This window comes from Streptomyces sp. VRA16 Mangrove soil (assembly GCF_017377775.1).
Taxonomy (GTDB): Bacteria; Actinomycetota; Actinomycetes; order Streptomycetales; family Streptomycetaceae; genus Streptomyces.
The window spans coordinates 339661-397331 of record NZ_JAFVLN010000003.1; the positions used below are offsets into that span (position 1 = coordinate 339661).

The following is a 57671-nucleotide window of genomic DNA, read 5'->3' on the forward strand; positions in this document are numbered from 1 at the left end:
GGCCGCGCACGAACAGCTCCTCCACGACCTCCTTGAAGGTCGGCAGCATGCCCGCGTGGTGGGCGGCGATGCCCCGCTCCAGGCCCTCCAGCCACTCGTAGTACCCGAGGACGTGCAGGTCCTCGTCCGGGATCGAGGCGGTGCGCGCCTCGACGATCTCCCTGACCCTGGCCCGCGCCTCCTCGTCGTTCAGCCGCAGGCCCGCGTACAGGCACTGCTGCACGGCGGCCTCGCAGGCCGCGCGGCTGAAGATGAACGTGATGGCGGGCAGCAGCCCCTCGGAGTCGAGCCGCTCGATGACCTCGGGGCGGCCCGGCGTCCAGATCCGGGACCGCTGTCTGCGCTCCCGCTCCCGGTCGGCCTCCCGCATGTTCCGCCCGCGCCGCCGGTCCTGGTAGGAGGGGCGGCTGGCCTCCATGCGCGCCATGCGTGTGAGGTCGGGGTTGACGGCCTTCTTGCTGCCCTCCCCCTCCTCGAAGAGGTCGTACATCCGGCGCCCGGCGAGCACGTGCTGGAACAGCGGCACGGGCCGGTGCTCGGAGACGATCACCTCGGTGTCGCCCCGGACGGTGTCCAGCCAGTCGCCGAACTCCTCCGCGTTCGACACCGTCGCCGACAGGGAGACCAGCGTCACGGACTCCTGGAGGTGGATGATCACCTCTTCCCAGACGGCGCCCCGGAACCGGTCGGAGAGGTAGTGCACCTCGTCCATGACCACGTATCCGAGGTTGATCAGCGCCTGCGAGCCCGCGTACAGCATGTTGCGCAGCACCTCGGTGGTCATGACGACCACCGGCGCATCGCTGTTCACACTGTTGTCGCCGGTCAGCAGGCCGACCTTGTCGGAGCCGTACCGCTTCGAGAGGTCCTGGTACTTCTGGTTCGACAGCGCCTTGATGGGTGTCGTGTAGAAACACTTCTTGCCCTGCTGGAGGGCGAGGTGGACGGCGAACTCGCCGACGATCGTCTTGCCGGAGCCGGTGGGTGCGGCCACCAGGACGCCCTTGCCTGCCTCCAGCGCCTTGCACGCCTCGATCTGGAAGGGGTCGAGGCCGAAGTCGTACATCTCGCGGAAGGACGCGAGCGCGGTGGCCTGCTCGGCGGCCCGCTTACGGGATGCCGCATACCGCTCGGCCGGTGAGAGGTCCTCTGTCATCGTGCTTTCGAGCCTACCGGCCGCCACTGACAACGGACGATCATTATCCGGTAAGGACCCGCACGGCTCCTGGTACGCACTCGGCGACCAGGGGAAGCCCTCCGACCGGTTCCCCGTCTGCATACGCGGTGATCCCTTCCGCGACCAGCTCGACCCGCGCCGCCCGGTACACGCTGACCACGGGGTGGGTGAGATGGGTGCCTTTGTAGACGCGCGGAAAGACCCGCAACAGTGTCGTACGGGAGCATTCCCCGACCACGGTCACGTCGAACAGTCCGTCGTCCATCACCGCATCGGCGCAGATCCGCATGCCGCCCCCGTACGAGGTCCCGTTCCCGACGGCGACGAGGGTGGCCGCGACCTCCCGTACCTCACCGTCGCCCAGGGTCAGCCGGAACGGCACCGCCTTGAAGGTGGCCAGCTCGGCCACGATCGCCAGGTCGTACTTGAAGCGGCCCAGCGGCAGCCGCATCCGGTTGCCGCGGTCGTTGACGCGGGAGTCGAAGCCGGAGGCGAGCACGGTGCCGAACCAGTGGTCGCCGATCCGGCCGAGGTCGATCTCGCGTGGCGTCGAGCCCTTGAGCGCCCCGGCGACGAGGGCGCCCGCGGCGGCCGGCTCACGTATCGGCAGGCCGAGGGAGCGCGCGAAGTCGTTGCCGGTGCCGACCGCGACGATCCCGAGCGGGGTCGCCGTTCCCGCGACGGCCTGCAGCGCGAGATTGACGAGCCCGTCGCCGCCGACCGCCACCAGGGCCCCGGTTCCCTCCCGCACCGCGGCACGCGCGCGTGCGAGGGCGTCGGCGGCGTCCTCACCGATGACGGTCCGTACGGAGAACCCGGCGGCCCGCAACGCGGAAGCGGCCGGCTGCGCAGCACCTGCGCCCCGGCCGCGTCCCGCGGTGGGATTGACGAAGAGGGTGATCTCACTGCTCACGGCCGGACCTTAACAACCGGCCCGGCCCGAGCAGGAGTTACCTCAGGTCACATCGTCGTAACCGTTGATCCGGTCCCTGGTCGTCTGCTCGGGCAGCGGCGTCCGGCTCGCGCTCACGGACTCGACCTCGCTGACGTCCTCGGGGGTCAGATCCAGGTCGGACGCCTCGTCGTCGTCGAGGTCGGCGTCCGGGTTGTTGCGCCGCCTGCGCTTGTCGTTCAGCAGCGAGAAGACCACGGCAGCGAAGTAGAGGACCCAGATCGGAGCGGCCAGGGCCAGCATCGACAGCGGGTCGGTGCTCGGCGTCGCCACGGCCGCGAACACCGTGATGCCCATGATCATCCCGCGCCACCAGCCGAGCATCCGCTTGCCGGTGATCGCCCCGATGAGGTTGAGGAACACCAGCAGCAGTGGCAGCTCGAAGGAGAGGCCGAAGACGACGACCATGCGCGTCACGAGGTCGAGCAGGTCGTCCAGGGGCAGCAGGTTCGCCGCATTGCCCGGCGTGAAGCCGATCAGCACCTTGGCGGTGGTCGGCAGGATCGCGTACGCGAAGTAGGCGCCGCACAGGAACAGCGGGACGCCGGTCCCCACGAACCCGTAGGCGTACTTCTTCTCGTGCTTGTGCAGACCGGGCGCGATGAAGCCCCAGAGCTGGTACAGCCAGACCGGCGAGGAGAACACGATGCCGGCCATCAGCGAGATCTTCAGGGCCAGCGTGAACGGCGTCAGCAGACCGTTGACCGTGATCTGGGCGCAGTGCTGTTGCTTGACCTGCGCCAGCTCCGAGAACTTCCCGGTACAGCCGACCGAGTCCAGGATCGGCTGCGTGATCACGTCAATGATCTCGTTGTAGTAGAACGCAGCAACGACCGTGATAATGACGACGGCCAGAAGCGCCTTCGCCAGCCGATTGCGCAGCTCACGCAGGTGATCCGCGAGCGGCATCCGCCCCTCGGGGTCCTTCTCCTGCTTGCGGGCAGACTTGAGCAACCCACGTCCTCATCTCGTGCGGCAGGCCGCCGACAGGGGGCGGCCTTGAGTCCAGCGCTTGATCAGCTCTTCGACGTGTTGGTCGGCTCGGTCACCGGGCGCGAGCTCGTGACGTCACCGGGCGCGGCCTGGATGGTGCGCTGGGCCGGGGTCTGGGCGTCCTGGGCCGGCGGGTCGGACGGCGCGGACGCGGTGTCGTTGCCCTCGTTCTTCATCGCCTTGGCCTCGCTCTTGAGGATGCGGGCGGACTTGCCCAGCGAGCGCGCCATGTCCGGAAGCTTCTTCGCGCCGAACAGCAGGATGATGACGACAAGGATCAGGATGATCTCAGGTGCGCCGAGCTTTCCGAACATATCCGTTTACCTTCTCACTGAGGCGGCAGGGGCGGGACTGCCGGTACCGATCGGACTTCGGACTGTTGTCCGACCACCGTGCTGGCAGCGATCGTATCCCGTGGGGGTGAACAGGGGGCAATCCCTCTGCGTACTCCCAGTTGCGCCCGGCGCCTCACTTCCGGCCGCGTAGAGGAGCGTACCCGGCCGACCTGGGAGCCCGACAGACCACAGGGGTAAAGCGCTTTCCATCGACGGGAATCCGGCCCCTCAAGGGGTCAGACGGCGTCACCGCCCGCACGCGCGACACTGACCGCGGCCCGCTCCAGCTCCTCGGCCGCGGAGTTGATCCGCCGTGTGGTGTCCGCGACTTGGCGGCCGAGCCGCTGCGCCTCGACGAAGACCTTCACCGCAAAGAAGGCGAGCACAGCGAGTCCCAAGAAACTCACAGCCACCGCCACCATCGCCCAGAACATGCGCCGAGCCTAGACGGTCTGATGGAGACGGAGCGTGCGCACCCCGCCACCGGTGAGGAGTTCGACGATCCGCTCACCGGCGGGCTTGCGCACCGCGGCGTCGCACTCGGGGCAGGTGAAGGAGTAGAAGGTGGTGCGGCGGCTGGCGCCGATCGCCAACCGGAGCGCGGACGCGTCGAGTTCGAAGCGAGCGCGGCAGTCCGGGCAGGCGGCCTTGAAGACGACCGGGCCCGGCACCTCAACCATGGTGGACATTCCGGTGATTCCGGCCACATCAACCGTCCCAGTCATATCGCCCACGTCACACCTTCCATCCGTTCGTGCCGTGCCCGCCGTCGTGCCGACGCGCTCACGCGATCCCGTCGTACGCGGCGAGCGCCTCCCGGGCCGCGTCCCGCGCGCTCTCCGCGAGCACGGCGGGCGCCACGATGTGCCCGTCGCGGCCGAGCCGCAGCGCGAGCCGCCGCAGCGAGGAGGGGTCGGGCGTGCGCAGCGTGATCCGCAGGCCGCCGTCCGCCAGTTCCTCGGCGCTGTCGTGCGGGTAGTACTCGGCGACCCAGCGCCCGCCGGGACCGACCTCGACGACGACCTCCGGGTCCTCGGCGGCCGGCTGTACAAGACCCTCGGAGAGATCACGCAGCTCGATCTCGGGCGGCGCGGACGCCTCGTCGAGGATCTTGATCTCGGCGACCCGGTCGAGCCGGAACGTGCGCCGCGCCTCCGACCTGCGGCACCACGCCTCCACGTAGGTGTGGCCGACGGAGACGAGCCGGATCGGGTCGATCTCCCGCTCGGTGACCTCGTCGCGCGCGGGCGAGTAGTAGCGGATCCACAGCCTGCGCCGCTCGGCGATGGCCCGGTCGACGTCGGCGAAGACGCCACCCTCGGACTCGAAGGTGACGCTGAGCCGGGCACTGGCACCGGCCGCTTCTCCTGCTGCGGCCTCCAGCTTCGCGGTCGCCCGCAGCAGGGCGAGCCGGTCGCCCTCGCGCAGTCCGGGCAGGGTGGCGACCGCGCGCGCGGCGACCAGCAGGGCGGTCGCCTCGTCGGCGGAGATCCGCAGCGGCGCGGCCACGTCGTCCGGGTTGTGCCACCAGATGCGGTCGCCGTCGGTGTCGATGTCGAGCAGATCGCCGCCGCGGAAGCTCGTCCCGCACAGCGGCAGCACGTCCAGGTCGGAGATCAGCTCGTCCTGCGTGATGCCGAAGGCCCGGGCCACGTCCTCCACGCGCGCGCCGGGGCGCTCGCGCAGATACGTCACCAGGGACAGCATCCGCCGGGTCTGATCGATGGCATTGGAAGCCATACTGCTCTGTTCTCCCCCTCAGCCCTTGGCCACGGCGCGCAGCCGGTCCACGACGTCGGCCCGCAGCTCGGCGGGCTCGAGCACGACCACGTCGGGGCCGAACTCCACGAGCCAGGCGTCGAGCCCGTGCCCGTACGGGATCTCCAACTCGTCCCAGCCGTCGCCCCGTTCCCGTACGGAGACGGCCTTGGCGCGCAGCGGATAGCCCGAGCCGGCCCGCAGCCTGATCAGCGCGGAGCGGTCGGCGGTCTCGCCGGCCCAGCCCGCGACGGTCTCACGGACGGTGACGACGTCCGGCACCGGCGCCTTGAACTGTCCGGCGCGCGAGCGCACCTTCCCGGTGATCCGGGAGAGCCGGAAGACCCGCTCGGCCTCCCGGTCGCGGTCCCAGCCCGCGAGGTACCAGTGACCGCGCCAGCATTCGAGCGCCCACGGCTCGACGTGCCGCTGCTCGGGGCGGGCGGCGGTGGCCTTGCGGTAGTCGAAGACGACGGGGCGCCGGTCGCGGCAGGCCAGCATCAGCGGTTCGAAGGCCGCCTCGTGCGCAGGGATCCGGGGTTCGAGGGCGCCATGGCTCTCGTACGGGTCCAGGTCCTCCGGCATCCCGGCGGCGCGCAGCTTCTGCAGGGCGCCGCTGGCGGCACCGGCGAGCCGGGCCTGCTGCCAGACCTTCGCGGCGAGGCCGAGCGCGGCTGCCTCCTCGGCGTCGAGGGTGACGGGCGGCAGGTGATTGCTGTCACGGCGGGCGAGATAGCCGACCTCGCCGTCCAGGTTCTCCACGGTCTCGATGACGAGACCCAGCTCCCGCAGATCGTCCTTGTCCCGCTCGAACATGCGGTTGAAGGAGTCGTCGTTGTTCGCTTCCAGGTAGGCCTCGATGGAGCCACGCAGCTCGCGCTTGCTGAGCGGGCGACGCGTCCCGAGCAGACACAGCGCCAGATTCATCAGCCGCTCGGCCTTGGCAATCGCCATCGACGCCCTTTCCCGTTGTCATTCCCCATGCGGGTCCCCGTACAGCTCCCGACGGTCGACCGTACCGCCCCGGGGTGTCGTGGCAAAAGCCAGGGGCAAAGGAAGAGCGCGAAGAGCCCGTGCCAGCAGGCACGGGCTCTTCGATGACCACTTGTGGTCGTCGGGTGACCGACTCAGACGGCGACGAGGTCGCAGACGAAGATCAGCGTCTCACCGGGGGCGATGCGGCCGCCACCGGCGCCGCGGTCGCCGTACGCGAGGTGCGCGGGGATGGTCAGCTCACGACGGCCGCCGACCTTCATGCCCTGCACGCCCTGGTCCCATCCCGCGATGACCTGGCCGGCGCCGAGCTGAAACTGCAGCGGCGTACCGCGGTTCCAGGAGGCGTCGAACTCCTCGCCGGTGGAGAAGGCCACGCCCACGTAGTGGACGGAGACGGTGGCGCCCTTTTCCGCCACCGCGCCGTCGCCCTCCCAGATGTCCTTGATCTGGAGGTCCGCCGGCGGCTCGCCCACGGGGAAGTCGACCTCGGGCTTGTCGATGCTCACGTGAATTGCTCCTGCTTGTTGGCTGTCGGGCAACCGGGACAGTCTGCCATCAAAGGGCAGCTCGATGCGCGCTGTCGGCAGGTCAGTGCGCGGCGAGGATGTCGACCACGAAGACCAGGGTCGAGTTGGCCGGCAGGGTCTTGCCCTGGTCCTTGCTGCCGTACGCCTGCTCCGGCGGGATCACCAGGAGGACGCGGTCACCGACGTGCTTGCCGACGATGCCCTTGTCCCAGCCCTTGATGACCTGGCCCTGGCCGATGGCGGTGGAGAACGGCTGGCCCGTCTTCCACGACGAGTCGAACAGCTCGGCCTTGGCCTTGCCCTGGTTCAGCTTCCAGGCGGCGCCGGAGTACTGCATCGTGACGGTCTGGCCGCTCTTGATCTCGGCACCCTTGCCGTTGATCAGGACCTGGTCGACGAGCTTCTTCGGCGGGTCGTTCTTCGGGATCGAGATCGTGGCCGGCTCTTCCTTGTCGGCCTTGATCTGCGGCAGGTTCGACGGGATCGCGGCCTGGGTGCCCTCGGCCTTCTTCGGGATCACCTTGCCGACGTCGAGCGCGAAGACGAGGGTGTCGGTGCCTGTGATGCCGACCTGCTGATTGCCCTGGGCGCCGAAGCCCGCGGCGGGCGGCGCCACGACGAGGATCCGGCTGCCCTCCTTCTGGCCGACGACGGCCTGCGCGAACGCGGGCAGCTGGCCCGCGGCGCCCGCGGTCACCATCTGCTCACCGCCACCCTGCGCACCGTAGGTGGTGCCGAGGTCCTTGCCGCCCTTCCAGATCTTGCCGGTGAAGTTCATCGACACCAGGTCGTTCTTCTGCACCGTGGCGCCGTCGCCCTGGGAGAGCGTGTGCACGACGAACTTGTCGCTCGGGTCGCCCTTGGGCAGCGTGATCGTCGCCTTCTTGCCGTACGCCCCCGCGACCTTCGGCATCGGGTTCGCGGTGTCCACCGCCTTGGGCACGGCGGCGGCCTGCGGCGACGCGGACGAGGAGTCCGCCTTGTCCGTGGCGTCCTTCTTGCCGTCGTCGCTGCCGCAGGCGGTCGCGGTCAGCGCCAGTGCCGGCACGATCAGTAGAGCTGCAAGTCGGCGTCGCACAGGGATCCTCAAGTCGCTCGAATACGGTCCGGCCACTCTAGGCCCTTGCACAGCGATTCCAAGAGCATGCACAGGGCCCCGTACGAATGATTCGTACGGGGCCCTTGGCCGGATTGGCCGGGCTCGCGCCCGTGTGACCTACATCCCTGCGATCAGCTTCTCCACCCGGTCGTCCACGCTGCGGAACGGGTCCTTGCACAGCACCGTGCGCTGCGCCTGGTCGTTCAGCTTCAGGTGCACCCAGTCCACCGTGAAGTCACGACGCTGCTCCTGGGCCCGCCGGATGAAGTCGCCGCGCAGCCTCGCGCGCGTGGTCTGCGGCGGCACCGACTTGCCCTCGAAGATCTTCAGGTCGTTGCAGATCCTCGTCGCCTGGCCCTTCTTCTCCAAGAGGTAGTAGAGCCCACGACGCCGGTGGATGTCGTGGTAGGCGAGGTCGATCTGCGCGACCCTCGGGTGCGACATGGTCATGTTGTGCTTGGCCCGGTACCGCTCGATGAGCTTGTACTTCATGACCCAGTCGATCTCGGTGCCGATGCGGTCCAGGTCCTCGGCCTCGATCGCGTCGAGCGTGCGGCCCCACAGCTCCAGGACCTGGTCGACGGTGCCGGTGCGGATGCCCCGGCGCTCCACGAAGTCGACGGCCTTCTCGTAGTACTCGCGCTGGACCTCCAGGGCGGAGGCCTCGCGGCCGCTGGCGAGGCGGACCTTGCGGCGGCCCGTGATGTCGTGACTGACCTCGCGGATCGCCCGGATCGGGTTCTCCAGGGTCAGGTCGCGCATCACCGTGCCCGCCTCGATCATGCGCAGCACCAGGTCGGTGGCGCCGACCTTGAGGAGCATGGTCGTCTCGGACATGTTCGAGTCGCCGACGATGACGTGCAGCCTGCGGTAGCGCTCGGCGTCCGCGTGCGGCTCGTCCCGGGTGTTGATGATCGGCCGGGAACGCGTCGTCGCGGAGCTGACGCCCTCCCAGATGTGCTCGGCGCGCTGGCTCACGCAGTAGACGGCACCGCGCGGCGTCTGCAGCACCTTGCCCGCGCCGCACAGCAACTGACGCGTGACCAGGAACGGAATGAGGATGTCCGCGAGCCGGGAGAACTCCCCGTGCCGCGCCACCAGGTAATTCTCGTGGCAGCCGTAGGAGTTGCCGGCCGAGTCGGTGTTGTTCTTGAACAGGTATACGTCGCCTGCGATGCCCTCCTCGTGCAGACGGCGCTCTGCGTCGACGAGCAAGCCTTCGAGAATGCGCTCACCGGCTTTGTCGTGGGTGACCAGCTCGGTCACGTTGTCACATTCGGGAGTTGCGTATTCCGGATGCGATCCCACGTCCAGATACAGGCGGGCGCCGTTCCGCAGAAAGACATTGCTGCTGCGGCCCCATGACACGACACGGCGGAAGAGGTACCGCGCCACCTCGTCAGGAGACAGGCGGCGCTGTCCCCTGAACGTACATGTGACGCCGTACTCGTTCTCCAGCCCGAAAATGCGGCGGTCCATGACTGAACATTACGCCCGATCCTGCGAGCTGAAACGGGGTTCGACAGCACGGTTTGGATCATTTTCCGATGAGAGCGCGACACGCCCGGACGTGTGCGCGGCCGAAAGCACCGTGCCCGTGGCCAGCAGAACCAGCAGCGCCACCGCTCCCGTCGCCGCCGGCACCGCGAACCCCCACCGGGTGCCGCCCCACTCGACGACCGGCCCCGCGACGGCCGTTCCCACGCTGGCCCCCACGGTGAACGTCGTCACGAGCCAGGAGAACGCCTCCGTCACCGTGCCCTGCGGAGCGTGCCGGTCCACGACGATGAACGCACAGGCGATCGAGGGCGCGAGGAACACTCCGGCCACCGCCGTCAGGAGCACCATCGCCACCGGACCCGGCATCAGCGTCAACGGCAGGTAGCACAGGGCCAGCAGAGCGACCAGCCACCGAAGTCGCGCCTCCGGGGCGCCACTCCACCGCCGCGCCCCGTAGACCGTGCCGCCCACCAGCGCGCCGAGGCCGAGCGCGGCCATCATCCAGCCGTACGTGGCGTCCCCGCCGTTCCCGTCGTCGGCGTAGGCCACCCCGGCCACGGTGATCGACCCGAGCGCGAGCCCGATGAACAGGAACGCGGCCAGCAGCGCCAGCAGCCCCGGCGAGCGCAGCGCCCCCAACCAGTGCGCCTCGCGCGGCGCCGAGCGCCACTGCCGCGACGGCTTCGACAGCACGACCGACAGGGCGCCCAGCACCCCGATCACGTTCAGGACGATCAGCGCCGCCTGCGCCGACCAGAGCGACACGCAGACCGTCACCAGCAACGGGCCCACGGTGAACATGACTTCCTGCGCGATCGCGTCCATCGCGTACGCGGTGTGCACCTGCTCCTCGCGCGGCAGCACACTCGGCCACAGCGCCCGCAGCCCGCCCTCCAGCGGCGGCGTGAACAGACCGGCGGCCGCCACGGCGGCGTACGCCACCGGAAGGGATCCGGTGCCGGCGCACGCGAACACCGACATGGCCAGCGCCGAGAGCACCGCGGCGGGCAGCTGCACCCGCGGCTGCCCGCGCAGATCCACCAGGCGCCCGAGCACCGGCTGCCCGATCGCGTTCGCCACTCCGTACACCGCGGCGAGCCCGCCCGCGAGGCTGTACGTGCCGCCCTCGTCCCGGACGAAGAGCACAATGGCGATCGCCGCCGTGGCATTGGGCAGCCTGCCCACCAGCGTCCCCGCGAGCAGCCGCATCGCGTGCCGCGCCCTGAGGATCTCCGCATAACCCGCGGCCATCGCCTGTCCCATCCATCGAGGTGTTACGTATAACGTGTAGAGGTTATACGTAACACGCACGCCCCGGACAGAGCCACCCGATAACCTCGGCCACCGGAACAACCCTCGCGGAGGCAGCAGTGACCAGCGGCACGGAAGGCACCGCCACCACCCGGCCCACCAGCCGGGACGTGGCGCGCGCCGCCGGAGTGTCCCAGGCCGCCGTCTCCCTGGTCATGGGCGACAAATGGCACGGCCGGGTCTCCGAGACCACCGCCGAACGCGTCCGCGCCACCGCCCGGCAGCTCGGCTACCGCCCCAACCTCGCCGCCCGCAATCTCCGTCTCGGCCGCACCCGCACCGCACTGCTCGTCGTCCCCGCGCTCACCAACGAGTTCTTCGCGGGGGTCTACACCGGCGCCGCGCGCATCGCCGCCCGGCACGACTTCGGGGTCGTGCTCTACCCCTCCCCCGACGGCATCGGCCCGGCCCGCGATCCCTTCCCCAACGCCCGTGCCGCCCTCGACGGCATCCTCGCCTCCTCCATGGCGGCCGACGCGGTCACCAGCCTGCGCGGCGACGGTCTCCCCCTGGTCATGCTCGACAGCGACCCGACCGGCAGCCTCGGCGCCGCCACGGTCAATCTCGACCTGGCCGACGGCATGCGCCAGGTCACCGACCACCTCCTCGCGCACGGCCACCGCCACTTCCTCCATCTCGCCTCGGCCGTCGACTCCTGGACCTTCGACATCCGCGCCGCCGAGCTGGCCGCGCGCACCGCCCGCGTGCCCGGCACCACCGTGCGCACCGTCCGCTCGCCCCTGACCGTCGACGACGCCCTCGCGACGACGGAGCGAGCCCTGCGCGCCTCGGGCGCCCACCGGCCCACCGCCGTCGTCTGCGACGACGACAAGCTCGCCGCGGGCGCCTACAAGGCCGCCCGCCGCACGGGCCTGCGCGTCCCCGACCAGCTCTCCGTCACCGGCTTCGACGACCTCTCCCTCGCCACCGCGATCGAGCCGGAACTGACCACCGTCCGGCTGCCGGCCGAGGAGTTCGGCGAGCGCGGAATGCGGGCCCTGCTCGACGTCCTCGACGGCCGCACCCCGCAAACCACCCCGCTCCCCGTCCAGTTGATCGTCCGCGGCTCCACCGGTCCCGCACCGTCGGCCTCCTGACACACGTGTGCCCCGGCCGGTTCGAGAACCGGCCGGGGCACACGCACGACGAGCTACGCGCCGGGCGCCTCGCTACTCGTCGGACGAGCTCTCGTCGGAGACGGCCTCCGACTCCGCCTCCGTCGTCGCGGCAGCCCCCTCGGCCGTGAGGAGCCGCGACAGCTGCCGCCCCGCGATCCGCTTGAACTTCCGCTGCTGCGGTCGCGTACGGTCCAGGACCGCCACCTCGAGACGCTCCGCGGGAATCTCCCGCTCGCTGCCGTTGGTGTCCCGCGACAGCGCCTGCACGGCCAGCTTCAGCGCCCCGGACAGCGACATGCCGTCCTGGTGGCGCTGGTCGAGGAACGTGCTGATCTGCTCCGCGTTCCCCCCGACCGCCACCGAGCCGTGCTCGTCGACGATCGATCCGTCGTGCGGCAGCCGGTAGATCTGGTCGCCCTCGGCGGACTCACCGACCTCCGCGACGACCAGCTCCACCTCGTACGGCTTCTCGCCCGCGCTCGAGAAGATCGTGCCGAGGGTCTGCGCGTACACATTGGCCAGGCCACGGGCCGTGACGTCGTCACGGTCGTAGGTGTAGCCCCGCAGGTCCGCGTAGCGCACACCGCCGATGCGGAGGTTCTCGTACTCGTTGTACTTACCGGCGGCCGCGAAGCCGATCCGGTCGTAGATCTCGCTGAACTTGTGCAGCGCACGGGACGGGTTCTCGCCGACGAACACGATGCCATCGGCATACTGCAGCACGACCAGGCTGCGACCGCGGGCGATGCCCTTGCGCGCGTACTCCGCGCGGTCGGCCATCGCCTGCTGGGGTGAGACATAGAACGGCGTCGACACCGGCTATCCGTCCCTTTCTGTCAGTGACTCAGTGACTGGGCAACAAAGAGGCGGTCAGCTCACAGCAGAGCGGCCCGCGGGCCGTCCGGCTGCTCGAGACGGCGCTCCAGGATCGACCGTGCGATCTCGGACGACTCGTCGTCCGACAGCCGCCGGAACCCGTCCTCCGTGATCACCGTGACGATCGGGAAGATCCGCCGCGCCATGTCGGGGCCACCCGTCGCCGAGTCGTCGTCCGCCGCGTCGTACAGCGCCTGCACGACCAGCGTCGTCGCCTGCTCCTCCGTCAGATCGCCGCGGTAGAGCTTCTTCATCGCCCCGCGCGCGAAGACCGAACCGGACCCCGTCGCCGCGTAACCGTGCTCCTCGCTGCGGCCGCCCGTGACGTCGTAGGAGAAGATCCGTCCTCTCTCGCGGTCCACGTCGTACCCGGCGAACAGCGGTACGACGGCAAGGCCCTGCATGGCCATCCCGAGGTTCGACCGGATCATGGTCGACAGCCGGTTGGCCTTGCCCTCCAGGGACAGCTGGGCGCCCTCGACCTTCTCGAAGTGCTCCAGCTCCAGCTGGAAGAGCTTGACCATCTCGACGGCCAGACCGGCGGTGCCGGCGATGCCGACGGCCGAGTACTCGTCCGCCGGGAAGACCTTCTCGATGTCCCGCTGCGCGATGACGTTGCCCATCGTCGCCCGCCGGTCACCGGCGAGCACCACGCCCCCGGGGAACGTGACGGACACGATGGTCGTGCCGTGCGGGGCCTCGATGACGCCCTGCATCGGCGGCAACTGCCGGTTGCCCGGCAGCATTTCGGGCTGATGCTCCGACAGGAAGTCCATGAAGGACGACGACCCGGGCGTCAGGAAGGCAGCTGGTAGACGCCCGGTGCTACGAGGGTTGGCTTCCACACGTTTCCTTCCACGTATGCGGCGGCCCGTCTCATCACGTCGGGCCGATCCTTGAACTGCCCCAGGGCTGCATTGCAGCTGAAGCACAGTACGCCACGGACCCTACCCGTCTCGTGGCAATGATCCACATGCTCCGGCACGGCCGCCAAGCAGATACAGCAGACGCCTACTTGGGAGGCGATCAGCTCGTCGCGCCCGGCTTCGGTGATGCCGTACTGGCGCTTCAGGTGACCGGCCCGCCCCTTGGCCGCCCGGCAAGACTTACAGCTCGTCGACAGACCATCTGACGCGCTTGCGTTTCGATGCCACTCGCTGTGCGGCTTGATCTCCCCGCACGGACGGCAGTACTTGTGCCCGTCCGGAGTCGGCACCTTCGGCCTGACGTTCCTCCCCCTGGCGAGCTGCCGCTCCTGGTGATACACGGCCCAGCATGCGCGACAGTAAGCCTGGAGACCTTCACGACCAGCCCGATTTCCAGCGAAGGCCGCCCGCGGTTTGACCTCTCGGCACCGCGAGCAACACTTCGTTTCCGCCCAGTCCGCCACTCAACCCCCACCCCTTCGATTCGAAGGTTGAATAGCCCTACTGGCCGCCCTTTTGAACGAAACTCCGCACGAAATCCTCCGCATTCTCCTCGAGGACATCGTCAATCTCGTCCAGAACCGAGTCGACATCGTCGCTCAGCTTCTCCTGGCGCTCCTTGAGGTCCTCGGAAGCCTGCGCGTCCTGCGCCTGCTCCTCGACCTCCTCGGTGGAACGCGTCGCCTTCTGCTGCCCGCCGCCGGTGTCCTTGGTCGCCATCTCAGCTCACCCCGCTCGGTTCGAGATACAGGTCGTTCGTGATCAGAACCCTACAAGTCGGCTCTGACATCGGCCCCGCACTTCGTTCAACGTGCGGGGCCCACCTCTGTGATTCCCCTTCGCCCGGCTTTTCAGCCGCCGGACAGCACCCGGACCAGATCCTCGGCCGTCCGGCACCGGTCGAGCAGCTCCTTCACGTGATTACGCGTTCCGCGAAGGGGTTCGAGGGTTGGGACGCGCTGGAGGGAGTCGCGGCCCGGCAGATCGAAGATCACCGAGTCCCAGGAGGCCGCGGCGACGTCGTCCGCGTACTGCTCCAGGCAGCGGCCGCGGAAGTACGCCCGGGTGTCCTCGGGAGGCTTCGTACGGGCCCGCTCGACCTCGCTCTCGTCCAGGAGGCGCTTCATCTTGCCGCGGGCCGCCAGACGGTTGTACAGGCCCTTCTCGGCGCGTACGTCCGCGTACTGGAGGTCGAGGAGGTGCAGCTTGGCGGCGTCCCAGTCCAGGCCGTCGCGGCGCCGGTAGCCCTCCATGAGCTCGCGCTTGGCGACCCAGTCGAGCTCGCCGGACAGGCTCATCGGGTCGGACTCCAGGCGGCCGAGGACGTCCTCCCAGCGGGACAGCACGTCCTTGGTCTGGTCGTCGGCGTCGGCGCCGAAGCGCTCCTCGACGTACTTCCTGGCGAGCTCGAAGTACTCCATCTGGAGCTGGACAGCGGTGAGTGTCCGGCCGCTGCGGAGCGTGATCAGGTGCTGGAGGGTGGGGTCGTGCGAGACCTGGTGGAGGGTGCGGACCGGCTGGTCCACGGCCAGGTCGACAGCGATGAAGCCGTCCTCGATCATGGAGAGGACCAGGGCGGTCGTGCCGAGCTTCAGGTACGTCGAGATCTCGGAGAGGTTCGCGTCGCCGATGATCACGTGCAGCCGGCGGTACTTCTCCGCGTCCGCGTGCGGCTCGTCGCGGGTGTTGATGATCGGGCGCTTGAGCGTGGTCTCCAGGCCGACCTCGACCTCGAAGTAGTCGGCGCGCTGGCTGATCTGGAAGCCGTGCTCGTGACCGTCCTGGCCGATGCCGACACGGCCCGCGCCGGTCACGACCTGGCGGGAGACGAAGAACGGCGTCAGGTGGCGCACGATGTCCGAGAAGGGGGTCTCCCGCTTCATCAGATAGTTCTCGTGCGTCCCGTAGGAGGCGCCCTTGTTGTCGGTGTTGTTCTTGTACAGGTGGATGGGCTGGGCACCGGGGAGCTGGGCGGCCCGCTCGGCGGCCTCGGCCATGATGCGCTCGCCGGCCTTGTCCCAGAGGACGGCGTCGCGGGGGTTGGTGAGCTCCGGGGAGCTGTACTCGGGGTGTGCGTGGTCGACGTAGAGGCGCGCGCCGTTGGTCAGGATGACGTTGGCCAGGCCGATGTCCTCGTCGGTGAGCTGGCTGGAGTCGGCGGCCTCGCGGGCGAGGTCGAAGCCTCGGGCGTCGCGCAGCGGGTTCTCTTCCTCGAAGTCCCAGCGGGCCCTGCGGGCCCGGTGCATCGCCGCGGCGTAGGCGTTGACGATCTGGGACGAGGTGAGCATGGCATTGGCGTTGGGGTGGCCGGGCACGGAGATCCCGTACTCGGTCTCGATGCCCATTACTCGCCGTACGGTCATGCGGCCCTCCTTGCCCGGCGGCGCCCTCGGTCGGGGGCGGCGCTCAAGTACCGCTGGTTCTCCGGTGCGTGTGCGGTGCCCGTCCCCGCACGGCGCGACTCGGCGGCATGGAAGAGCCTAGAACGCCTTTGCGCTGGTGGGGAGATCATTTGCGTCATTGCTTCGCTCCGACATCGGGCGGCTGGTCGCCTGGTCGTTCCCTGAAGGGCGCCTGGAAAAACAGTGGGCTGCGGGTACCCGCTTCGGGCACCCGCAGCCGACCTGTTTTTTACAGGTACTGACCGGTGTTGGCCACCGTGTCGATGGAGCGTCCGGTGTCCGCGCCCTGCTTTCCGGTGACAAGGGTGCGGATGTAGACGATCCGCTCGCCCTTCTTTCCGGAGATCCGGGCCCAGTCGTCCGGGTTGGTGGTGTTGGGAAGGTCCTCGTTCTCCTTGAACTCGTCGATGCAAGCCTGGAGCAGGTGGGAGACCCTGAGGCCCTTCTGGTTCTGGTCGAGGAATGCCTTGATGGCCATCTTCTTGGCGCGGCCGACGATGTTCTCGATCATTGCGCCGGAGTTGAAGTCCTTGAAGTACAGGACTTCCTTGTCGCCATTGGCGTACGTGACTTCCAGGAAGCGGTTTTCCTCGGATTCCGCGTACATGTGTTCCACTGCCGTCTGGATCATGGCGTGGACGGTGGCGGCCTTGTCGCTTCCGTGCTCACCGAGGTCGTCGGAGTGCAGCGGGAGGCGCTCGGTGAGGTACTTGCCGAAGATGTCCTTGGCCGCTTCGGCGTCCGGGCGCTCGATCTTGATCTTCACATCGAGTCGTCCGGGCCGCAGGATGGCGGGGTCGATCATGTCCTCGCGGTTCGAGGCACCGATCACCACCACGTTCTGCAGGCCCTCCACGCCGTCGATCTCGGCGAGCAGCTGCGGGACGATGGTGTTCTCCACGTCCGAGCTGACGCCGGACCCGCGGGTCCTGAACAGCGACTCCATCTCGTCGAAGAAGACGATGACCGGGGTGCCCTCGCTGGCCTTCTCGCGAGCGCGCTGGAAGACGAGGCGGATCTGCCGCTCGGTCTCACCGACGTACTTGTTGAGAAGCTCGGGACCCTTGATGTTGAGGAAGAAGCTCTTGCCCTGTCCCTGCCCGGTCACTTCCGCGACCTTCTTGGCGAGGGAGTTGGCGACCGCCTTGGCGATCAGCGTCTTGCCGCATCCGGGGGGCCCGTAGAGCAGTACGCCCTTGGGCGGCCGCAGCTCGTGCTCCCTGTAGAGGTCCGGGTAGAGGTAGGGGAGCTCGACGGCGTCCCGGATCAGCTCGATCTGGTTGCCCAGGCCGCCGATCTGGTCGTAGCCGATGTCCGGGACCTCTTCGAGGACGAGTTCCTCTACTTCGCTCTTCGGTACGACTTCGTAGACATAGCCGGATCGGGGTTCGAGAAGAAGGGCGTCGCCGGGGCGGATGGTGACGTCCAGGAGAGGCTCGGCGAGCCTCACCACCCGCTCCTCGTCGGTGTGCCCGGTGACGAGGGCGCGCTCGCCGTCCTCGAGGATCTCCTTGAGGGTGACGATGTCGCCGACGCTCTCGAACTCCATGGCCTCGACCACGTTGAGCGCTTCGTTGAGCATTACTTCCTGGCCGCGCCTGAGCTCTTCGAGCTCGACGCTTGGGCTCACGTTCACGCGGAGTTTGCGGCCGCCGGTGAAGATGTCGGCGGTGCCGTCCTCATTCGCTGTGAGGAAGACTCCGAAGCCTGCCGGCGGCTGTGCGAGCCGGTCGACTTCTTCCTTGAGGGCCACGATCTGGTCGCGGGCCTCGCGGAGCGTGTTGGCGAGCCGTTCGTTCTGGGCGGACACGCCGGCCAGGTTGGTCTGCAGCTCGACGATCCGCTCTTCGAGAATCCTCGTATGACGCGGAGAGTCGGCGAGCTTGCGCCGCAGGACGGCGATTTCCTGCTCGAGATAGGCAATCTGTCCGGCAGGGTCGTCGGACCCTCGTCCCGGGCGGATGCCGCGGTTGATGTCGTCGTCGTGGGCTGCCACGGTCCTCACCTCCTCCAAGGGGAGCTGGACGCTTCCAGACCCTACCTGGGCGGGTGTCGATTGAAACCCCTAGATCACAAAGACGGTCGGGGTGTGTCCGATCTTCACCCTTGCGCTCTCCCTCACGCCAGTGGAATACCCAGCCATCAACATCGGAAAGCGGGCGGTTGTAGGGTCGAAGCGTTCAACACCCGTCAGGGCTGGCCCGACTTGCTCTTGTGGAGTCGGTTTCCGGACAGTGCGGCAGAGCAGGACCCAGGGAACGGCAGGAGAGCATGACCGTGCAGCAAGAGGCCGGATCCGGCATCGTCACCGGCGAGGATCTGGAGGTCTGGATCGACCAGGACCTGTGCACCGGCGACGGGATCTGTGCCCAGTACGCGCCCGAGGTCTTCGAGTTGGACATCGACGGCCTTGCCTATGTGAAGAGCGCGGACGACGAGCTGCTGCAGGACCCGGGGGCGGTGACGCCCGTGCCGCTGCCGCTCCTCGTCGACGTCGTGGCGTCGGCGAAGGAGTGCCCGGGTGACTGCATTCACGTACGGCGGATTTCGGACAGCGTCGAGGTCTACGGGCCGGACGCGGAATGACCAACGGGTGACCTACGGGCCGCCGGCGGACGACAGAAGCCGCGGCGGCCGCCCCGCGACAGCCGAAAGGGCCTCGCGCACCGATGATCCGGTGTGCGGGGCCCTTGGCGTCGGGGGCGTCGGGCCCGGCGTCAGGCGCTCTGCGCCGCCGCGGGGGTGGAGCGGACGAACGCCCCGTTCCGCCACTGCCACTTGGCCTTGTCGTGGACGTCCGGCTGGTAGCGCGGCACGTCGGGCGACGAGTAGCCGTCGAGGCTCGCGGTGACCGCTCCGTCACGCACGGTCAGACCGGTGACGGTGAAGGAGTCCTTCGGGTCGACGAGCGTGGCGACGATGCGGGGCTTGGCGCCGGCGGGCTGGGTGAGTACATAGACCCCGTTGGGCGGGGTGCCGGAGCCCGCGTCGCAGCGGACGACCGCGACGGTCTCGGGTCTGCCGTCCCCGTCGAGGTCACCGGTGGCCTTCTTCTGGACCAGGACCTTGACCGGTCCGCAGTTCAGCGGGAAGTGGACCGCGGCCGGGTCGGGCGGCGCGACGGCGTGGGCCTGCGGGGTGGGCGACTTGGTGTCGACCTGGGCCGCGGTGGCGGAGTCCGGCTGCAGGAAGCCGGAGGCCGCGACGACGGCGGCGAGGGCTGCCGCGGTGGCCAGCCAGTGGATGGGGCGGGTGGTGGTGTGCGCCAGTTCCGGGGTCGTCTGCCGATGGGGCTGCTGCACTAGGCGTGTCTCCCGTGAGGGCTGTGCCGGTGGGGGTGGCCAGCATCGTGCCATACGTCACAGTGGAGTGGAACGCCGGGGTCCGGAGTTTGTGCGGTGACCTGAGAGCACACTGCTGCCGGAGTGCCAACGTGCGGACGCCACCGCCGAGTTCCCGTTCTTCGGGAGGAACTCGGCGGCGGCGCCGGTGCGTTGTGAGGTTGTACGTGGTGTACGAGAGGTACGGGCTGTGCGCGTTCTACGAGGTGCGCGCGGCCGGGGCCGGGTCAGCGGCCTCGGTTGCCGCCGTCGGCGTTCGGGCCGTCGTAGTCCTCGCCGTACGCGCCCTTGGCGGGGCGGCGGCGGCGCATGGGCGGCTCGACGCCGTCCGCGAGGCGGCGGGCGGTGAGGAGGAAGCCGGTGTGACCGATCATCCGGTGGTCGGGGCGGACCGCGAGGCCCTCCACGTGCCAGTTGCGGATCATCGACTCCCACGAGGTCGGCTCGTTGAAGCAGCCGATCTCACGGATGGACTCGACGGTGCGGGCGAGCTGCGTGGTGGTGGCCACGTAGCAGCACAGGATGCCGCCGGGGACGAGCGCCTTGGAGACGACGTCCAGGCACTCCCAGGGGGCGAGCATGTCGAGGATGACACGGTCGACGTCCGTGTCGGTCAGGTTGTCCTGGAGGTCGCCGACGGTGAGCTGCCAGGCGGGGTGCGGGCCACCGAAGTAGCGCTCCACGTTGCCCTTGGCGATCTCGGCGAAGTCCTCGCGGCGCTCGTAGGAGTGCAGCATGCCGTCGTCGCCGATGGCGCGCAGCAGGAAGCTGCTCAGCGAGCCGGAGCCCACGCCCGCCTCCACGACGCGTGCGCCGGGGAAGATGTCGGCGAAGGCGAGGATCTGCCCCGCGTCCTTGGGGTAGACCACGGCGGCGCCGCGGGGCATGGACAGGACGTAGTCGGGGAGCAGGGGGCGCAGCGCGAGGTAGGCGACGTTTCCGGTGGTGCGGACAACGCTGCCCTCGGGAGCGCCGATCAGCTCGTCGTGCGGGAAGGAACCCTTGTGGGTGTGGAAGTTCTTTCCCTCTTCGAGCGTGAACGTGTAGTGGCGGCCCTTGGGGTCGGTCAGCTGAACCTGGTCCCCGACCTTGAAGGGCCCGCGTCGGCGGGCGGCACCGGTCGGTTCGGACATGTGACCAGCCTACCGGGCCCGGCGCGGGCCGCCGACCACGGCGTGCCTACGAGGGGCGGGCCATGGCCTTCACGAAGGCGCGCTCCACGTCGGCCGCGGACAGCACGCCGTAGATCGCGCCGTTCTCCTCCACCACCAGGTACTCGGTGGCCGGGGTCGCGCGCAGGGTGTCGAGGAGTTCCTCTCCGGCGAGCTCGGCGGAGACGCGCATCCCGTCGGTGAGGTCCTGGGCGAGCCCGCTGACCGCGACCCAGGGGCGGCGGTGCTCGGGGACGCCGACGATGGCGGCCTCGCGGACGATGGAGCGGGGTTCGCCGTCGGGGTCGACGACGACGAGGGCGCGGGCCCCGGCCTCGTTGGCGCGGCGCAGGGCCTCGGAGAGCGGGGTGGCGTGCTCGACGGGGACGGCGCGGCGGGTGAGGGTGCGGGCGCGCAGCTCCGGGAGGTGTTCGCGCAGCCGGGCCATGCGCAGGCTGTTTCCCGCGCCGGTCCAGATGATCGCGGCGAGGATGGCGGCCAGGAGCGCGTCGGTGACGGTGTCCATGCCGCTGACGTCCTCGGCGTTCTGGCCGAGGGCGCCGGACTGGGTGAGCAGGGGCAGGCCGATGAGGACGGCGACGGCGAGGGCGCGGCCGACCCAGGCGGCGGCGACGGTGCCGCTCATGGCGTTGCCGGTGATCTTCCAGACGACGGCGCGGAGCATCCGGCCGCCGTCCAGGGGCAGACCGGGCAGCAGGTTGAACGCGGCGACGATGAGGTTGGAGATCATGAGGCCCGCGAGCAGCACGCCGGGGACGGTGCCGGGCTCGACGGCCTTCATGGCGACGTAGAAGACACCGGCCAGGACCAGGGAGAGCAGCGGGCCGACGAAGGCGAGGACGAACTCGCGGCCCGGGGTCTCGGACTCCTTCTCGATCTCGGAGACGCCGCCGAAGAACTGCAGCCGGATCCGGCGCACCGGAAGCTTGAAGCGGAGGGCGGCGACGGTGTGGGCGAGTTCGTGGACGAGCACGGAGGCGTAGAAGGCGACCGCGAAGAAGAGGGCGACGAGGTAGCGGGCGGCGCCCAGCTCGGGCAGCACGCGGTCCAGCTGTCCGCCGAACACCCAGGTGATGAGGGCGGCCACGAGGAACCAGCTGGGGGCCACGTACACGGGAACCCCGAAGGGCTTGCCCATGAGCAGTCCGCCGCGCGGTTCAGGCGGTTTCGTGGGTCCCTTGCGGTTGCCGGAGTGGGCGGCGGTGCGCTCGGGATGCCGGTCGTGCGTGCCGAGGGGGTGCGGCGCCGTGCTCTGCGGCTCGGGGGTGGCGGGCGCGTCGGCCGGTGCCGGGCGGTCGTCGTCGGCTCGGGGCGCGGTGCCGGGCCCCGGGCCTTCCGGGCCCTCGCCCATTGCCTCGCCCGTTGCCTCGGAGGCTTCGGGATCCGCGTCGCGGCCGGAGCCGGGTTCGGGAGGCGGGGAGGCGGCGGCCCGCGCCGTCCCTGTCTCGTCGGCCTCGGTCCCGGACGTCTCGTCGGCCGGGGTTCCGGGCTGCGTCCCGTCGGACGCCGTCACCTCGGCCTTGGTCCCTGACACCGTCCCTGCGGCCCCCGCCCCGGTCTCCGGGGCGGCGGAGGGCGTCCGGCCGGCAAAGGGCGGCGCGGGGCGCTCCCCGGTGTGGTCCGCGGGCGGCGTCGCCTCGCCGGTGCCGGACTGCGGCTGCCCGCTCTCGTCCACGGTGATCCCTCGGTCCCCTCGTTCGAAGCGTCTCCCGCCGCCGGGCGGGACGTTCTGGCGTCGATGGTATGCGGACGGTGTCCGTCGGCCCCCGCCGACTCCCCCGCGCCACGCTACGCAAGACGCCGGACTGCGCGCGGGTGCCTGACTGTCAGTGCCGGGCCGTAACGTGGTGAGGCATGGAGACCAGTACCGAGACGGGCCCTGTGAGCGGCCCCGAGAAGCCCGCCGCGCGGCCGGCGTCGCTGTCGCCGTCGCGCGCGAGCGATTTCATGCAGTGCCCGTTGCTGTACCGGTTCCGGGTGATCGACAAGCTGCCGGAGAAGCCGAGTGAGGCGGCTACCCGGGGCACGCTGGTCCATGCCGTGCTGGAGAGACTCTTCGACTCCCCCGCGCTCGAGCGCACCGCGCCGCTCGCCAAGTCGCTGATCCCGGGCCAGTGGGACCGGCTGCGGGAGTCCCGGCCCGAGCTGGGCGAGCTGTTCGCGGACGACCCCGAGGGCGAGCGGATGACCCGCTGGCTGGGCGATGCCGAGCAGCTGGTCGAGCGCTGGTTCACGCTGGAGGACCCGACGCGCCTGGAGCCCGCCGAGCGGGAGCTGTTCGTCGAGGCCGAGCTGGACTCGGGGCTGAAGCTGCGCGGGATCATCGACCGGGTCGACGTGGCGCCGAGCGGCGAGGTCCGCATCGTGGACTACAAGACGGGCAAGGCGCCGCGCCCCGAGTACGCCGAGGGCGCGCTGTTCCAGATGAAGTTCTACGCGCTGGTGGTGTGGCGCCTGAAGGGTGTCGTGCCGCGCCGGCTCCAGCTGGTGTACCTGGGCAGCGGCGACGTCATCACGTACGACCCGGTGATCTCGGACCTGGAGCGGGTCGAGCGGAAGCTGCACGCGCTGTGGGAGGCGATCCAGCAGGCGACGGAGAGCGGGGAGTGGCGGCCGCGGCCGACGAAGCTGTGCGGCTGGTGCGATCACCAGGCGGTCTGCCCGGAGTTCGGCGGTACTCCCCCGCCGTATCCGCTCCAGGTGACCGTCCCCCCGAGGGCGGCCGAGTCGGCGGAGGCGTAGCAGGGCAGAATGGGGCCGGACTATCGAAGGAGTGTTTCGTGGCGATCCGTGTCCTACTGGTCGATGACCAGCCGCTGCTGCGTACGGGCTTCCGCATGATTTTGGAGGCCGAGCAGGACATCGCGGTCGTCGGTGAGGCCGGGGACGGCCTGCAGGCCCTCGACCAGGTGCGCGCGCTCCAGCCCGACGTGGTGCTGATGGACATCCGGATGCCGCGGATGGACGGGGTCGAGGCGACCCGGCAGATCACCGGCCCGGGGCGGGACGGCCCGGCGAAGGTGCTGGTGCTGACGACCTTCGATCTGGACGAGTACGTCGTCGAGGCGCTGAGGGCCGGCGCCAGCGGCTTCCTGCTGAAGGACGCGCCGGCCAATGAGCTGGTGCAGGCGATCCGGGTGGTGGCGGCCGGTGAGGCGATGCTGGCGCCGAGCATCACGCGCCGGTTGCTCGACAAGTACGCGGATCATCTGCCGTCGGGCGACGAGCCCGTGCCGGACACGCTGCACACCCTGACCGAGCGCGAGGTCGAGGTGCTCAAGCTCGTCGCGCGCGGGTTGTCCAACGCGGAGATCGCCGCCGACCTGTTCGTGAGCGAGACGACCGTGAAGACCCACGTCGGCCATGTGCTGACGAAGCTGGGGTTGCGCGACCGGGTGCAGGCCGCGGTGTACGCGTACGAGAGCGGGCTGGTCCGCCCCGGCGCGCAGTAGCGGCCCGCGCTCCCCTGACGGCAGAAGGCGGCGGTCACCTTTCGGTGGCCGCCGCCTTCCTGTACGTATCGCGCGGCGCGTCAGCTCTTGCTGATCTCCCAGAACCGGAAGACGGTGGACGCGTCGAGGCAGTTCTCCAGGCCGTAGACGCCGTCGCGGACGAGCGCGTACTGCTTGGCCTGCCACAGTGGGAGGATCGGCAGCTGCTGGGCGACGATGTCCTGCAGCCGCTCGTACTCCTCGGTCGTGCCGGAGCGGTCGGTCTGGGCGGCCGTGTCCGGGACGATGGTGTTCGTGATGGTGCTGTTGTCGTAGTTGTTGCCGAGGACGTTGCCCTTGCCGAAGAACGGCTGGGTGAAGTTGTCCGGGTCCGGGTAGTCGGGCACCCAGCCCTTGACGTAGACGCCGTACTTGCCGGACGCGATGTCCCGCTCGTACTGGGAGATCTCGACGGACTTGACGTCGGCGTCGAACAGACCGCTGGCGTTGAGCTGCTTGGCGATCGCCTTGAACTCGGCGTCGGTGGCCGGGCCGTAGCGTGACGGCGTGGACCAGAGCGTCAGCTTGACCTTGCCGGTGATGCCGTCGGCGCGCAGCGCGGCCTGCGCCTTGGCCCGGTCCGGGCGGTCCCCGTACGTGTCGAAGAACGCGGTGTTGTGGCCGGTGATGCCCGCCGGGATGATCGAGTACAGCGACGTCGTGGTGTTGTCGTAGACGTCGCTGATGAGGGCGTCGCGGTCGATGAGGTAGGCCATCGCCTTGCGCACGGCGAGCTTGCCGACGACCGGGTCGTTCATGTTGAAGACCAGGTGCTGGACCTCGGCGCTGGAGCCCTGGACGATGTCGATGTCCGTGCTGTCCGACTCCCTGATGCCGGAGATGTCCTTCGCGGCGAGGCCGCGGTAGGCGACGTCGACATCGGCGTCGAGCAGCGACTTCTTCAGGGCGGCCTGGTCGCCGTGGAAGAACTTCAGGGTGACGCCGGAGTTCTTGACCTCGGCGGTGCCGTTGTACGTGGCGTTGACCGAGAAGTCCGCTTCGTTCTTGCTGTATGAGTCGAGCCTGTACGGGCCCGAGCCGACGGCCTTGCCGTCGGTGCGCAGCTTGTCGGCGGGGTACTCGCGGCGGTCGACGATCGAACCGGCGCCGGAGGCGATCTTGCTGGGGAAGGTGGCGTCGGCGTACTTGAGCTTGAAGACGACGGTCTTGTCGTTCGGCGCGAGCACCTTGTCCAGCATGGGGAACATGACGGCCGGACCGGCGTCGTCATCGATCTTCATCATGCGGTCGAAGGAGAACTTGACGTCCTTCGAGGTGAGCGCGTCACCGTTGCTGAACTCCAGGCCGTCGCGCAGCGTGCACGTGTAGACGGTGGTGCCGTTGCTGAAGTGGCACTCCTTGGCGGCCTCCGGTTCCGGCTCGGTGCTGCCGCTGGGGAAGCTGAGCAGGGACTGGAAGACGTTGTTGAACAGCAGCCATGACCCCGGGTCGTAGCCGGAGGCCGGGTCGGTGGCCTGCACGTCGTCGGACATGCCGACGACGACGGCGTCGCCGCTCCCGGCGTTCTCACCGTCGTCCGAACCACAGCCGGTCAGCAGTGCGGCGGCCAGGCCGACCCCGAGGGGCGGGACGAGCCACTGGTTGCGCATTCTCACGTACGTGCCTTGTCGTCGGTCGGGGTGGGGCGGCGGGGCGGCCGCGGCTTCGGACCGCCCCGCTGGGGCTCAGCCGCTGACGCCGCGGTCCAGCTCCCACAGCTGGAGTTCGGAGGTGGCGGACAGGGCCCACTCTGCGCCGGTGATGTCGTCCCGTGTCGCGATGTACTGCTTGCTCTGGGTCAGCGGCAGCACGGGGACGTCGTCGGCGACGATGTTCTGGATCCGTCCCAGGGTCTTGGACGCCGTCATCCGGTCCGCCTCCCGGCGGGAGGCGGGGATGAGGTCGCGCCGGACGGTGTTGTTGACGTACGTCGACTTGAGGAAGTTGTCCTTGTCGAGGAACGGCGCCAGGAAGTTGTCGGCGTCCGGGAAGTCGGCGACCCAGCCCATGCCGTAGACCTGGTACTTGCCGTCGAGCTGCTCGGCGCGGAACTTCGTCCAGGTCTTGGTCTCGTGGATCTCCGCCTTGAACAGACCGCTGTCGTTGAGCTGCTCGCGCAGCAGCTCGAACTGCTTCTTCATGACCGGGCCGTAGTGGTCCTGGGTGTAGTGCAGCGAGAGCGCGACGGGGGTGGTGATGCCCGCGTCGCGCAGGATCGCGGCCGCCTTGCCCTTGTCCGGGTCGCTGTACTTGTTGAAGAAGGAGTTGGCGTGGCCGGCGATGCCGGCGGGGACGAGCGAGTACAGCGACTCGCTCGTGGACTTGTAGGCCTCGGAGGCTATCTGGCCCCGGTCGACGACCTGGGCGATGGCCTGGCGGACTGCCTTGTTGCGCACCTCGCCGTTGTCGAGGGCGAAGCCGAGGAAGTTCGTCTCCAGGCCCGGCGACTGGATGAAGTTGATGCCGTCGGGGGCCTTGGCCGAGAACTTCGCGATCTGGTCGGGCGTCAGCTGGCGGCTCATCACGTCGATGTCGCCCTTCTCCAGCGACGTCTCCATGGCGTCGGCGCTGGCCATCGAGCGCAGTTCGACCTTGTCGCTCTTGGCCTTCGCGTCGCCCTTGTAGTGCGGGTTCTTGGTGAAGACCGCCTTGACGACCTTGCCGTGCTCGACCTGGGTCTTGAGCGTGTAGATGCCCGAGCCGTCGATGTCGAAGCCGTCGCGCAGCTTCTTCTTCGCGTAGTGGTCGGGGTTGACGATGGCAGCGGCCGGCGTGGCCAGCTTGTACGGGAAGGTGGCGTCCGACGTGTTGAGGTGGAAGACGACCTGGCGCTTGCCGACGACCTCCACGGTGTCGACCGTGGACAGCAGACCGGAGATGCCGCTGTCGCTGTCGATGTCGAGGACCCGGTCGATCGAGTACTTCACGTCGGCGGCCGTCATCGGCCGGCCGTCGGAGAATTCGAGGCCCTTGCGCAGCGTGCACGCGTAGCGCTCGCTGCCGCTGTCGGTGAAGGAGCAGCTCTGCGCGGCGTCCGGCACCGGTTCGCCGCCGCCCTTGGGCACGGACACCAGGGTCTGGAAGGTCTGCCGCAGGACGTTCCACACGGCCGCGTCGTAGGAATAGGCCGGGTCGAAGGGGGCCGGAGCGTCGGAGGTGACCTCGAACTGGTCCGTCGTACCCACCACGATGGCGTCGCCATCACTGCCGCCGTCCGAGCCTCCGCACGCGGCCAGCGCGGGAGCGAGCAGGCCGATCGCGGCCGACAGCACCAGTGTCTTGCGGTTCATGCTCGACGTTCTCCAGAGCTTGACCCACTCGGCACCGCCGCGGTGTGGGCGGCCGGGACACGAGGGGTGGGGCGATGTTCTCGCGACGACATTAATGGGCCCGCGGCCGGGGGCCACAGGCGCCGGATCCGGGGGCCCATCACGCTGTGGAACCGGACGTGGACGCACTGAAAACACCTCAGGAGGAAGGTTCGGCGCAGGCGGCCACCAATCGGGACACATGGGCGCGCCGGAGGGGGCGAAAAGCGGGCACTCGGCACGCCCGGGTACACCTGTCGAGACCCAGGAGAGTGGGAAAGGTCACACTTCCAACTGGGTTAACCGGTGCGGTACTTCGGCCCCGGCCCGCCCGGGGCCGCGGGTCCGGCCGGTATCTGTCAGGGCGTCATGAGGCCGTGCAGGAAAGGCAGGTTGACGTGTTCGAGGGAGGGCACGACGGTGCGCCGGTGGGCCGCCTCGATGGGCGCGACGGAGGGTACGGCGACGACGTGGCAGCCCGCGGCCTCTGCGGCGGCGACCCCGGTGGCGGTGTCCTCGATGACGGCGCAGCGCTCCGGCTCGGCGCTGAGTCCCGCCGCGGCGATCAGGTACGGGTCGGGGTGCGGCTTGGTCCTGGAGACCTCGTCACCGGCGATGGTGAGGTGGAAGTTGGCCGGTCCGAGCGAGTGCAGGACGCGGTCGATGATGCGGCGGTGCGAGGCGGAGACGAGCGCGGTGGGCACCCGCTGCGCGGCGAGTTCGGCGAGGAGTCTCGCGGCTCCGGGCATCAGCGGCAGCGACCGGCTGATGCGCCGCTCGAAGCCGTCGTTGAGGAGCCCGGTCAGCTCGGGCAGCGTGATGTCGGCGCCGGTGGCCTCGATGAGGAAGCCGGCGCTGCGGCTCATGGGGCCGCCGACGACGACCTCCCGCCAGGCGTCGTCGAGGGTGTGGCCGAGTGCGGCGAAGACGGCCACCTCGGCGTCCCACCAGAACCCTTCCGTGTCGACGAGGGTTCCGTCCATGTCCAGGAGCACGGCCTGAAGCGTGGAACCGTCGGCCGTTCGGGTACCGAGTGCGGGAACCGTAGAGGTCATCCGTGCACACCTCCATGAGGGACGAAGAGGCCGGCCCCCTTCCGGGGACCGGCCTGCGCTGGACCGACCAGTGTACGGCCGTGCCGGCTAACGCGCGTTGAAGTACTTCGCCTCGGGGTGATGGATGACGATGGCGTCGGTGGACTGCTCGGGGTGCAGCTGGAACTCCTCGCTGAGGTGGACGCCGATCCGCTCCGGCTGGAGCAGGTCGGCGATCTTCGCGCGGTCCTCCAGGTTCGGGCAGGCGCCGTAGCCGAGGGAGAAGCGGGCACCCCGGTACTTCAGGGCGAACATGTCCTCCATCGCGGCCGGGTCCTCGCCGGAGAAGCCCAGCTCGGAGCGGACGCGGGCGTGCCAGTACTCGGCGAGGGCCTCGGCCAACTGCACGGACAGGCCGTGGAGTTCGAGGTAGTCGCGGTAGGAGTCGGAGGCGAACAGCTCGGCGGTGGCCTCACCGATCTTCGAGCCGACGGTGACGACCTGGAGCCCGACGACGTCCGTCTCGCCGGACTCCTCCGGGCGGAAGAAGTCGGCCAGGCAGAGCCGGCGGCCGCGGCGCTGGCGCGGGAAGGTGAAGCGGGTGCGCTCGGTGCCGGACTCGTCCAGGATGATCAGGTCGTCGCCCTTGGACACGCACGGGAAGTAGCCGTGGACGACGGCCGCTTCCAGCATGTTGTCGGTGTGCAGCTTGTCGAGCCAGCCGCGCAGCCGCGGGCGGCCCTCGGTCTCCACCAGCTCCTCGTACGTCGGCCCGTCGCCGGTGCGCGCCTGCTTCAGGCCCCACTGGCCCTTGAAGAGGGCGCCCTCGTCGAGCCAGGAGGCGTATTCCTTGAGCTGGATGCCCTTGATGACGCGGGTGCCCCAGAACGGCGGCTCGGGCACCGGGTTGTCGACGGCGACGTCGGAGCGCACCGGCCCCGCGCTGTCGTCGGGCCGCTCCTCGACGACCGTGGCGGACGCCTTGACCCGGCGCTGCTTGAGCTCGGGCAGGGTGGCGCCGGGCACGCCGCGCTTGACCGCGATCAGGGCGTCCATCAGGCGCAGGCCCTCGAACGCGTCGCGGGCGTAGCGGACCTCGCCCTCGTAGATCTCGTGCAGGTCCTGCTCGACGTAGGCGCGGGTGAGGGCGGCGCCGCCCAGGATCACCGGGTAGTCGGCCGCCAGCTTGCGCTGGTTGAGCTCCTCCAGGTTCTCCTTCATGATCACCGTGGACTTGACCAGGAGGCCCGACATGCCGATGACGTCGGCCCGGTGCTCCTCGGCGGCCTCCAGGATCGCGGAGACGGGCTGCTTGATGCCGAGGTTGACGACGTTGTAGCCGTTGTTGGACAGGATGATGTCGACGAGGTTCTTGCCGATGTCGTGGACGTCGCCGCGCACGGTGGCCAGCACGATGGTGCCCTTGCCCTCGGCGTCCGACTTCTCCATGTGCGGCTCCAGGTAGGCCACCGCGTTCTTCATGACCTCGGCGGACTGGAGCACGAACGGCAGCTGCATCTGGCCGGAGCCGAAGAGCTCGCCGACCACCTTCATGCCGTCGAGGAGGGTGTCGTTGACGATGTCCAGGGCGGGCGTCGTGGTGAGCGCGTCGTCGAGGTCGGCCTCCAGGCCGTTCTTCTCGCCGTCGATGATGCGGCGCTTGAGGCGCTCCTCCAGCGGGAGGGCGGCCAGCTCCTCGGCCTTGCCCGCCTTCAGCGACTTCGCGGTGGCGCCCTCGAAGAGCTCCATCAGCTTCTGCAGCGGGTCGTAGCCCTCGCTGCGCCGGTCGTAGATCAGGTCGAGGGCGGTCTTGACCTGCTCCTCGTCGAACCGCGCGATCGGCAGGATCTTCGAGGCGTGCACGATGGCCGAGTCCAGGCCCGCCTTGACGCACTCGTCGAGGAAGACCGAGTTCAGCACGATGCGGGCGGCCGGGTTCAGGCCGAAGGAGATGTTCGACAGGCCCAGGGTCGTCTGGACGTCGGGGTGGCGCTTCTTCAGCTCGCGGATCGCCTCGATCGTCGCGATGCCGTCGCCCCGGGACTCCTCCTGGCCCGTGCAGATGGTGAAGGTCAGGGTGTCGATGAGGATGTCCGACTCGCGGATGCCCCAGTTCCCGGTCAGGTCGTCGATCAGCCGCTCGGCGATCTCGACCTTCTTCTCCGGGGTGCGGGCCTGGCCCTCCTCGTCGATGGTCAGCGCGATCAGCGCGGCGCCGTGCTCCTGGGCCAGCCGGGTGACCTTCGCGAAGCGGGACTCGGGGCCGTCGCCGTCCTCGTAGTTCACCGAGTTGATGACCGCGCGGCCGCCCAGCTTCTCCAGGCCGGCCTGGAGGACGTCGACCTCGGTCGAGTCCAGGACGATGGGGAGGGTGGAGGCGGTGGCGAAACGTCCCGCCAGCTCCTTCATGTCCGCGACGCCGTCCCGGCCGACGTAGTCGACGCACAGGTCGAGCATGTGCGCACCCTCGCGGATCTGGTCGCGGGCCATCTCCACGCAGTCGTCCCAGCGGGCCTCCAGCATGGCCTCGCGGAACTTCTTCGAACCGTTGGCGTTGGTGCGCTCACCGATCGCCATGTACGCGGTGTCCTGGCGGAACGGCACGGTCTGGTAGAGGGAGGCGGCGCCCGGCTCGGGGCGCGGCGAGCGCTGCGGCGGGGTCATGTCGCGGACCCGCTCGACGACCTGGCGCAGGTGCTCGGGCGTGGAGCCGCAGCAGCCGCCGATCAGCTGCAGCCCGTAGTTCTTGATGAAGTTCTCCTGCGCGTCCGCCATCTCCGGCGGGGTCAGCGGGAAGTGCGCGCCGTCCTTGCCCAGGATCGGCAGACCGGCGTTCGGCATGCACATCAGCGGCGTCGAGGAGTGCTGCGCGAGGTAGCGCAGGTGCTCGCTCATCTCGGCGGGGCCCGTCGAACAGTTCAGGCCGATCAGGTCGATGCCCAGCGGTTCCAGGGCGGTCAGCGCGGCGCCGATCTCGGAGCCGAGCAGCATCACGCCGGTCGTCTCGAAGGCGAGGGAGCAGATCAGCGGGACCGAGACGCCCAGGGCTTCCATGGCGCGGCGGGCGCCGATCAGGGACGACTTGGTCTGCAGCAGGTCCTGCGACGTCTCGACGATCAGCGCGTCGGCGCCGCCCGCGAGCAGGCCCTCGGCGTTCTGCTGGTAGCCGTCGCGGATCGTGGCGTAGTCGATGTGGCCCAGCGAGGGCAGCTTGGTGCCGGGGCCGATGGAGCCGAGCACCCAGCGCTGCTGCCCGGTCCGCGCCGTGAACTCGTCGGCGACCTCGCGGGCGATGCGGGCGCCGGCCTCGGACAGCTCCACGATCCGGTCGGCGATCTCGTACTCACTGGATGCCGTGAAGTTCGAGCCGAAGGTGTTGGTCTCGACGCAGTCCACGCCGACGGAGAAGTACGCCTCGTGGACCGAGCGGACGATGTCGGGGCGGGTGACGTTCAGGATCTCGTTGCAGCCCTCGAGGTCCTGGAAGTCCTCGAGCGTGGGATCCTGCGCCTGCAACATGGTGCCCATCGCGCCGTCGGCCACCACGACACGGGTGGCGAGGGCCTGGCGGAGGGCGTCCACGCGGGCGCGGGGACCGCCGGCGGTAGTAGCAGCTGCGGGCGTAGGCAACGAGGCCATGAAAGAGCTCCCTGGGTGCGACGGCTGTCGGCTTTGCGCCTCCACTTGCCGGAGGCGCACCCGGTCAGGGTAGCCGGGACCATGGTCCTTCCGTACAGGCGTCCACTGGCCGGACCGCCACACGGCGGCACCACGTCACACTGTCCTGAAGCGGGCGGTAACGAGAAACAGGCTGAAATGTAGGCTCACGCCGCATGAGCAGAGGTCGGCAACGACCGATACTGTTCAGCATTGCCGAACGTGCAAGAGCCCGGCAAGGTGAGAGGACCGAGGAGGAAAGGGACTGCGATGGCACGCAACATCCAGTCGCTCGAACGGGCCGCGGCGATGCTGCGGCTCCTCGCGGGCGGCGAGCGGCGACTCGGTCTCTCGGACATCGCGTCGGCGCTCGGCCTGGCCAAGGGCACCGCGCACGGCATCCTGCGCACGCTGCAGGCCGAGGGCTTCGTGGAGCAGGACGCGGCATCGGGCCGTTACCAGTTGGGCGCGGAGCTGCTGCGCCTGGGCAACAGCTATCTGGACGTGCACGAGCTGCGCGCCCGCGCCCTCGTGTGGACCGACGACCTGGCCCGCTCCAGCGGCGAGGCCGTCTATCTCGGAGTCCTGCACCAGCAGGGTGTGTTGATCGTTCACCATGTGTTCCGGCCCGATGACAGTCGGCAGGTCCTGGAGGTGGGGGCGATGCAGCCGCTGCACTCGACGGCACTGGGCAAGGTCATCACCGCGTACGACCCGGTCGCGCACAGCGAGGTCGTGGACACGGAGCGCAAGGAGTTCACCGCCAAGACGGTCTGCGAGCTCGGGGAGTTCGAGGCGGTGCTCGATCTGACCCGCGCGCGCGGGTACGCCGCCGACGTCGAGGAGACATGGGAGGGCGTGGCCTCGGTCGCGGCGCCGATCCACGACCGGCACCGGATGCCGGTGGGCGCGGTCGGCATCACCGGCGCCGTGGAGCGGGTCTGCAAGGCCGACGAGGAGGGGGCGCTGCGCCCCGAACTCATCGCCGCCGTACGGGATTGCGCCCGTGCCGTCTCCCGCGATCTGGGCGCCAGCCGCTTCTGAGCCGTCCCGCGCGCCGCCTCGCGCACCCTCTCAAGCCCCGTCCCCGGACGGGGCTTTGACGTGTCGCCGATCTTTTCCCGGCCCTTCAAGGTGCAGCCTGCACGGATCCGCGCGACGATCGAGGAACACCAGCGAGGGTGCGAACACCGATAGGCGGGAACGATCAATAACGATCGTGCTTTCGATAACAGGACCCTTGACGAGGCAGTGAACGCGGGGCGAGACTCGCGTCCATCGGTCGGCATTGTCGAACACCTACCGGCAATACGCGTTAGAGTGTGGACAGGCCAGGCCGCAACCCGCCCCCTTACGGGGCTCGGACCACCGGAAAGGGACCCGGGGGTTCGCTACTCGGGTATTCCCCTGGACGAAGGACAAAGGAGTCGCGGGTGTCCAGCCACGACATCTTCCTCGGCGAGACCATCGGTACCGCCGTACTCATTCTGCTGGGCGGTGGCGTCTGCGCCGCCGTCACGTTCAAGCGGTCGAAGGCGTTCAACGCCGGCTGGGTCGCCATCGCGTTCGGCTGGGGCTTCGCGGTCCTGACCGGCGCCTACATGGTCGGCGGCGTCTCCGGTGCGCACCTCAACCCGGCGGTCACGATCGGCCTGGCCATCGAGGGCGGCACCAAGTGGAGCGACGTACCGCTCTACCTGGCGTCGCAGCTGCTCGGCGCCATGATCGGCGCGGTTCTCGTGTGGATCGTGTACTACGGCCAGTTCCAGGCGCACCTGACGGACCAGGCGGTCCTGGAGGCGCACGCGAACAACGGCGAGGAGGGCATGGTCGACCCGAAGGCGGCGCCCAAGGCCGGCCCGGTCCTCGGCATCTTCTCCACCGGCCCGGAGATCCGGAACGCGGTGCAGAACCTGGTCACGGAGATCATCGCCACCGTCGTGCTGGTCCTGGCGATCCTCACGCAGGGCCTCAACGACAACGGCAACGGCCTCGGCGTCCTCGGCGCCCTGATCACCTCGTTCGTCGTCGTCAGCATCGGTCTCTCGCTCGGCGGTCCGACCGGTTACGCGATCAACCCGGTCCGTGACCTCGGCCCGCGCATCGTCCACTCGCTGCTCCCGCTGCCCAACAAGGGTGGTTCGGACTGGTCGTACGCGTGGATTCCGGTGGCAGGCCCGCTCATCGGCGGCGCGCTCGCCGGACTGATCTACAAGCTGTTCTGAGCGACGCCACCGACACCGACCACCGCACGTTCGACGAGGAGCACCACGTGACCGACGCACACACCGCAGGCCCGTTCATCGCGGCCATCGACCAGGGCACCACCTCCAGCCGCTGCATCGTCTTCGACCGCGACGGACGCATCGTCTCCGTCGACCAGAAGGAGCACGAGCAGATCTTCCCGAAGCCGGGCTGGGTCGAGCACGACGCGAACGAGATCTGGACCAACGTCCAGGAGGTCGTCGCCGGGGCCATCCAGAAGGCCGGCATCACCCGCGACGACATCAAGGCCATCGGCATCACCAACCAGCGCGAGACGACGCTGCTCTGGGACAAGAACACCGGTGAGCCCGTCCACAACGCCATCGTCTGGCAGGACACCCGCACCGACGCCCTGTGCAAGGAGCTCGGGCGCAACGTCGGACAGGACCGCTTCCGCCGCGAGACCGGCCTGCCGCTGGCCTCGTACTTCGCCGGCCCCAAGGCCCGCTGGCTGCTCGACAACGTCGAGGGCCTGCGCGAGCGCGCCGAGCGCGGCGACATCCTCTTCGGCACCATGGACACCTGGGTCATCTGGAACCTGACCGGTGGTGTCGACGGCGGCAAGCACGTCACCGACGTCACCAACGCCTCCCGCACCCTGCTGATGAACCTGCACGAGATGCAGTGGGACGAGCGCATCTGCTCCTCCATCGGCGTCCCGATGGAGATGCTGCCGGAGATCCGGTCCTCCGCCGAGGTCTACGGCGAGGTCACCGGCGGCACGCTCGGCGACGTACTCGGCGGCATCCCGGTCGCCTCGGCGCTCGGTGACCAGCAGGCGGCCCTGTTCGGCCAGACCTGCTTCGCCGAGGGCGAGGCCAAGTCCACGTACGGCACCGGCACCTTCATGCTGATGAACACCGGTGACAAGGCCATCAACTCCTACTCGGGCCTGCTGACCACGGTCGGCTACCAGATCGGCGACCAGAAGCCGGTCTACGCCCTGGAGGGCTCGATCGCCGTCACCGGTTCGCTGGTGCAGTGGATGCGCGACCAGATGGGCCTGATCAAGTCGGCCGCCGAGATCGAGACGCTGGCGTCCTCGGTCGAGGACAACGGCGGCGCGTACTTCGTGCCCGCCTTCTCCGGCCTGTTCGCCCCGTACTGGCGCTCCGACGCGCGCGGCGTGATCGCGGGTCTGACCCGCTACGTCACCAAGGCGCACATCGCGCGTGCCGTCCTCGAGGCCACCGCCTGGCAGACCCGCGAGATCACCGACGCCATGACGAAGGACTCCGGCGTCGAGCTGACCGCGCTCAAGGTCGACGGCGGCATGACCTCCAACAACCTGCTGATGCAGACCCTCTCGGACTTCCTGGACGCCCCGGTGGTGCGCCCGATGGTGGCCGAGACGACCTGCCTCGGCGCCGCCTACGCCGCCGGTCTCGCCGTCGGCTTCTGGTCCAGCACCGACGACCTGCGCGCCAACTGGCGGCGGGCCGCGGAGTGGACCCCCCGCATGGACGCGGCCATCCGTGACCGTGAGTACAAGAGCTGGCTCAAGGCCGTCGAACGGTCCATGGGCTGGCTCGAAGACAGCTCTGTCGAGGAGTAAGACCCCACATGAGTACCCCCACCCTGCAGACCGTGCCTGCCCTCGGAACGCACCCGGTCGCCGGCTCCAACCCGAGCCGCGCCGAGACCCGCGAGCAGCTTTCCAAGGCGACGTACGACCTCCTGGTCATCGGCGGCGGCATCCTGGGCATCTCCACTGCCTGGCACGCCGCGCAGTCCGGTCTCAGGGTGGCCCTGGTCGACGCCGGCGACTTCGCCGGGGCGACCTCCTCCGCGTCATCGAAGCTGCTCCACGGCGGTCTGCGCTACCTGCAGACCGGCGCGGTGAAGCTGGTCGCGGAGAACCACTTCGAGCGGCGTGCGGTGTCGCGCACCGTGGCACCGCACCTCGCCAACCCGCTCACCTTCTACCTCCCCGTGTACAAGGGCGGCCCGCACGGCGCGGCCAAGCTGGGCGCGGGAGTCTTCGCGTACAGCGCGCTGTCGGCGTTCGGCGACGGCGTCGGCCACCTGCTCTCCCCCGCCAAGGCGCAGCAGGACGTGCCGGAGCTGCGCACGGAGAACCTGAAGGCCGTGGCCGTGTACGGCGACGACCAGATGAACGACGCGCGGATGGCGCTGATGACCGTACGCGCGGCGGTCGACGCCGGTGCCGTGGTCCTCAACCACGCCGAGGTCACCGGCCTGCGCTTCACCCGCGGCCGGGTCACGGGCGCCGAGCTCAAGGACCGCACGAGCGGCGACGAGTTCGGGGTCAGCGCCCGCCTGGTGCTGAACGCGACCGGCCCGTGGGTCGACCACCTGCGGAAGATGGAGGACCCGAACGCGGCCCCCTCCATCCGTCTGTCCAAGGGCGCGCACCTGGTCCTGAAGCGGACGTCGCAGTGGAAGGCCGCGCTGGCCACGCCCATCGACAAGTACCGCATCACCTTCGCCCTCCCCTGGGAGGACATGCTGCTGCTCGGTACGACCGACGAGGAGTACGAGGGCGACCCGCGCGACGTGTCGGTCACCGAGAAGGACATCGACCAGATCCTGGACGAGGCCGCCTTCTCCGTCCGTGACCAGCAGCTGAAGCGGGATCTGATCACGTACTCGTTCGCGGGTCTGCGCGTGCTGCCAGGCGGCCCGGGCGACACCTCCAAGGCCAAGCGCGAGACGGTCGTCACCGAGGGCACGGGCGGCATGCTGTCCGTCGCGGGCGGCAAGTGGACCACCTTCCGCCACATCGGCCGTACGGTCATGAAGAAGCTGGAGTCGCTGCCGGGCCACCCGCTCGGGGACGACTTCGAGCCGATCAACGAGCTGCCGAAGCGGATGCCGCTGCCCGGCGTCGCCAACCCGCGGGCCGTCGCGCACCGCCTCCTGGTCGACAACCCGGCGCCCGGCCCTCGCATGGCCGCCGACACGGCCAAGCACCTGGCGACGCACTACGGCTCGCTGGCCTTCGACATCGCGCGCCTGGCGAACGAGAACCCGGAGCTGGCCGAGCGCGTCCACCCGGACGCCCCGGAGATCTGGGCGCAGGTCGCCTACGCCCGGGACCACGAGTGGGCCGAGACGGCGGACGACGTGCTGCGCCGCCGCACGACCCTGACGATCCGGGGTCTGGCCACGGACGAGATCCGCGGCAAGGTGGAGGACCTGCTGGGCAAGAAGTAGGCCCGCACGCAAGGAACTTGAGGGGCGGCTCCCACGGGGGGAGTCGCCCCTCGGGCATGTCAGGACGGGCATGTCAGGACGGGCTTGCCAGAGCGGGCTAGTCAGAACGAGCTTGTCAGGACGGGCTTGTCAGGACGGGCTTGTCAGGACGGGCTTGTCAGGACGGGCTGCCATACCGCGTACACACGTCCGCAATGTCCGGGAGTGAGCCTTGAGGCATGGCTTCCTCTCCGTTTCCCCTCGGTGTCGCGCCGGCCGGTGAACCCGGTCCGGCTCCGGACGTGCGGCACGCCGCCCTGTTCACGAGGGAGGCCGCCGCGTGAAGTTCCAGGTGCTCTCCCTCATCGGACACGCCCCGCACCCGCTGACCGGTGAACTGCCCACCGCCGCCGAGCGGTTGGCGCAGGTCGTCGAGGTCGGGGTGGCCGCGGAGCGGCTCGGGTACGACGCGTACGCGGTCGGCGAGCGGCACGCGGGGCCCTTCCTGTCGTCGAGCCCGACCGTGGTGCTCGGCGCGCTCGCGGCGCGCACGACCCGTATCAAGCTGCTGACCGGGGTCACGGTCGTGGCGATCCTGGACCCGGTGCGGGTCGCGGAGGACTACGCGACGCTCGACCAACTGTCACACGGCCGCGTCGAGTTGGTCGTGGGCAAGGGCGCCGAGGCGGGCCACTTCAGTCTCTTCGGCCTCGACGAGGCGCGGCGGTGGGATCTGCAGAAGGAGAAGTACGAGCTGCTGCGACGGCTGTGGACGGAGGAAGGCGTCGACTGGGAAGGGGAGTTCAGGCCCGCCCTGAAAGGAGTGACGACGGTGCCGCGGCCGTATGCGGGACTCCCCCGCGTCTGGCACGGCTCGGCGACCTCCCTCAACTCCCCCGAGCTCGCCGCCCGTTACGGCGATCCGCTGTTCACGGCCAACGCGATCCAGCCGCGGGCCGCGTACGCGCGGCTGATCGACCACTACCGGGAGCGGTTCGCCGCGTACGGGCACGACCCGGCGCGGGCGCGGGTGGCGGCAGGCTCGGGCGGGCTGCTGATCGCCGACACCCACGAGCAGGCGGTGGCCCGCTACCGGGAGCTGTACGAGGCGAAGGTCGCGCAGAGCTTCAGACCGCACCTGGAGGGGCGGGCCGGGTACAACACGCCGTTCCGGACGATCGAGGACGCCATCGCTGACGGGCCGCAGCTGATCGGGTCGCCGCAGCAGATCATCGACAAGATCCTCGGGTACCACGCGCTGTACGGGCACGATCTGCAGTCGATCACGGTCGACGCGTTCGGGCAGGGCACGAGCGAGCAGGCCGAGACCTTGCAGCGGTTCGCCGAGGAGATCGCGCCGGTGGTGCGGGCGGCGGCGCCGAGCACGCTGTGGGAGTGAGCGGCGCCGGAGGTGCAGGCGGCGGCGAGCACGCTGTGGGAGTGAGCGGCGCCGGTGGTGCGGGCGGCGGCGCCGAGCACGCCGCGGCAGTGGGCGCGGCGCCCGCTCAGCCCTCCTCTTCGGACTCCGAATCGACGATCGAGCGCTCCAACTTGCCGAGCAGACGGGCGAGTTGGCGGCGCTCGGACGGGGAGAGCCCGGCGAGCATCCGGCTCTCGTTGTCCAGGTGCTCGGCGAAGACCTCGTCGACCTTGGCGAGGCCCTCGTCGGTGAGCCGCGAGTAGACGACGCGCCGGTCGTCGGCGTCGCGCTCGCGCACGATGAGGCCGTCCTTCTCCAGGCGGTCCATGCGCAGCGTGACACCGGCCGAGGAGACGAGTCCGGAGTCGGCGAGCTGGCCCGCGGTGAGCCGGTAGGGCTTGCCCGAGCGGCGCAGCGCGGTCAGCACGTCGAACCCGGCGACGGACAGGCCGTGGTGCTCTATCGAAGCGTTCAGCTTCGCGTTGTACCGCAGGAACGAGCGGTGCAGCCGGGCCAGCACCTCCAGCGGGGAGGTGTCGAGCTCGGGGCGCTCGCGTGCCCAGTCCGCCACGATCTGTGCCACGGCGTCCTGCCGCGTCGCCTTCCGCTCGGCCATCCCCGTCCCCTCGCGTGCTCTCGGGTGGGCGCATGGTCGTACGCCCCTGAAAATTCTACCCCTCAAGCGATCACGCCCCGCCGGGCGGGCGGTCAGCGGCCGCGCCGGCCCAGGACCCTGATCAGCACGACCGCGGCCAGCAGGGCGGCGGCCGGGACGGCGGCCTTGCGCAGCAGGACCGGGAGGGCGGCGGCGCCGAGGTCGACGGCCTCCGGCTCGGCGGCCGTCCCCGGGGCGGGCACGGCCCCGGTCCGCGGAGCGCTGAGCAACTCCTGGAGCCGGTCGGCGAATTGGCCCACGATACGGTCGCCGACCTCGGTCATGATGCCGCGGCCGAACTGGGCGGGGCGGCCGGTGATGTCGAGGTCGGTGCGGACCCGCACCCGGGTGCCGGCCGGGTCCTCGACGAGTTCGGCGGTGACGCGGGCGGACGCGGTGCCCGCGCCGCGGGTCTCGCTGCCGCTGAGGTCGAGGCTCAGGGTGCGGGCCTGCTCGTCGCGGGCGACGGTGCCCTCGCCGCGGTAACTCATCTGCACCGCGCCGACCTTGACCTTCACCCGGCCGGTGAAGGTGTCGCCGTCGAGGGTGTCGAGGACCGCGCCCGGCATGCAGGGGGCGACGCGGGCCAGGTCGTGGAAGAGCTTCCAGGCGTCGTCGGGGGCGGCGGGGACGGTGAAGGTGTGGTCGAGCTGCATGGTCGGGGTCTTCCTGTCGTGCGTCAGCGGGCGGGGGTGCGGAGCAGGTCGCGGATGCGGCTGGGCGAGAGGGGGCCGCGGCGGACGACGACGCCGAAGGGGCGCAGGGCGTCCTCGACCGCGCCTGCGAGGACCGCCTGGGGCGCGATGGCGCCGCCCTCGCCGAGGCCCTTGACGCCGAGGTCGTTCATGGGGCTCGGCGAGTGGATCTCGTCCATGGTGAGGTCGGGGATCTCGGAGGAGGTGGGGACGAGGTAGTCCATGTACGTGCCGGTGCGGGGCTGCCCGTCGGGCCCGTAGATCATCTCCTCGTAGAGGGCGCCGCCGATGCCCTGCGCGACGCCGCCGGTGACCTGGCCCTCGGCGATGAGCGGGTTCACGATGACGCCGGCGTCGTGGACGACGACGTACTGGAGGATCTCCAGTTCCCCCGTGTGCTCGTCGACCTCGACGACGGCGGCGTGCGCGCCGCTGGCGACGGCGAAGCCCGGCGGGCGGAAGTGGACGGTCTCGCTGAGTTCGGTGCCGTGCCGTCCGTCGGTGGGTTCGGGGGTGCCGGGCAGCGGGGCGCGGCCCGCGAGTTCGGCGAGGGTGAGGGTGGGGCCGCCGGGTGTCCTGGTGATGAACACCCCGTCGGTGAGGGTGAGTTCGGCTACGGGTACGCCGAGTCGGCGGGCGGCCGCATCGAGGGCCTTCTCGCGGACGAGCTTTCCGGCGCGGTGGGTGGCGTTGCCCGCGTTGACGAGGGCGCGGCTGGCGATGGTGCCGACGCCGAACGGGGTGCGGTCGGTGTCGCCGCCGACCACGTCGATCATGTCGAGCGGGACGCCGAGCGCGTCGGCGGCGATCTGCGCCATGGACGTGCGGTGGCCCTGCCCCTGGGAGGGGGCGCCGATGGCCAGCTTGACGCGGCCGCTGGGCGCGATGTCGATCCGGGCGGTCTCGAAGGGGCCGAGTCCGGTGGCCTCGATGTACATCGCGTAGCCGACGCCGACGTGCTTGCCCGCGGGCCGCTCCCCCACCGGTACGGCGACCTGGGCGCGGGCCCGGCGCAGCAGCTCCGGGAAGTCGCCCGAGTCGTAGGACTGGGGGTTGCCGGAGCGGTCGACGAGTCCGGTCGCGTACGGCATCTCTTCGGGGGTGATGAGGTTGCGGGCCCGCAACTCGGCCGGTTCGATGCCCAGTTGCGCGGCGAGCCGGTCCATGGCGCGCTCCATCGCGAAGACCGTCTCGGGGCGTCCGGCGCCGCGGTAGGGCGTGGCGAAGGCGGTGTTGGTGAGGACGCCGAGGACGTCGATGTCGACGTTCGGGACGCGGTAGGGGCCGAGCAGATGGCACAGCGAGTTGTACGGGACGACGAGCCCGGTCATGTTGTACGCGCCGAAGTTGACGGTGATCCGGTCGCGGACGGCGAGGAGGGTGCCGTCGGCGTCGGCGGCCAGTTCGATGCGGTGGATCTGTTCGCGGGCGTGCGAGGCGGCGGTGAGGTTCTCGCTGCGGTCCTCGCGCCAGGCGACGGGGCGCCCCAACTCCCTTGCGGCGTAGGGGACCAGGAGCTCCTCGACGTAGAGGATGCCCTTCTGGCCGAAGCCGCCGCCGACGTCGGTGGCGATGACGCGGACGGTCTCGTTGTCGCGGCCGAGGGTGTGGGCGATGGCGTCGCGGACGCGGTGCGGGGTCTGGGTGTTGGACCAGACGGTGAGGTCGCCGCTGTAGGGGTCGACGCGGGCCGCGACGGCCCGGGTCTCGATGGGTGAGGCGACGTAGCGGTGGGCGTGGAACTCCTCGCTGACGACGGTGTGCGCGGCGGAGAACGCGGCGTCCGGGTCGCCGACCTGGGTGGTGACGGCGACGGCGGTGTTGTCGGGCAGGTCGTCGTGGAGCAGCGGCGCGTCGGCGGTGAGGGCCAGGTCCGGGTCGACGAGGACCGGGAGCGCGCTGTATCGCACGTCGATCAGTTCGAGGGCGTCCTCGGCGAGGTAGCGGTTCTCGGCGAGGACGAGCGCGACGGGCTGGCCGACGTACAGGACCTTGTCGGTGGCGAGCAGCGGCATCGGGGTCATGGCGACGCGCGGATCGAGGAGTTCGGCCAGGCGCGGCGGGGTGCGCAGCTCCTCGCGGTTGAGGAGAGCGGGGAGGTCGGCGACGTCGGCGCCGGTCCAGACGGCGACGACGCCGGGGGCCTCGCGCGCGGCCTTCACGTCGACGGACTCGATGCGGGCGTGGGCGTGCGGGCTGCGCAGGACGGCGGCCTCGGCGGCGCCGGGCAGGTCGATGTCGTCGACGTAGCGGCCGTCGCCGCGCAGCAGCCGGTCGTCCTCGACGCGGGGGACGGGGCGGCCGATCCAGCCGCTGCTCTTGGGGGCGGTTCGGTGGTCGGTTCGGTGGTCGGTTCGGTGGTCGGTTCGGTGGTCGGCCCGGCTGGCAGCCCGGTCGTCGGTCCGACCGTCGGTTCGGCTGGCAGCCCGGTCGTCGGTCCGACCGCCGGTTCGGCTGGCAGCCCGGTCGACGGTTCGGTCGTCGGCCCGGCTGGCGGTTCGGCCGTCGGCCCGGTCATCCGCCCGACTGGCGGTCCGGCCATCGGCCCGGCCGGCGGTTCGGTCGTCGGTTCGGTCGTCGGTTCGGTCGTCGGTTCGGTCGTCGGTTCGGTTGTTGGTCCGGGACACGGTCACTCCCCTCGCTTCGCGTCGTCGTACGTCTCGTCGAGGGCCTGGCCCACGGCGCGGCGGATGTTGCGGTAGCCGGTGCAGCGGCACAGATGGCCGCTGAGGGCGTCGGCGACCTCGCTCTGCGCGGGGCGCTCGTCCTGTTCGGTCAGCGCGGTCGTCGTCATCAGGAAGCCGGGGGTGCAGAAGCCGCACTGCATGCCGTGGCACTCGTGGAAGGCGCGCTGCACGGGAGTGAGCGGGGCGTCCTGCGGGGCGAGGCTCTCGACGGTGCGCAGGTCGGCGCCCTCGCACTGGACGGCGAGGGTGAGGCAGGACCGGACGGGCTCACCGTCGACGAGGACGGTGCAGGCGCCGCAGACGCCGTGCTCGCAACCGACGTGGGTGCCGGTGAGGCGGAGCCGGTCGCGCAGGAAGTCGCTGAGCAGCAGCCGGGACTCGACCTGTGCGGTGACGGGTGCGCCGTTGACGGTCAGGCGTATCTCGTGCCAGCCGGAGGGCTCGGCGAGCGGCGGGGTCCGCACGGGGCGGGGGCCGGGGGTGACGGTGGTCATCGGGTGCGCTCCCATGCGGTGGTGCAGGCGCGGACGAGGAGGTGGGCGGCCGCTTCGCGGCGGTAGACGGCGGTGGCGTGCACGTCGTCGGACGGGGCGAGGTGCGCGAGCGCCGCGTCGCGGGCGGCGGCCAGGGCGGCCGGTCCCGCGTCGGTGCCGGTCAGCGCCTGTTCCACGGCGGGCAGGCGTACGGGTACGGAGCCCGCCCCGCAGAACACGACGCGGGCCGAGCCCACGGTGCCCGCGTCGCCGTCGGCCGCGGTGAGCAGCACGGCGACGCCGATCGTGGCGAAGTCGCCGTGCCGGCGCGCGAGCTCCTCGAACGCCCAGCCGCCCGGTCGGGGCGGCAGGACGACCTCGGTGAGCAGCTCGTCCGGTGCGACAGCGGTCTGGAAGGTGGCGACGAAGAAGTCCTCGGCGGCCACCGTACGGGTCCCGGACGGGCCCGCGATCACGAAGCGGGCGTCCAGCACCAGGGCGGCGGTGGGCAGTTCGGCGGCCGGGTCGTGGTGGACGAGGCTGCCGCAGACGGTGCCGCGGGCCCGGATCTGCGGGTGTCCGATGTGGCCGATCGCGGCGGCGAGCAGCGGCCATCCGGCCCGGACGCCGGGGTCGGCCGCGGCGCGGGCCTGGCGGACGGCCGCGCCGATGTGCAGGGCGCCGGACGCGTCGACCGTGATCCGGTCGAGGCCGGGGATACGCGTGATGTCGACGAGCAGACCGGGGCGGGCGAGGCGCATGCTCAGCATCGGGATCAGCGACTGGCCGCCGGCGACCACCTTGGGGTCGCGGTCCTCGTCGGCGAGCAGCGCCAGTGCCTCCGGAACGGTGCGGGGCGCGCTGTAGTCGAAGGGTGTGGGTTTCAAGCCGTCTGCCACCTGACCTCTCGGGCTGACTTCTCGGACCGACTTCTCGGACCGACTTCTCGGGCTGAGTTCTGGGCCGGTCCTTCAGGCCCATGTATCTAATGGCTGAAATGATTGACGCTGAACTATCTTCTTGGCAAGAGGCTGCGAGGAAAGGTTCCGAAGTGATGCGTCACGTGATCGACCAGGCCGCCGCATGGCAGTCCGACGGGGTCCGCTTCGCGCTGGCCACGGTGGTACACACCGCGGGCTCGGCCCCGCACCCGGTGGGCACGTCGATGCTCGTCGCCGCCGACGGGCGGGTGGTCGGCAGTGTCTCCGGCGGCTGCGTGGAGGCCGCGGTGTGCGCCCTCGCCGAGGAGGTGCTCGCGGGCGCGGGACCGGCCCGCGAGACGTACGGGGTGAGCGACGACGACGCCTTCGCGGTGGGGCTGACCTGCGGCGGGACGATCGAGGTGACGGTGCGCGAGATGACCGCGCAGGCGCCGCTCGGCCGGGTGGCGGCGGCGGTCGCGGCCCGGGCCCCGGTCGCGCTCGTGACGCCGCTGGACGGGGACGGCGGGGTGCTCGTGGTGGACGGTGCGGGCCCCGCGGGTTCGCTCGGCGATCCGCGCCTGGACCGGGCCGCGGCCGACGCCGCCGCGGGGCTGCTGCCCTGCGGCGAGAGCGGTGTCGTCCGGGTCGGCGAGGCCGCGCCGGGACCGGACTGCGCACCCGAACGGGACGTGTTCGTCCGGTGTTTCGGGGCCCCGCCCCGGCTCCTGGTGTTCGGCGCCGTCGACTTCGCGCGCCCGCTGGTGCGGATCGGCGCGCTGCTCGGGTACCGCACGACGGTGTGCGACGCGCGCCCCGCGTTCGCGACCCGCGAGCGCTTCCCCGAGGCCGACGAGGTCGTCGCCCACTGGCCGCACCGCTGGCTCGCCGCGCACGAGAACCTGGTCGACGCGACGACGGCGGTGTGCGTGCTGACGCACGACGCCCGCTTCGACGTGCCGCTGCTGGCGGTGGCGCTGCGCGGGCGGGCCGGGTACGTCGGCGCCATGGGCAGCCGTCGCACCCACGAGGACCGGCTCGCGCGGCTGCGGGAGGCCGGTCTCGACGCGGCCGCCCTGGACCGGCTCCGCTCCCCCATCGGCCTCGACCTCGGCGGGCGCGGGCCGGAGGAGACGGCCGTGTCGATCGCGGCGGAGATCGTCGCGGCGCGCCGGGGCGGCAGCGGGCGCCCGCTGGGCGAGTTGACGGGGCCGGTCCACGCAGCCGCCCGGAATTTTTGAACACTTGTTCCGACAACGCACCGATCCCGATCCTTTTGAACGCACGTTCATGAAGCGGGGAGCTCCGGACGCGTCGTCTAATGTGGCCAGGTGGACGCAGAGCAGGAGACAGCCCCCGACAACGAGCGGCGGCGCGCCCGCTCGCACGACCCCGAGGGGAATCGCCGGGCCGTGCTCGCGGCGGCCCGGCGGCTGTTCGCGGCCCATGGCTATCAGGGGGCGAGCATCCGGGCCATCGCCGCCGAGTCCGGGGTGACGCCCGGTCTCGTGATGGCGTACTTCGGGTCCAAGGACGGCCTCTTCCGTGCCGTCGTGGGCGAGGGCACCGGGGTCACGGCCCATGTGCTCGACGCGGCGGGCAACGATCCGGCCGGACTCCCGCAGGCGCTCGCCCACTCGTATCTGGACCGCTGGGACCGGCTCTCCGCCCAGGACCCGCTCGCGGCGCTGATCCGCTCAGCGCTGAGCCACCCGCCCAGCGCCGAACAGCTGGCCGAGCTCCTGGACCGTCTGGTGACCGGGCCGCTGACCGGGGTGCTCGGTGACTCGCACGAGGCCAGGACGCGGATCGGGCTCATCCGCAGCATCCTGTTCGGCGTCATCATGGAGCGGTACCTGTTCGCGCACGAGCCGGCCCGCTCGGTGCCGACGGAGGAACTGGAGCCACTGCTCGCCGCGGTGCTCGCCACGGCCGTCGGCACACCGGCGACCGCGCGGGCCCCGGCCGTACCGCCGCAGGACCCCGCCCCCGCGACCGACGCGGACACCCGCGTCTTCGCCGCGCTCACCGAGTGCGCCGCCCGCTACCGCACCCTTATCGGACGCGTCGTGAAGCGGCACGGCATCGGCCTCGCCGCGTTCGAGGTGCTCGCGGAGCTGCGCCGCGCCCCCTCCCCGCGCACCATGACCGAGCTCGCCGCGGCGGGCGCGGTGCGGGCCGGCGGGATGACCCAGCACGCCGACCGGCTGGCGCGCGCCGGGCTCATCGAGCGGGAGCGGGACGCGCAGGACCGGCGTGTGGTGCGGCTGCGGCTGACCACGGCCGGACGCGCCCTCGTCGACGAGGTGGCCGGGGAACGGCGGGCCGCGGAGCGGCAGTTGCTCGGCGGGCTGCGGCCGGACGAGCGCCGCCGGCTGGGCGTGCTGCTCAACGGTATGGGCCGCGTCCTGGCCGGGGCCGCGTCGGAGGCGCTCCCCGACGCGGCCCCGTAGGGGGCGTTCGGTCTGCTACCCCCGCGTCCGATCACGCCTCAGCAGATACTTGTGGTGCCCCTCCAGCACGAGTTCGCCGCGCTGATTGTGGACGCTCGCGGCCGTGGTGACGACGCCGTTGTCGCCCTGCGGCTCCAGGCCGGTGACGGTGAGCGCGGGGTAGAGCGTGTCCCCGGAGTGCACCTCGGCGAGGAACGTGCAGGACAGTTCGAGGAAGCTGATGAACACGTCGCCGATGAAGTGCGGGAAGAGGGTGGCTCCGGGGGCGGTGAAGGCCAGTACTTGCAGACCGTGGACGACGGGAGCCGCATGACCGTGTCTGCGCGCCCACTCGACGTCGTAGTGCACGGGGTGGTTGTCCGCGGAGACGGTCTGGAACGCGGCGGCGTGGGCATCGGTGAGGGTGCGGCTGGGCGCCCGGAAGACCTCTCCGACGCGCAGGTCCTCGAAGGCCCGCGCCGGTACGACCTCGAAGGCGCGGGGGTCGAAGGGGGCCGCGGCGGCCTCGGCGGGAGCGGGGTCCGTGTGGGGTAGTGACATGGGCAGTCCTGTCGGAAGGGGGCGGGACGGATGGCCTATCGGTGCGAAGTGATGTGTGCGGACAGGAGGTTGGGGTCGGTGTCGGTGAAGTAGGCGCCGCTGGCGATGTAGGCCGTGGTGCCGCGCACGGCGACCGACGTCGGGTTCTGCAGGCCGTCGGCCGCCGTGAGCACGGTCGTGTGTCCGCCGTCCGGACCGACCAGCGCGACCTCGTTGTCCGCGTTGATCGCCGCCAGCAGCGTGTCGCCGTGGCCGGTGAACGCGAAGTCGTCGATGTCGACCAGGCCGGTGGCCCGGGTCTCGACGGGGCCGGCCGCGGCGTGCCGGGTGACGGGGATGCGCAGCACCGTGCCCTTGTCGAGATTGGTCACCCATACGTCGCCGTTGTGGACCTTGACGCCGTTGGCGCCGAGGAAGCCGGCGGGGGCGAGTTCGGGGCCGGTGGCCCAGGGGGTCACGGGGCCGCCGTGGGTCGGCACCCGCCAGAGGGTTCCGCGGACCGAGTCGGCGGCGTACAGCAGGTGTTCGTGGGCGTCGAGGGCGAGGCCGTTGGGCAGGCCGTCGGCGGGGAGGGCGGCGATGCGCTGCGGTGAACCGCCGGGGCGCAGGCGCCACACGCCGGTCAGGTCGCTGCTGCCGGTGGCGTAGAGGAAGTACAGCGTTCCGTCGTGGTCACGGACGATGCCGCCGAGGAAGGGGGAGCGGAGGGTGGGGGTGACGGATCCGGCGGGCGGCTCGGGCAGCGTGGCGAGGATGTGCACCCGCCCGTCGGGCGTGATGCGGGCGATCCGGCGGCTGTAGGCGAAGGTGACCACGGCGCTGTTGCCGGGCTCCAGGGTGATGTTCTCGGGTCGCCGGCCGTCGGCGATGTCCAGGTGGGCGACGAAGCGCACGTCCGGCGTCGAACGGGCGCCGGTCGCGGCCGCGGGGTCGGTCATGGTGGCCGCGAGGACGGCGGCCACGGCTGCGGCCACGAGGGCGGAACGGGTCCTGGTGAGCGTTCTGGGCATGGAGTGATCTCCTGGTTTCGGTCGGACGGGCGCGGGCGGGCGAACTCCTGGCACAGTTCGCCGATGCGGCGCACGGCGCTGACGCTCGCCGTTGAGCGTGCGGGTCGGTTCGAGATCGTCGGGGTCGTCGGGATGACCGGGGTCGTCGAGGTCGTCGGGTTCACCAGCCGGGGGCCTGCCGGAGCGAAGCCCGGGCAGGCGTCGCCGGGGCCGGACCGCGGTGCCGGTCGGCCCATGGGGAGGACACGTTCGGGGAGATCTCGTCCGACGGTGGGTCCCGCGACGTGGTTCCCGGCATCGGCCTCACGCCCGTGGCGTGCCGCGCGGCCCATGACGACGACCGCTTCCACCTCCCGGTCGGGGTCCGAGCGGAGCCGTGTGGCTCTGCGGTCCCTGCGGATGACCGGAGGACTGCCCGGGGATGGGGGTCCCGCGGCCGGACGGTGGGGGGTGAGAGCTGTCGGCCGCGGGACGTCGTGGCCCGGTCCGTGGCCCCGGTCAGCGACCGTGGCGCACGGAGCGGGATGCGCGCAGGATCAGGTCGGTGACGGGCTCGGGGTCGCTGACGGAGACGGCGTGCGGGGCGTCGACGGCGACGGTGTGGGCGCCGGCGCGCCGGGCCATCCATCGCTCGGCGGTCGGGGGGATGTTGCGGTCACGGTCGGCGACGAGGTACCAGCTGGGGATGGTCTTCCAGGCGGCGGCCGTGGCCCGTTCCTGGAGCGCGGCGAGCGTGATGGGCCGCTGTCCCGCCGCCATGACCTGGGCCGTGCGGATCGGCACTCCGGCCGCGAACTGATCGCGGAACAGGTCCTTCCTGATGACGAGTTCCTCCGCCTGCCCGCCCCCGGGGAGCGGATAGGTCTGTGCGACGGTGGCCTGCCCCAGGGTGCTGCCGGGGAACTTGTCGGTCAGTGCGAGCGCGCTCTCCCCGACCTCCGGCACGAACGCCGCGATGTAGACCAGGGCCTTGACGTGGGAGGCGCCGGACGCGGCCTGGCTGATGACCGCGCCGCCGTAGGAGTGCCCCACCAGCACGACCGGGCCGGTCACGCCGTCCAGGACGCTGCGGATGTAGGCGGCGTCACTGGCCAGGTCGCGCAGCGGCAGGGCCGGTGCCAGGACCCGGTGGCCCTGCCGCTGGAGCCGCTCGACCACGCCGCTCCAACTGGAGGCGTCGGCGAACGCGCCGTGGATCAGGACGACGGTGGGCTTGTCCGGACGGGGCCGGCGGCCGGCGGCCGAGCCGGGCACGGCGTGGGCGACGCCCGCGGTGCCCAGCGCCGCGGCGCCGGCGAGAAGGGAGGCGGTGACGGTACGGCGTGAGATCGGTGCGTTCATGGTCGCTCTCTGCGAGGGTGAAATCCGTTGATGGACGGCCGAGCCGGCTCGCTCAGGTCAGGCGGAGCTGGCGGTGGCTGCTTCCGCGATCAGTTCGACGACGCGCCCGGGGTGGGACAGCATCACGAGGTGGGAGGAGTCGACCTCGACGGTGGTCATGCCGGCCCGCTGGTAGCCGTAGCGCTCGACGTCGGGGTTGATGGTGTGGTCGGAGGAGGAGACCAGGCCCCAGGAGGGCTTGGTCTTCCAAGCCGCGGCAGGCGCCGCGTCGGCGAACGCCTGGGCGGCGAGCGGACGCTGGGAGGCGGCGAGCACCCTGGCGAGGCGGGCGTCGACGTCAGCGGCGAAGATGGCGGGGAACTTGTCGGGCCGGACCGACACGTCGGTGCCGGTCTCGGTGGTGCCCTCGACGGGGAAGGGCGTGTAGACGAGCGCGGCGGCGAGGTCGGAGTCCGGGAAGCGGCCCTGCAGCTCGCCGAGGCTCTCGCCCTTCTCCAGGGCGTAACCGGCCAGGTAGACAAGGGCCTTGACGTTGTCCTCGGTCCCGGCGACGGTGATGACGGCGCCGCCGTAGGAATGGCCCACCAGGACGACGGGACCGGGGATCTGGCGGACGAGCGAGGCGACGTAGGCGGCGTCGCCGATCAGGCTGCGGTTGGGTACGGCCGGGGCGACGACGTCGTAGCCGCGGTCGATGAGCCGGGGAATCACCTCGGCGTAGCTGGAGGCGTCGGCGAACGCTCCGTGGACGAGGACGACGGTGGGCTTGGCGGAAGACATGGGAGTACTCCCCTTCGGGCGTCGTGGTGGGTGTGCGAAGTGATCGGGTGGCGGGCTCGCGAGGGGGGGGTGAACCGCGCCTCGCGGAGCGACTCCGCCTGCCTGCTGGAACTTTATGGGCGAAGGAAGTGCGTTGTTTGCCCGCCAGCGCCCTGAATGTGTCCTCTGTGCGCCCTGACTGCCGGGTCGGCCGTTCCGGCCGGTGAGCGCGTCGGGGTCGGTGGCCGCGTCGACGAGTGCGGAGCCGTCGTGGGCGCACGCCGCGCGCAGGGCGGGTGGTTCGTCGTGATCAGCGGCGTGGACGTGGCGGGATCAGGCTCTCCGCGCGCGGGAGGCCGCGGCGTGCGCCGGCTCGTGCGGGCCCGGCAACCCGCGTCTCGTCAACGGCCTCTACGACGCGCACCGCTCGATGGCGCCCGCCCTCGCCCTGGCGGCACGTATCCCCGGCGGTGGTACGCGAGTGGTCCCGTGCGGGGAACGGCTCGCGGCACTGCGCGTCGCGGAGCGGGTGCGTCAGCTGGTGGCGCGGACCGCGTCGAGAATGAGGTTCGCGACGTCCCTGGGGCGGGAGACAGCGACAGCGTGCGACGCGTCGTCGAGCTGGACGACCGTCGCTCCGGCGCGTTCGGCCCCGAAGCGTTCGACGTCGGGATGGATGGTCCGGTCGGCACCGGCGATCAGGGCCCACGCCGGTTTGGTGTGCCAGGCGGCGGCGGTGGCCTTCTCCTCGAACGCCGAGGCGGCCAGCGGCCGTTGGGCCGCCGCGAGCACGCGGGCGACGGGGGCGGAGACATCGGCGGCGAACACCGCGGGGAACGCCTCCGGCACGATGCTGACCTCGTCGACGCGTTCGCCCGCGGGCGCCGTGCACGTCTCACGTCTGAGGTGCTCGGACAGGGCGGAGTGCGGGAACCGGCCCACCAGCTCGGCCAGGCTCTCGCCCTTCTCAAGAATGAATGCGGCGACGTAGACAAGACCGACGACGTTGTCGGTGATGCCTGCGACCGTGATCAGCGCGCCGCCGTAGGAATGGCCGACCATGACGACCGGGCCGTCGATGCGGTCGGCAACGGAAGCGACGTAGGCGGCGTCCGAGGCCAGACCGCGCAACGGGTTCGCCACCGCGACGACCGGGAGGCCGAGCCGCTGAAGTTCGTCGATGACTCCGAGCCAGCCTGATGTGTCGGAGAACGCGCCGTGCACGAGGACGACAGTGGGCGAAGAGTCGGGCATGGTCCATTCCTCATGAGCGGGGCGGTCCGGGCGACATTCAGTCGCGCGTGGAGAGGGAGATCTGCCATTCGGTGGGTGACAGGCCGTACGTGCGGCGGAACAGTCGGCTGAAGTGCGAAGGGCTGGCAAATCCCCAGTTCTGTGCCACCGCGGCCACGGTGCGCCGCCGGTTGGACGGTCGGCCCAGATCCACGCGACAGGATTCGAGCCTGCGCTGCCGAATCCAGGTACCGACGGTCGTGCCGTCGCTCTGGAAAAGCTTGTGCAGATAGCGGACGGAGATGTGATGAGCCCTGGCGATCGACTGTGGCGACAGATCGGGGTCCATCAGATGCGTCTCTATGTGGTCGCGAATGCGCGTGAGCATCTCACCGCCGGCTGCCGGGGAGGCGACGGATCCGGGCCCGAGGAGTTCGGCCACGAGGAGAGCGACGAGGTCCACCGCGTTGAGGGAGAGCCTTCTCGCGCTCGCCGAGTGGCAGAGTCCGTCCTCGCCGATCAGGGCGTTGAGGAAGCGCGACACGAGCGCTCCGACGCCGCTGTCCGCCGGTGCTTCGGTGCCCGCCAGGCGGCGGGCCTCCTCTGCGGAGATCCCCAGATGGACGCAGGGGACCCGGAAGACCACGAAGTGACCTTCGCCGTGCGGGTGTTCCGGTTCCAGAGGGTCCAGGAAGAGCAGGCTGCGGCATTCCGACGATTCTTCGGGACCGGCCTTCGGGAGTGCGAGGTAGGGGCTTTCTCCGTCTTCTTCGGAGGTCGCCCAGGGCAGTGTTCTGTGGTGGCGGCCCGAGTCATCTCCCCGGGCCGCTCCGGCAGTTCTTTCTCCTGCTGATTCTTCTGTTCGCATCGGTGCGCGCGATATGACCGACCTGGTCACAGTGGGCTCCAGTCGTGCCGTAGTTCATGAGTTCCGGGGCTCGGCAACTGTTCCGTTACGCGCGGGACAGCTCCTGCCTGACTCATTGTTCTTCGGCACGGCCTCCGGCCACCACCGCGCTCCGTAGTGATGGGCCGGGAGAAACTTCATCACTCTGTAGTGACGAGGTGCCCGCTCACAGCACGGCGTCGTCCTCGGCCGTGCCGAGCATGTCCTTGATCCGCAGGCCCAGGTGCAGGATCAGCCGGTCGCCGCCGTTGTCCAGGTCGAGGCCGGTGAGCTCATGGACCTGCCGCAGCCGGTAGTAGAGGGAGGTCCGGTGGATCTCCAGCGCCTCCGCGGTCCTCGGTACGGATCCGGCGTGCTCCAGGAAGGAGCGCAGGGTCTCCTCGAGCCGCTGGCCGCCGGGCGCCTTCAGCAGCGTGCGGAGCGGTTTCGGCAGCAGGGACTCGTTCAGGGCGTGGTCGGGCAGTTGCAGGAGCACGGCGTACTCGCCGAGCTCCTCCCACATTCCGACGCGCTTGAGATGCGGCAGGCGGCGTGCCGCGCGAGCGGCCACCAGCGCCTGCTCGTAGGAGGTCCACGCCTCGGCCAGACCGGCCTGACGGCCGCCGACGCCCAGCACGGGTTCGGCCGAGGCGTCGAGGTACGTACGCACCGCCTCCACGGCCCGGGTGGACTGCTCCGCCAGTTCACGCTCGCCCGGTTGCCGGTCACCGACCTGGAGCACGACGGCCCGGTCCGGGGCGACGGCCAGGAGGCCGTGGGTCGTTCGGGTGCGCAGGAGGCCCTCCAGGGCGCCGCGCAGGGCCACTTCGATCTGGCCCGGCGACTCATGAGAGGGCGTCACCTGAAGGACGGTCACCACGGCGTGCGCCGCGTCGGGGAGCAGTCCGCTGTCGACGATGCGCTGTCGCGCGGCGGCGCGGCCGGCGGCGCTCGCGCCCAGCAGGGCCTCCAGCAGCTCCCGTTCCAGCGCGCCGTCGGTGTCGGAGGCCGCCTGGTCCGCGTACATCTGGGCGCTGATGTCGCCGGACGCACGGCCGATGGTGTCGATCTCCTCCGGTGTCAGCTCGGCGTCGGGCGCCACCACCATCAGCAGTCCGAGAAGGTGTCCCTTTTCGCGCAGCGGTACGCAGTAGCGCGTGAGCAGGCCCAGTTCGTCGCGGCCTTCGATGTATCCCGGCCGGGTCCACCGGGCGACGCCCTGGTCGAGGACGTAGCGGATGATCTCGCTGTCCGCCCGGCCCTGGAGCAGGCTGCGGATGCGGACCGGGTCGGCGTCCTCGAAGTGTCTGCTGGAGCAGACGAAGCGGACGAGGGGGTCGTCCACGACGACGGACCGGCGCAGTCTCGCGGCCAGCTCCTCCACGAGTCCCTGTAGCGCGACGCTGCCGACGTGCGTCCGTCTGACCTCTTCATTCATGCCCGCCCCCTTTGAGATCTCATTTCTACAAGGCGTGAATCCGGCAGACCAAATTTTCGACAGTGTGAGGTCGGTCAAGCCCTCGTCGGGCATCGGTGGGCGCTCTGTGCACGGGGAGAAAAGAGGAGGGCGCTCCCAGAGCAGAGGATTTGCCGCTGCCCGTTCGGCTCTGTACAAAGACGTCTGCACGCCGCTCCCACCGCACCGGCGGACGGCAGAACGACGGAGGGGCACCATGGGTGAGTTGACGACGCGCGACGGTACGCGGCTCACATACCGCGACAGCGGGGGCGACGGGGCCCCTCTGGTCATGCTCCACGGCTGGGGGCAGACACAGGAGATGTTCCGGCACCAGATGACCGGCCTGGCTCCCACGCGCCGCGTCATCACCGTCGACCTTCGCGGTCACGGCAGGTCCGACAAGCCCCGGCACGGCTACCGGATCGCCCGGCTGGCCCGTGACGTCCTCGACCTCCTCGACCATCTGGGTCTGGAGCGTGTCGACGCCCTCGGCTGGTCGATGGGGGTGTCCGTGTGGTGGAGCTTCATGGACCAGTGCGGCACCGGCCGGATCCGGCGCTTCGTCGCCGTCGACCAGCCCGCCGCCGTCGCGGCCGTCCCCTGGATGACACCCGCGGAACAGCGGGAGTCGGGAGCCATCTTCGACGTGCCGGCCCTGCTGGATCTCGGCGCGGCCCTGGCCGGGCCCGACGGCGAGCAGGCCCGCCAGGACTTCGTACGCGGCATGTTCTCCGGCAGCACCGATCCCGGGATCCTCGCGTTCGTCGCCGAGGAGATCCGGTCGACGCCCGCCTATGCCGGTGTGCCGCTGCTGTTCGACCACTGCGCCCAGGACTGGCGCGACATGCTGCCCCGGGTCGACGTTCCGACGCTGGTCATCGCGTGCGAGGGCAGCCATGTGAGCCTCGACTCCCAGCGCTACGTCGCCGAGCGCATCCCGGGCGCCCGCCTGCACGTCTTCCCGACCGACGTCGCCTCGTCACACTTTCCGTTCCTGGAGAACCCGCCGGCGTTCAACGCCTTGGTGGACAAGTTCCTCTCGCAGGAGAATCCAGCGGGCTGACACCGGAGACCGCCGTCGGCGCCGGCCCCCCGCACAGGGACCGGCGCCGCCACGGCATACGGACTCAGGCGTTCAGCTCCTCCAGCGTCCGCCCCTTCGTCTCCACGGCGAACAGCGCGATCACCGCGCCGACGCCCGCCACGCAGGCCAGCTGCGCGAAGACCAGGCCGAGGCCGCCGCCCGAGCCGAGGATCGCGCCGACCGTGATCGGGCCGAGGATCACCCCGAGCCGGTTCCACAGCCCGCCGAAGGCCGCGCCCCTGGCCCGGTTGGAGGTCGGGTAGAGCTCCGGCGAGTAGAGGTACAGGCCCGCGTTGATCGCGTAGACGAAGAAGGTCGTGCAGGACGCGAAGACGGCGACCTTGAGGCCCGAGGTGGCCCCGGCGACGGCGAGTGTCCCGAGCGCGAGCGCGGTGCCGGCCAGCGCGGCGACCAGCGCGGGACGCCGCCCGATCCGGTCGATGACGAGCGCGACCGCGAAGGTGCCGAACAGGCCGGTGATGTTGCTCAGCAGCGTGTAGACGAGCGCCGTCGTCAGATCGAGGCCGAAGTTCTTCGTGTACAGGGACGGCAGCCAGGTCGAGATGCCGTGATTGACGTAGTACGCGACGAACCACAGGGCCGACAGGACAGCGGTCCGGCGCAGATAGCGGCCGGTGAACAGATCGCGCAGCCGGCCGCGCGTCGCCTCGGGCGCGGGGTCGGCCGAGGGCCGCGGCAGGGGTTCGCCGACCGCCCGCTCGACCTCGGCCTCGATCCGGGCGATGACCTGCTCGGCCTCCTCGGTGCGGCCCTGGGAGAGCAGCCAGCGGGGCGACTCGGCGACGTGCCGGGGCAGCAGGGCCGCGATCAGGACGGGCAGTGCGCCGATCACGAACATCGCGCGCCAGCCGAGGTTCGGCACCACCCACACGGCGACGAGGCTGGCCGCCGCGAGCCCGGCCGGGAAGATCATCTCGTAGAGCAGGACGAAGCGGCCGCGCTTGTCGGAGCGGGCGATCTCGTTGATGTAGGTGGCCGCGACCGGGACGACGCCGCCGATGCCCAGGCCCTGGACGAACCGGAAGAGCGAGAACAGTTCGATGCCGTTCGCCAGCGCGACCGCGAGGCTGGCCACGCCGGTCGTCGCCACACCGAGGGCGACGGTGCGCACCCGGCCGATCCGGTCGCCCAGCCAGCCCGCGACCAGGGCGCCGAGCAGCATGCCGATGGAGCCGGCGGTGACCGCGAAGGTCGCCTGCCCCGTCGTGAGGTGCCAGTCCTTGATGAGGACGGGCAGGGCCGAGGCGGCGAGGAGCTGGTCGAAGGCCTCGAAGAACGTCACGGCGCCGATCAGGAATCGGACCTTGACGTGCCAGCGGGAGTGCGGCAGCCGTTCGAGCCTGGCCGCGATCGAGCCGAGGCCCTGAGTGCCGGCCACAGTCGTCATAGAGGGGTCCTTCCGCGAACACGCGAAACAGGGGAGTCCCGCAGACAGTAGGAGCCGACACCTAAGCGGTCAATGGTTAGGCACTTAGACATGTAGAGAGTGACACCACCGTCACCTCCGCGTAACTCACGCTGGACAGTGGGGAGTCAGCGGCTGCCCGACAGTCCAGAAAGGGGTCTTGCGCGGAAACATTTAAGCGCTTAGATTTCTAGCGCTTGAGAGATCCAGCCCCACTCCGCCTGGAGGTTCCGCCGTGCCCCACCCCCTCACCGAGATCCTCGTCGCGGGTCGGTGGCGCCGCGGCGGCGGCGAGCCCGTCGACACCGTCGACCCGGCCACCGGCCGGGTCATCGCCACGGTGCACTCCGCTTCGGCCGACGAGGTCGACGAGGCGGCACGGGCCGCGGCGCGGGCCGCGGCCGACCCGGCCTGGCGGGATCTGCTCCCCCACCAGCGGGCCCGACTCCTGCACCGCATCGCGGAGTTGACGGAGGAGGCCGCCGACGAGCTGGCCGCGACGCAGACCGCGGACACCGGCAAGACCCTCGCCGAGACCAAGGCGCTGGCGCTCAGCGCCGCCGGGACGTTCCGCTACCTGGCGGCCGCCCTGGAAACCGCGGAGGACGCCCTCACGCCCTCGCGCGGCGCGTACGTCACGATGAGCGTGCACGAGCCGATCGGTGTCGTCGGCGCCATCAACCCGTGGAACTCCCCCGTCGCGAGCGACGCGCAGAAGATCGCTCCGGCGCTCGCCGCGGGCAACGCCGTGCTGCTCAAGCCGGCCGCCTGGACCCCGCTCGTCTCCCTCGCGCTCGGCCGTCTCATCACCCGCGCCCTGGACGAATTCGGCCTGCCCACCGCGCTGTTGTCGGTCCTGCCGGGCAGCGGGCGGGTGGTCGGCGACGCGGTCGTCCGACATCCGCTGGTCGGCCGGATCGGCTTCACCGGCGGCACCGAGACCGGCCGCTCCATCGCCGGGATCGCCGCCCAGAAGCTGATCCCGGCCTCCCTCGAACTGGGCGGCAAGTCGCCGACGATCGTGCGGGCGGACGCCGACATCGAACAGGCCCTCGCGGGTGTGATGTTCGGGATCTTCTCCTCCAGCGGGCAGTCCTGCATCGCCGGTTCGCGGCTGTTCGTGGCGCGGGAGATCCATGACGAGTTCGTCGGTGAACTCGTCGCCCGGGTGCGGAAGCTGCGCGTCGGTCCCGGCACCGCGCCGGACACCCAGGTGGGCCCCCTCGTCCACCACCG

The 57671-nt window shown here is 70.5% G+C and carries 52 protein-coding genes (2 of these 52 only partly in view); 13 read left to right on the plus strand and 39 right to left on the minus strand.

The window, feature by feature from the left end; all coding sequences use genetic code 11:
* The 12 genes from J3486_RS10950 to J3486_RS11005 all read right to left on the minus strand — a co-directional run.
* On the minus strand, positions 1–1156 hold the 5' end (the start) of the coding sequence (locus J3486_RS10950) for an RNA helicase (RefSeq protein ID WP_207820014.1). It extends 1652 nt beyond the left edge of the window; only the first 1156 of its 2808 coding nucleotides appear in the window; the start codon lies at positions 1154–1156; its stop codon lies off the left edge, out of view.
* A 43-nt stretch (positions 1157–1199) separates the two neighbouring features.
* The gene (locus J3486_RS10955) at positions 1200–2090 is read right to left on the minus strand and encodes a diacylglycerol kinase (protein WP_207820015.1); all 891 of its coding nucleotides are present in this window, start codon (positions 2088–2090) and stop codon (positions 1200–1202) included.
* Positions 2091–2132: 42 nt separating this feature from the next.
* A complete protein-coding gene (tatC, locus tag J3486_RS10960) occupies positions 2133–3083 on the minus strand; it encodes a twin-arginine translocase subunit TatC (protein WP_207820016.1) in 951 nt (316 codons plus the stop codon).
* A gap of 62 nt (positions 3084–3145) precedes the next feature.
* On the minus strand, positions 3146–3436 hold the full coding sequence (gene tatA, locus J3486_RS10965) for a Sec-independent protein translocase subunit TatA (protein ID WP_207820017.1): 291 nt from the start codon (positions 3434–3436) through the stop codon (positions 3146–3148).
* 257 nt (positions 3437–3693) lie between these two features.
* Positions 3694–3891, minus strand: coding sequence for a hypothetical protein (locus J3486_RS10970; protein ID WP_207820018.1), 198 nt, complete (start codon positions 3889–3891; stop codon positions 3694–3696).
* A 9-nt stretch (positions 3892–3900) separates the two neighbouring features.
* Positions 3901–4146: a hypothetical protein gene (locus J3486_RS10975; RefSeq protein ID WP_207820019.1), complete on the minus strand. Its 246-nt coding sequence runs from the start codon at positions 4144–4146 to the stop codon at positions 3901–3903.
* 94 nt (positions 4147–4240) lie between these two features.
* Positions 4241–5197 carry a YafY family protein gene (locus tag J3486_RS10980; protein ID WP_207820020.1) on the minus strand — a complete coding sequence of 319 codons (957 nt, stop codon included), beginning with the start codon at positions 5195–5197 and terminating at the stop codon, positions 4241–4243.
* A gap of 18 nt (positions 5198–5215) precedes the next feature.
* Complete coding sequence (locus J3486_RS10985; protein ID WP_207820021.1) at positions 5216–6169, minus strand: YafY family protein; 954 nt, start codon at positions 6167–6169, stop codon at positions 5216–5218.
* Positions 6170–6342: 173 nt separating this feature from the next.
* On the minus strand, positions 6343–6717 hold the full coding sequence (locus tag J3486_RS10990; RefSeq protein ID WP_207820022.1) for an FKBP-type peptidyl-prolyl cis-trans isomerase: 375 nt from the start codon (positions 6715–6717) through the stop codon (positions 6343–6345).
* Positions 6718–6799: 82 nt separating this feature from the next.
* A complete protein-coding gene (locus J3486_RS10995; RefSeq protein ID WP_207820023.1) occupies positions 6800–7816 on the minus strand; it encodes an FKBP-type peptidyl-prolyl cis-trans isomerase in 1017 nt (338 codons plus the stop codon).
* A gap of 138 nt (positions 7817–7954) precedes the next feature.
* Positions 7955–9316, minus strand: a complete 1362-nt coding sequence (pafA, locus tag J3486_RS11000; RefSeq protein WP_026246688.1) for a Pup--protein ligase — start codon at positions 9314–9316, stop codon at positions 7955–7957.
* A gap of 9 nt (positions 9317–9325) precedes the next feature.
* On the minus strand, positions 9326–10588 hold the full coding sequence (locus J3486_RS11005) for an MFS transporter (protein WP_207820282.1): 1263 nt from the start codon (positions 10586–10588) through the stop codon (positions 9326–9328).
* Between the two features lie 119 nt (positions 10589–10707).
* Between J3486_RS11005 and J3486_RS11010 the strand changes: the two genes are divergently transcribed.
* The gene (locus J3486_RS11010; RefSeq protein ID WP_207820024.1) at positions 10708–11745 is read left to right on the plus strand and encodes a LacI family DNA-binding transcriptional regulator; all 1038 of its coding nucleotides are present in this window, start codon (positions 10708–10710) and stop codon (positions 11743–11745) included.
* Between the two features lie 72 nt (positions 11746–11817).
* Here the strand turns inward: J3486_RS11010 and prcA are convergent, their stop codons facing one another.
* From prcA to arc, 6 genes are all read right to left on the minus strand, one after another.
* Positions 11818–12582 carry a proteasome subunit alpha gene (prcA, locus tag J3486_RS11015; RefSeq protein WP_207820025.1) on the minus strand — a complete coding sequence of 255 codons (765 nt, stop codon included), beginning with the start codon at positions 12580–12582 and terminating at the stop codon, positions 11818–11820.
* 59 nt (positions 12583–12641) lie between these two features.
* On the minus strand, positions 12642–13487 hold the full coding sequence (gene prcB, locus J3486_RS11020; RefSeq protein ID WP_207820026.1) for a proteasome subunit beta: 846 nt from the start codon (positions 13485–13487) through the stop codon (positions 12642–12644).
* On the minus strand, positions 13439–14032 hold the full coding sequence (locus tag J3486_RS11025; protein ID WP_207820027.1) for an endonuclease VII domain-containing protein: 594 nt from the start codon (positions 14030–14032) through the stop codon (positions 13439–13441). The genes prcB and J3486_RS11025 overlap by 49 nt, the downstream gene beginning before the upstream one ends.
* Positions 14033–14069: 37 nt before the next feature.
* Positions 14070–14288 (minus strand): ubiquitin-like protein Pup, encoded by a 219-nt coding sequence (locus J3486_RS11030; RefSeq protein WP_016325855.1) that lies wholly within the window; start codon positions 14286–14288, stop codon positions 14070–14072.
* Positions 14289–14419: 131 nt separating this feature from the next.
* Positions 14420–15931, minus strand: coding sequence for a depupylase/deamidase Dop (gene dop, locus J3486_RS11035; RefSeq protein ID WP_207820028.1), 1512 nt, complete (start codon positions 15929–15931; stop codon positions 14420–14422).
* 268 nt (positions 15932–16199) lie between these two features.
* On the minus strand, positions 16200–17966 hold the full coding sequence (gene arc, locus J3486_RS11040) for a proteasome ATPase (protein ID WP_207820029.1): 1767 nt from the start codon (positions 17964–17966) through the stop codon (positions 16200–16202).
* Positions 17967–18241: 275 nt separating this feature from the next.
* Here arc and J3486_RS11045 point away from each other — a divergent pair, with 275 nt between their 5' ends.
* Positions 18242–18556 (plus strand): ferredoxin, encoded by a 315-nt coding sequence (locus J3486_RS11045; protein WP_207820030.1) that lies wholly within the window; start codon positions 18242–18244, stop codon positions 18554–18556.
* Positions 18557–18687: 131 nt separating this feature from the next.
* On the opposite strand, the gene J3486_RS11050 is transcribed toward J3486_RS11045, so the two are convergent.
* From J3486_RS11050 to J3486_RS11060, 3 genes are all read right to left on the minus strand, one after another.
* Positions 18688–19272, minus strand: coding sequence for a hypothetical protein (locus tag J3486_RS11050; RefSeq protein WP_207820031.1), 585 nt, complete (start codon positions 19270–19272; stop codon positions 18688–18690).
* 266 nt (positions 19273–19538) lie between these two features.
* A complete protein-coding gene (locus J3486_RS11055) occupies positions 19539–20444 on the minus strand; it encodes a tRNA (adenine-N1)-methyltransferase (protein ID WP_207820032.1) in 906 nt (301 codons plus the stop codon).
* A 46-nt stretch (positions 20445–20490) separates the two neighbouring features.
* Positions 20491–22158 (minus strand): site-2 protease family protein, encoded by a 1668-nt coding sequence (locus J3486_RS11060; RefSeq protein ID WP_207820033.1) that lies wholly within the window; start codon positions 22156–22158, stop codon positions 20491–20493.
* Positions 22159–22337: 179 nt separating this feature from the next.
* On the opposite strand from J3486_RS11060, the gene J3486_RS11065 reads away from it, so the two are divergent.
* Positions 22338–23225: a RecB family exonuclease gene (locus J3486_RS11065; RefSeq protein WP_207820034.1), complete on the plus strand. Its 888-nt coding sequence runs from the start codon at positions 22338–22340 to the stop codon at positions 23223–23225.
* A gap of 38 nt (positions 23226–23263) precedes the next feature.
* Entirely contained in the window at positions 23264–23935 is a 672-nt protein-coding gene (locus J3486_RS11070; protein WP_018535046.1) for a response regulator transcription factor, read from the plus strand.
* 80 nt (positions 23936–24015) lie between these two features.
* On the opposite strand, the gene J3486_RS11075 is transcribed toward J3486_RS11070, so the two are convergent.
* The 4 genes from J3486_RS11075 to metH all read right to left on the minus strand — a co-directional run bounded on the left by J3486_RS11075 (position 24016) and on the right by metH (position 31955).
* Positions 24016–25590, minus strand: coding sequence for an ABC transporter substrate-binding protein (locus tag J3486_RS11075; protein ID WP_207820035.1), 1575 nt, complete (start codon positions 25588–25590; stop codon positions 24016–24018).
* A 69-nt stretch (positions 25591–25659) separates the two neighbouring features.
* Positions 25660–27264, minus strand: coding sequence for an ABC transporter substrate-binding protein (locus tag J3486_RS11080; protein ID WP_207820036.1), 1605 nt, complete (start codon positions 27262–27264; stop codon positions 25660–25662).
* A 377-nt stretch (positions 27265–27641) separates the two neighbouring features.
* Positions 27642–28337, minus strand: coding sequence for an HAD family phosphatase (locus J3486_RS11085; protein WP_207820037.1), 696 nt, complete (start codon positions 28335–28337; stop codon positions 27642–27644).
* Positions 28338–28424: 87 nt separating this feature from the next.
* Positions 28425–31955: a methionine synthase gene (gene metH, locus J3486_RS11090; protein ID WP_207820038.1), complete on the minus strand. Its 3531-nt coding sequence runs from the start codon at positions 31953–31955 to the stop codon at positions 28425–28427.
* A gap of 288 nt (positions 31956–32243) precedes the next feature.
* On the opposite strand from metH, the gene J3486_RS11095 reads away from it, so the two are divergent.
* The 5 genes from J3486_RS11095 to J3486_RS11115 all read left to right on the plus strand — a co-directional run bounded on the left by J3486_RS11095 (position 32244) and on the right by J3486_RS11115 (position 38793).
* Complete coding sequence (locus tag J3486_RS11095; RefSeq protein ID WP_207820039.1) at positions 32244–33017, plus strand: IclR family transcriptional regulator; 774 nt, start codon at positions 32244–32246, stop codon at positions 33015–33017.
* Between the two features lie 389 nt (positions 33018–33406).
* A complete protein-coding gene (locus tag J3486_RS11100; RefSeq protein ID WP_207820040.1) occupies positions 33407–34198 on the plus strand; it encodes an MIP/aquaporin family protein in 792 nt (263 codons plus the stop codon).
* Between the two features lie 47 nt (positions 34199–34245).
* Positions 34246–35793 carry a glycerol kinase GlpK gene (gene glpK, locus J3486_RS11105; protein ID WP_207820041.1) on the plus strand — a complete coding sequence of 516 codons (1548 nt, stop codon included), beginning with the start codon at positions 34246–34248 and terminating at the stop codon, positions 35791–35793.
* Positions 35794–35801: 8 nt separating this feature from the next.
* Positions 35802–37415, plus strand: a complete 1614-nt coding sequence (locus J3486_RS11110) for a glycerol-3-phosphate dehydrogenase/oxidase (RefSeq protein ID WP_207820042.1) — start codon at positions 35802–35804, stop codon at positions 37413–37415.
* 319 nt (positions 37416–37734) lie between these two features.
* The gene (locus J3486_RS11115) at positions 37735–38793 is read left to right on the plus strand and encodes an LLM class flavin-dependent oxidoreductase (RefSeq protein WP_207820043.1); all 1059 of its coding nucleotides are present in this window, start codon (positions 37735–37737) and stop codon (positions 38791–38793) included.
* Between the two features lie 106 nt (positions 38794–38899).
* Here the strand turns inward: J3486_RS11115 and J3486_RS11120 are convergent, their stop codons facing one another.
* The 5 genes from J3486_RS11120 to J3486_RS11140 all read right to left on the minus strand — a co-directional run bounded on the left by J3486_RS11120 (position 38900) and on the right by J3486_RS11140 (position 44211).
* Positions 38900–39430: a MarR family winged helix-turn-helix transcriptional regulator gene (locus tag J3486_RS11120; protein WP_207820044.1), complete on the minus strand. Its 531-nt coding sequence runs from the start codon at positions 39428–39430 to the stop codon at positions 38900–38902.
* A 92-nt stretch (positions 39431–39522) separates the two neighbouring features.
* Complete coding sequence (locus J3486_RS11125) at positions 39523–40125, minus strand: SRPBCC family protein (protein ID WP_207820045.1); 603 nt, start codon at positions 40123–40125, stop codon at positions 39523–39525.
* Between the two features lie 23 nt (positions 40126–40148).
* A complete protein-coding gene (locus J3486_RS11130) occupies positions 40149–42791 on the minus strand; it encodes a molybdopterin cofactor-binding domain-containing protein (protein WP_307804776.1) in 2643 nt (880 codons plus the stop codon).
* Between the two features lie 2 nt (positions 42792–42793).
* Positions 42794–43345: a (2Fe-2S)-binding protein gene (locus J3486_RS11135; protein WP_207820046.1), complete on the minus strand. Its 552-nt coding sequence runs from the start codon at positions 43343–43345 to the stop codon at positions 42794–42796.
* Positions 43342–44211 carry a xanthine dehydrogenase family protein subunit M gene (locus J3486_RS11140; protein ID WP_207820047.1) on the minus strand — a complete coding sequence of 290 codons (870 nt, stop codon included), beginning with the start codon at positions 44209–44211 and terminating at the stop codon, positions 43342–43344. Before J3486_RS11140 ends, J3486_RS11135 begins: the two co-directional genes overlap by 4 nt.
* Before the next feature lie 167 nt (positions 44212–44378).
* Here J3486_RS11140 and J3486_RS11145 point away from each other — a divergent pair, with 167 nt between their 5' ends.
* Positions 44379–45485 carry an XdhC family protein gene (locus J3486_RS11145; protein ID WP_207820048.1) on the plus strand — a complete coding sequence of 369 codons (1107 nt, stop codon included), beginning with the start codon at positions 44379–44381 and terminating at the stop codon, positions 45483–45485.
* A gap of 90 nt (positions 45486–45575) precedes the next feature.
* On the plus strand, positions 45576–46697 hold the full coding sequence (locus J3486_RS44920; protein WP_207820049.1) for a TetR family transcriptional regulator: 1122 nt from the start codon (positions 45576–45578) through the stop codon (positions 46695–46697).
* Positions 46698–46712: 15 nt separating this feature from the next.
* On the opposite strand, the gene J3486_RS11155 is transcribed toward J3486_RS44920, so the two are convergent.
* The 8 genes from J3486_RS11155 to J3486_RS11190 all read right to left on the minus strand — a co-directional run bounded on the left by J3486_RS11155 (position 46713) and on the right by J3486_RS11190 (position 53904).
* Positions 46713–47237, minus strand: a complete 525-nt coding sequence (locus tag J3486_RS11155) for a MaoC family dehydratase (protein WP_207820050.1) — start codon at positions 47235–47237, stop codon at positions 46713–46715.
* Positions 47238–47272: 35 nt separating this feature from the next.
* Positions 47273–48247 carry a hypothetical protein gene (locus J3486_RS11160; protein ID WP_207820051.1) on the minus strand — a complete coding sequence of 325 codons (975 nt, stop codon included), beginning with the start codon at positions 48245–48247 and terminating at the stop codon, positions 47273–47275.
* Entirely contained in the window at positions 48172–48648 is a 477-nt protein-coding gene (locus J3486_RS43990; protein WP_374194715.1) for a fumarylacetoacetate hydrolase family protein, read from the minus strand. The genes J3486_RS11160 and J3486_RS43990 overlap by 76 nt, the downstream gene beginning before the upstream one ends.
* Positions 48649–48745: 97 nt before the next feature.
* Positions 48746–49588 carry an alpha/beta fold hydrolase gene (locus J3486_RS11170; RefSeq protein WP_207820052.1) on the minus strand — a complete coding sequence of 281 codons (843 nt, stop codon included), beginning with the start codon at positions 49586–49588 and terminating at the stop codon, positions 48746–48748.
* Between the two features lie 57 nt (positions 49589–49645).
* On the minus strand, positions 49646–50368 hold the full coding sequence (locus J3486_RS11175; protein ID WP_207820053.1) for an alpha/beta fold hydrolase: 723 nt from the start codon (positions 50366–50368) through the stop codon (positions 49646–49648).
* 513 nt (positions 50369–50881) lie between these two features.
* Positions 50882–51601 carry an alpha/beta fold hydrolase gene (locus tag J3486_RS11180; protein ID WP_207820054.1) on the minus strand — a complete coding sequence of 240 codons (720 nt, stop codon included), beginning with the start codon at positions 51599–51601 and terminating at the stop codon, positions 50882–50884.
* A 37-nt stretch (positions 51602–51638) separates the two neighbouring features.
* Positions 51639–52448, minus strand: a complete 810-nt coding sequence (locus J3486_RS11185; RefSeq protein ID WP_207820055.1) for a helix-turn-helix transcriptional regulator — start codon at positions 52446–52448, stop codon at positions 51639–51641.
* Between the two features lie 205 nt (positions 52449–52653).
* On the minus strand, positions 52654–53904 hold the full coding sequence (locus J3486_RS11190) for a CdaR family transcriptional regulator (RefSeq protein ID WP_207820056.1): 1251 nt from the start codon (positions 53902–53904) through the stop codon (positions 52654–52656).
* 235 nt (positions 53905–54139) lie between these two features.
* Between J3486_RS11190 and J3486_RS11195 the strand changes: the two genes are divergently transcribed.
* On the plus strand, positions 54140–54988 hold the full coding sequence (locus J3486_RS11195) for an alpha/beta fold hydrolase (protein WP_207820057.1): 849 nt from the start codon (positions 54140–54142) through the stop codon (positions 54986–54988).
* Between the two features lie 64 nt (positions 54989–55052).
* Here J3486_RS11195 and J3486_RS11200 read toward each other — a convergent pair whose 3' ends face one another.
* Positions 55053–56417: an MFS transporter gene (locus J3486_RS11200; protein WP_207820058.1), complete on the minus strand. Its 1365-nt coding sequence runs from the start codon at positions 56415–56417 to the stop codon at positions 55053–55055.
* A 253-nt stretch (positions 56418–56670) separates the two neighbouring features.
* Here J3486_RS11200 and J3486_RS11205 point away from each other — a divergent pair, with 253 nt between their 5' ends.
* Positions 56671–57671, plus strand: partial view of an aldehyde dehydrogenase gene (locus J3486_RS11205; RefSeq protein ID WP_207820059.1) — the 5' portion only. Its footprint extends 484 nt past the window's final position; the window shows 1001 of its 1485 coding nt (coding positions 1–1001); its start codon is at positions 56671–56673; the stop codon falls past the right edge of the window.

Excerpts from the sequence above, each read along its gene's own strand:
- tatA (WP_207820017.1), bottom strand. The coding sequence starts at position 3,436 with ATGTTCGGAAAGCTCGGCGCACCTGAGATCATCCTGATCCTTGTCGTC.
- J3486_RS10970 (WP_207820018.1), bottom strand. The coding sequence starts at position 3,891 with ATGTTCTGGGCGATGGTGGCGGTGGCTGTGAGTTTCTTGGGACTCGCT.
- J3486_RS10975 (WP_207820019.1), bottom strand. The coding sequence starts at position 4,146 with ATGTCCACCATGGTTGAGGTGCCGGGCCCGGTCGTCTTCAAGGCCGCC.
- J3486_RS10980 (WP_207820020.1), bottom strand. The coding sequence starts at position 5,197 with ATGGCTTCCAATGCCATCGATCAGACCCGGCGGATGCTGTCCCTGGTG.
- J3486_RS10985 (WP_207820021.1), bottom strand. The coding sequence starts at position 6,169 with ATGGCGATTGCCAAGGCCGAGCGGCTGATGAATCTGGCGCTGTGTCTG.
- pafA (WP_026246688.1), bottom strand. The coding sequence starts at position 9,316 with ATGGACCGCCGCATTTTCGGGCTGGAGAACGAGTACGGCGTCACATGT.
- J3486_RS11005 (WP_207820282.1), bottom strand. The coding sequence starts at position 10,588 with ATGGCCGCGGGTTATGCGGAGATCCTCAGGGCGCGGCACGCGATGCGG.
- J3486_RS11030 (WP_016325855.1), bottom strand. The coding sequence starts at position 14,288 with ATGGCGACCAAGGACACCGGCGGCGGGCAGCAGAAGGCGACGCGTTCC.
- dop (WP_207820028.1), bottom strand. The coding sequence starts at position 15,931 with ATGACCGTACGGCGAGTAATGGGCATCGAGACCGAGTACGGGATCTCC.
- J3486_RS11045 (WP_207820030.1), top strand. The coding sequence starts at position 18,242 with ATGACCGTGCAGCAAGAGGCCGGATCCGGCATCGTCACCGGCGAGGAT.
- J3486_RS11055 (WP_207820032.1), bottom strand. The coding sequence starts at position 20,444 with ATGTCCGAACCGACCGGTGCCGCCCGCCGACGCGGGCCCTTCAAGGTC.
- J3486_RS11065 (WP_207820034.1), top strand. The coding sequence starts at position 22,338 with ATGGAGACCAGTACCGAGACGGGCCCTGTGAGCGGCCCCGAGAAGCCC.
- J3486_RS11080 (WP_207820036.1), bottom strand. The coding sequence starts at position 27,264 with ATGAACCGCAAGACACTGGTGCTGTCGGCCGCGATCGGCCTGCTCGCT.
- J3486_RS11085 (WP_207820037.1), bottom strand. The coding sequence starts at position 28,337 with ATGACCTCTACGGTTCCCGCACTCGGTACCCGAACGGCCGACGGTTCC.
- metH (WP_207820038.1), bottom strand. The coding sequence starts at position 31,955 with ATGGCCTCGTTGCCTACGCCCGCAGCTGCTACTACCGCCGGCGGTCCC.
- J3486_RS11095 (WP_207820039.1), top strand. The coding sequence starts at position 32,244 with ATGGCACGCAACATCCAGTCGCTCGAACGGGCCGCGGCGATGCTGCGG.
- J3486_RS11110 (WP_207820042.1), top strand. The coding sequence starts at position 35,802 with ATGAGTACCCCCACCCTGCAGACCGTGCCTGCCCTCGGAACGCACCCG.
- J3486_RS11120 (WP_207820044.1), bottom strand. The coding sequence starts at position 39,430 with ATGGCCGAGCGGAAGGCGACGCGGCAGGACGCCGTGGCACAGATCGTG.
- J3486_RS11125 (WP_207820045.1), bottom strand. The coding sequence starts at position 40,125 with ATGCAGCTCGACCACACCTTCACCGTCCCCGCCGCCCCCGACGACGCC.
- J3486_RS11135 (WP_207820046.1), bottom strand. The coding sequence starts at position 43,345 with ATGACCACCGTCACCCCCGGCCCCCGCCCCGTGCGGACCCCGCCGCTC.
- J3486_RS11145 (WP_207820048.1), top strand. The coding sequence starts at position 44,379 with ATGCGTCACGTGATCGACCAGGCCGCCGCATGGCAGTCCGACGGGGTC.
- J3486_RS11155 (WP_207820050.1), bottom strand. The coding sequence starts at position 47,237 with ATGTCACTACCCCACACGGACCCCGCTCCCGCCGAGGCCGCCGCGGCC.
- J3486_RS11160 (WP_207820051.1), bottom strand. The coding sequence starts at position 48,247 with ATGCCCAGAACGCTCACCAGGACCCGTTCCGCCCTCGTGGCCGCAGCC.
- J3486_RS11170 (WP_207820052.1), bottom strand. The coding sequence starts at position 49,588 with ATGAACGCACCGATCTCACGCCGTACCGTCACCGCCTCCCTTCTCGCC.
- J3486_RS11175 (WP_207820053.1), bottom strand. The coding sequence starts at position 50,368 with ATGTCTTCCGCCAAGCCCACCGTCGTCCTCGTCCACGGAGCGTTCGCC.
- J3486_RS11180 (WP_207820054.1), bottom strand. The coding sequence starts at position 51,601 with ATGCCCGACTCTTCGCCCACTGTCGTCCTCGTGCACGGCGCGTTCTCC.
- J3486_RS11185 (WP_207820055.1), bottom strand. The coding sequence starts at position 52,448 with ATGCGAACAGAAGAATCAGCAGGAGAAAGAACTGCCGGAGCGGCCCGG.
- J3486_RS11190 (WP_207820056.1), bottom strand. The coding sequence starts at position 53,904 with ATGAATGAAGAGGTCAGACGGACGCACGTCGGCAGCGTCGCGCTACAG.
- J3486_RS11195 (WP_207820057.1), top strand. The coding sequence starts at position 54,140 with ATGGGTGAGTTGACGACGCGCGACGGTACGCGGCTCACATACCGCGAC.
- J3486_RS11200 (WP_207820058.1), bottom strand. The coding sequence starts at position 56,417 with ATGACGACTGTGGCCGGCACTCAGGGCCTCGGCTCGATCGCGGCCAGG.